The 47818-nt window shown below is 71.6% G+C and carries 41 protein-coding genes and 2 tRNA genes; 12 read left to right on the plus strand and 31 right to left on the minus strand.

Going from position 1 to position 47818, the window contains the following annotated elements; translation table 11 throughout:
- Nucleotides 1-109 precede the first annotated feature (109 nt).
- Nucleotides 110-1948: a phosphoenolpyruvate carboxykinase (GTP) gene (locus VFH10_RS07200; protein WP_325127398.1), complete on the minus strand. Its 1839-nt coding sequence runs from the start codon at nt 1946-1948 to the stop codon at nt 110-112.
- Nucleotides 1949-2158: 210 nt separating this feature from the next.
- Between VFH10_RS07200 and VFH10_RS07205 the strand changes: the two genes are divergently transcribed.
- A complete protein-coding gene (locus VFH10_RS07205) occupies nt 2159-3022 on the plus strand; it encodes an alpha/beta hydrolase (RefSeq protein WP_325127400.1) in 864 nt (287 codons plus the stop codon).
- A gap of 20 nt (nt 3023-3042) precedes the next feature.
- Here the strand turns inward: VFH10_RS07205 and VFH10_RS07210 are convergent.
- The 12 genes from VFH10_RS07210 to dnaA form a co-directional block, all read right to left on the minus strand.
- A tRNA-Ala gene (locus tag VFH10_RS07210) sits at nt 3043-3115 on the minus strand.
- A gap of 28 nt (nt 3116-3143) precedes the next feature.
- A complete protein-coding gene (locus VFH10_RS07215) occupies nt 3144-3272 on the minus strand; it encodes a DLW-39 family protein (protein WP_325127402.1) in 129 nt (42 codons plus the stop codon).
- 144 nt (nt 3273-3416) lie between these two features.
- Complete coding sequence (locus tag VFH10_RS07220) at nt 3417-4253, minus strand: MBL fold metallo-hydrolase (protein ID WP_325127404.1); 837 nt, start codon at nt 4251-4253, stop codon at nt 3417-3419.
- Between the two features lie 134 nt (nt 4254-4387).
- Nucleotides 4388-4464: transfer RNA gene (locus VFH10_RS07225), tRNA-Ile, on the minus strand.
- A gap of 142 nt (nt 4465-4606) precedes the next feature.
- Nucleotides 4607-5212, minus strand: a complete 606-nt coding sequence (locus tag VFH10_RS07230) for a DUF3566 domain-containing protein (RefSeq protein ID WP_325127406.1) — start codon at nt 5210-5212, stop codon at nt 4607-4609.
- The gene (gene gyrA, locus VFH10_RS07235; RefSeq protein ID WP_325127408.1) at nt 5212-7962 is read right to left on the minus strand and encodes a DNA gyrase subunit A; all 2751 of its coding nucleotides are present in this window, start codon (nt 7960-7962) and stop codon (nt 5212-5214) included. The genes VFH10_RS07230 and gyrA overlap by 1 nt, the downstream gene beginning before the upstream one ends.
- A gap of 121 nt (nt 7963-8083) precedes the next feature.
- Complete coding sequence (gene gyrB, locus VFH10_RS07240) at nt 8084-10105, minus strand: DNA topoisomerase (ATP-hydrolyzing) subunit B (protein WP_325127467.1); 2022 nt, start codon at nt 10103-10105, stop codon at nt 8084-8086.
- A gap of 435 nt (nt 10106-10540) precedes the next feature.
- Nucleotides 10541-11134: a DUF721 domain-containing protein gene (locus VFH10_RS07245; protein ID WP_325127410.1), complete on the minus strand. Its 594-nt coding sequence runs from the start codon at nt 11132-11134 to the stop codon at nt 10541-10543.
- Nucleotides 11124-12293, minus strand: coding sequence for a DNA replication/repair protein RecF (gene recF / locus VFH10_RS07250; protein ID WP_325127412.1), 1170 nt, complete (start codon nt 12291-12293; stop codon nt 11124-11126). Before recF ends, VFH10_RS07245 begins: the two co-directional genes overlap by 11 nt.
- A 13-nt stretch (nt 12294-12306) precedes the next feature.
- A complete protein-coding gene (gnd, locus tag VFH10_RS07255) occupies nt 12307-13284 on the minus strand; it encodes a phosphogluconate dehydrogenase (NAD(+)-dependent, decarboxylating) (protein WP_325127414.1) in 978 nt (325 codons plus the stop codon).
- Between the two features lie 69 nt (nt 13285-13353).
- A complete protein-coding gene (gene dnaN, locus VFH10_RS07260) occupies nt 13354-14505 on the minus strand; it encodes a DNA polymerase III subunit beta (RefSeq protein ID WP_325127416.1) in 1152 nt (383 codons plus the stop codon).
- Nucleotides 14506-14992: 487 nt separating this feature from the next.
- Nucleotides 14993-16444 carry a chromosomal replication initiator protein DnaA gene (gene dnaA, locus VFH10_RS07265; protein WP_325127468.1) on the minus strand — a complete coding sequence of 484 codons (1452 nt, stop codon included), beginning with the start codon at nt 16442-16444 and terminating at the stop codon, nt 14993-14995.
- 625 nt (nt 16445-17069) lie between these two features.
- Here dnaA and rpmH point away from each other — a divergent pair.
- From rpmH to VFH10_RS07305, 8 genes are all read left to right on the plus strand, one after another.
- A complete protein-coding gene (rpmH, locus tag VFH10_RS07270; RefSeq protein WP_068107494.1) occupies nt 17070-17207 on the plus strand; it encodes a 50S ribosomal protein L34 in 138 nt (45 codons plus the stop codon).
- A 16-nt stretch (nt 17208-17223) separates the two neighbouring features.
- Nucleotides 17224-17625 carry a ribonuclease P protein component gene (rnpA, locus tag VFH10_RS07275; protein ID WP_325127422.1) on the plus strand — a complete coding sequence of 134 codons (402 nt, stop codon included), beginning with the start codon at nt 17224-17226 and terminating at the stop codon, nt 17623-17625.
- A complete protein-coding gene (gene yidD / locus VFH10_RS07280) occupies nt 17622-17885 on the plus strand; it encodes a membrane protein insertion efficiency factor YidD (RefSeq protein WP_325127424.1) in 264 nt (87 codons plus the stop codon). Before rnpA ends, yidD begins: the two co-directional genes overlap by 4 nt.
- A gap of 36 nt (nt 17886-17921) precedes the next feature.
- Nucleotides 17922-18920: a membrane protein insertase YidC gene (gene yidC / locus VFH10_RS07285; protein ID WP_414689845.1), complete on the plus strand. Its 999-nt coding sequence runs from the start codon at nt 17922-17924 to the stop codon at nt 18918-18920.
- Between the two features lie 48 nt (nt 18921-18968).
- The gene (locus VFH10_RS07290) at nt 18969-19580 is read left to right on the plus strand and encodes a protein jag (RefSeq protein ID WP_325127428.1); all 612 of its coding nucleotides are present in this window, start codon (nt 18969-18971) and stop codon (nt 19578-19580) included.
- A gap of 92 nt (nt 19581-19672) precedes the next feature.
- On the plus strand, nt 19673-20356 hold the full coding sequence (gene rsmG, locus VFH10_RS07295; RefSeq protein ID WP_325127469.1) for a 16S rRNA (guanine(527)-N(7))-methyltransferase RsmG: 684 nt from the start codon (nt 19673-19675) through the stop codon (nt 20354-20356).
- A gap of 227 nt (nt 20357-20583) precedes the next feature.
- Nucleotides 20584-21591, plus strand: a complete 1008-nt coding sequence (locus VFH10_RS07300) for a ParA family protein (RefSeq protein WP_325127430.1) — start codon at nt 20584-20586, stop codon at nt 21589-21591.
- Nucleotides 21588-22667: a ParB/RepB/Spo0J family partition protein gene (locus tag VFH10_RS07305; RefSeq protein WP_325127432.1), complete on the plus strand. Its 1080-nt coding sequence runs from the start codon at nt 21588-21590 to the stop codon at nt 22665-22667. Before VFH10_RS07300 ends, VFH10_RS07305 begins: the two co-directional genes overlap by 4 nt.
- Nucleotides 22668-22712: 45 nt before the next feature.
- Here the strand turns inward: VFH10_RS07305 and VFH10_RS07310 are convergent, their stop codons facing one another.
- The 4 genes from VFH10_RS07310 to VFH10_RS07325 form a co-directional block, all read right to left on the minus strand.
- Entirely contained in the window at nt 22713-23735 is a 1023-nt protein-coding gene (locus VFH10_RS07310; protein ID WP_325127433.1) for an NAD-dependent epimerase/dehydratase family protein, read from the minus strand.
- Nucleotides 23736-23810: 75 nt separating this feature from the next.
- Nucleotides 23811-24581: a lysophospholipid acyltransferase family protein gene (locus VFH10_RS07315; protein ID WP_325127435.1), complete on the minus strand. Its 771-nt coding sequence runs from the start codon at nt 24579-24581 to the stop codon at nt 23811-23813.
- Between the two features lie 16 nt (nt 24582-24597).
- On the minus strand, nt 24598-25551 hold the full coding sequence (locus VFH10_RS07320) for a D-alanine--D-alanine ligase (protein ID WP_325127470.1): 954 nt from the start codon (nt 25549-25551) through the stop codon (nt 24598-24600).
- A gap of 100 nt (nt 25552-25651) precedes the next feature.
- Nucleotides 25652-26968 carry a PLP-dependent aminotransferase family protein gene (locus tag VFH10_RS07325; RefSeq protein ID WP_325127437.1) on the minus strand — a complete coding sequence of 439 codons (1317 nt, stop codon included), beginning with the start codon at nt 26966-26968 and terminating at the stop codon, nt 25652-25654.
- A 67-nt stretch (nt 26969-27035) separates the two neighbouring features.
- On the opposite strand from VFH10_RS07325, the gene VFH10_RS07330 reads away from it, so the two are divergent.
- A complete protein-coding gene (locus VFH10_RS07330) occupies nt 27036-27713 on the plus strand; it encodes a GNAT family N-acetyltransferase (protein ID WP_325127439.1) in 678 nt (225 codons plus the stop codon).
- 90 nt (nt 27714-27803) lie between these two features.
- Here VFH10_RS07330 and VFH10_RS07335 read toward each other — a convergent pair whose 3' ends face one another.
- From VFH10_RS07335 to VFH10_RS07370, 8 genes are all read right to left on the minus strand, one after another.
- The gene (locus VFH10_RS07335; protein ID WP_325127441.1) at nt 27804-28949 is read right to left on the minus strand and encodes a peptidoglycan-binding protein; all 1146 of its coding nucleotides are present in this window, start codon (nt 28947-28949) and stop codon (nt 27804-27806) included.
- A 220-nt stretch (nt 28950-29169) separates the two neighbouring features.
- On the minus strand, nt 29170-29487 hold the full coding sequence (gene trxA, locus VFH10_RS07340; protein ID WP_414689846.1) for a thioredoxin: 318 nt from the start codon (nt 29485-29487) through the stop codon (nt 29170-29172).
- A gap of 106 nt (nt 29488-29593) precedes the next feature.
- Nucleotides 29594-30622: a thioredoxin-disulfide reductase gene (gene trxB, locus VFH10_RS07345; protein WP_325127445.1), complete on the minus strand. Its 1029-nt coding sequence runs from the start codon at nt 30620-30622 to the stop codon at nt 29594-29596.
- Between the two features lie 184 nt (nt 30623-30806).
- Nucleotides 30807-31562 (minus strand): hypothetical protein, encoded by a 756-nt coding sequence (locus VFH10_RS07350; protein WP_325127447.1) that lies wholly within the window; start codon nt 31560-31562, stop codon nt 30807-30809.
- Nucleotides 31559-32347: an RNA polymerase sigma factor SigM gene (sigM, locus tag VFH10_RS07355; RefSeq protein WP_325127449.1), complete on the minus strand. Its 789-nt coding sequence runs from the start codon at nt 32345-32347 to the stop codon at nt 31559-31561. Before sigM ends, VFH10_RS07350 begins: the two co-directional genes overlap by 4 nt.
- Nucleotides 32344-34164 (minus strand): protein kinase family protein, encoded by a 1821-nt coding sequence (locus VFH10_RS07360; RefSeq protein ID WP_325127451.1) that lies wholly within the window; start codon nt 34162-34164, stop codon nt 32344-32346. The genes sigM and VFH10_RS07360 overlap by 4 nt, the downstream gene beginning before the upstream one ends.
- A 129-nt stretch (nt 34165-34293) precedes the next feature.
- A complete protein-coding gene (murJ, locus tag VFH10_RS07365) occupies nt 34294-35994 on the minus strand; it encodes a murein biosynthesis integral membrane protein MurJ (RefSeq protein ID WP_325127453.1) in 1701 nt (566 codons plus the stop codon).
- Entirely contained in the window at nt 35991-38270 is a 2280-nt protein-coding gene (locus tag VFH10_RS07370; protein WP_325127454.1) for a DUF6049 family protein, read from the minus strand. The genes murJ and VFH10_RS07370 overlap by 4 nt, the downstream gene beginning before the upstream one ends.
- 188 nt (nt 38271-38458) lie before the next feature.
- Between VFH10_RS07370 and VFH10_RS07375 the strand changes: the two genes are divergently transcribed.
- A complete protein-coding gene (locus VFH10_RS07375) occupies nt 38459-39889 on the plus strand; it encodes a CCA tRNA nucleotidyltransferase (RefSeq protein WP_325127471.1) in 1431 nt (476 codons plus the stop codon).
- Between the two features lie 4 nt (nt 39890-39893).
- On the opposite strand, the gene VFH10_RS07380 is transcribed toward VFH10_RS07375, so the two are convergent.
- A complete protein-coding gene (locus tag VFH10_RS07380) occupies nt 39894-40697 on the minus strand; it encodes a hypothetical protein (protein WP_325127455.1) in 804 nt (267 codons plus the stop codon).
- Nucleotides 40698-40756: 59 nt separating this feature from the next.
- Here VFH10_RS07380 and VFH10_RS07385 point away from each other — a divergent pair, with 59 nt between their 5' ends.
- Complete coding sequence (locus tag VFH10_RS07385; protein WP_325127458.1) at nt 40757-41467, plus strand: AIM24 family protein; 711 nt, start codon at nt 40757-40759, stop codon at nt 41465-41467.
- A gap of 111 nt (nt 41468-41578) precedes the next feature.
- On the opposite strand, the gene VFH10_RS07390 is transcribed toward VFH10_RS07385, so the two are convergent.
- From VFH10_RS07390 to VFH10_RS07410, 5 genes are all read right to left on the minus strand, one after another.
- Nucleotides 41579-42223: an NADPH-dependent F420 reductase gene (locus VFH10_RS07390; RefSeq protein ID WP_325127460.1), complete on the minus strand. Its 645-nt coding sequence runs from the start codon at nt 42221-42223 to the stop codon at nt 41579-41581.
- Between the two features lie 103 nt (nt 42224-42326).
- Complete coding sequence (locus VFH10_RS07395; protein WP_325127461.1) at nt 42327-44936, minus strand: CHAT domain-containing protein; 2610 nt, start codon at nt 44934-44936, stop codon at nt 42327-42329.
- Between the two features lie 10 nt (nt 44937-44946).
- Nucleotides 44947-45465 carry a hypothetical protein gene (locus VFH10_RS07400; protein WP_325127463.1) on the minus strand — a complete coding sequence of 173 codons (519 nt, stop codon included), beginning with the start codon at nt 45463-45465 and terminating at the stop codon, nt 44947-44949.
- Entirely contained in the window at nt 45462-46082 is a 621-nt protein-coding gene (locus VFH10_RS07405; protein ID WP_325127464.1) for a sigma-70 family RNA polymerase sigma factor, read from the minus strand. The genes VFH10_RS07400 and VFH10_RS07405 overlap by 4 nt, the downstream gene beginning before the upstream one ends.
- Entirely contained in the window at nt 46082-47737 is a 1656-nt protein-coding gene (locus VFH10_RS07410; RefSeq protein WP_325127466.1) for a S8/S53 family peptidase, read from the minus strand. Before VFH10_RS07410 ends, VFH10_RS07405 begins: the two co-directional genes overlap by 1 nt.
- Nucleotides 47738-47818: the final 81 nt, after the last annotated feature.

A 47818-nucleotide genomic window follows, 5' to 3' on the forward strand; every position in this document is an offset into this window, starting at 1 on the left:
TTGAGTTGCCAGGAATGCGCGTCGAGTCGCCAAGGAATCCAGGTGGGAGTGGCGACTCAACCCGAATCGTTGGCAACTCAACCCGGATACGTGGCAACTCGACCCACGGTCAGGCCTCGTCGAGGGCGGCGGCGACCCGGCGGTGGGCCTCCCAGATCTCCTCGGGCAGTCCGTCGAACTGCTTGAGGTGGTCCTCGCGGAAGCCCATCTCCTCGCGCCAGCGGGGGACGTCGAGGTCGAGGAGGGTGGCCAGGTCGGCGGGGTCGACCTCGCAGCCCTCGAGCATCAGCTCCTCCTCGGTGGGCAGGATGCCGACCGGCGTCTGCCGGCCGGTGACCTCCCCGGCCCGCAGCTGCAGCAGCCACAGCAGCGGCCGCAGGTTGTCGCGGTAGCCGGGCCAGAGGAAGTGGCCGTCGCCCGGGTCCTTCTGGAACCAGTTGACGTGGGCGAAGATCGGCTGGTCGGTGGCGGCGCCGACGATGCGCAGCCAGTGGGCGGCGTACTCGCCCTCGGAGTAGGACATGAACGGCCGCATCGACATCGGGTCGTAGCGAAGCTGCCCGTCCACGCCCTCGGCCGCGAACGTCGCCTCGGCGCCGAGGGTGAGCCCGTCGTACACGCCTTCGGCGAGGTCGGTGATCGCCCGGACCAGCGGCTCGCGGTCGCTGGTGCGGCCGCCGAAGATGATCGCGTCGATCGGCACCCCGCGCGGGTCCTCGAAGTCCTCGGCGACGTTGGGCACGTTGGCCAGCGTGGTGGTGAACCGGCTGTTGGGGTGGGACCAGGGCTCGTCGACCTCGTCGCCGGTGCGCTCGGAGATCAGCCGGCCCCGCCAGTCGCGCCAGCCGGTGACGTCCGCGGGGGGTGTCTTGGTCTTCCCCTCCCACCACACCTCGTGGGTGACCTCGTTGTAGGCGACGTTGGTGAAGATCGCGCCCGTGCCGGGTCCGACGGAGCGCAGGCCAGTCGGGTTGGTGGACTCGTTGGTGTCCTTGGCGACGCCGAACACTCCGAACTCGGGGTTCATCCCGTACAGCCTGCCGTCGGCCGGGTCGACCCAGAGCCAGGCGATGTCGTCGCCGAAGAAGGAGACGTGGTAGCGGTCGCCGAGGGCGTCCGGGGCGAGCATCATGGCCAGGTTGGTCTTGCCGGAGGCGCTCGGGAAGCCGCCGCAGATGTGGAACTTGCGGCCGGTCTCCTTGTCGGTGATGCCGATGAGCATGAACTGCTCGGCGAGGAACTTCCCGGAGGCCCAGCCGTCGTAGGCGGCCTGGCGCAGGCCGTGGGCGATCTTGCCGAGCAGCGCGTTGCCGCCGTACGACGAGCCGAAGTGCAGGATCGTGCGCTCGTCGGCGACCGTGACGAAGTAGCGCTGGTCGTTGTCGGTGCCCTGGCCGAGGTTCTCGAGGTCGCCGGTCACCTGGACGGCCCGCACGAAGTGGTTGGGGTCGGCGAGGTTCTCCACGTGCTCGATGCCCACCCGGGCCATCCGGATCATGTGCAGCACCACGGGGCGGTGGTCGGTGAGCTCGACGCCGACGGCGTACTCCTCCAGCGGCGAGCCGGGCGGTGCCATGAGGTACGGCACGACGTACATCGTCTTGCCGGCCGAGGCGCCGCGCATCCGCTCCTTCAGCATCGGCGTCATCTCCGAGGCGGACCGCCAGTTGTTGTAGACGCCGCGGTCCTCGGCCTTGCTGGTGGCGACGATCGTGCGCTCCTCGGAGCGGGCGGTGTCCTTGTGGTAGCTGCGCGAGTAGTAGAGACCCTCGCCGGCCGGCTGCAGCTCTCCCGCCTCGAGGGCCTCCTTGATCAGGCGGGCGTCGTCGGCGGCGGTGACCACCTCGACGCGAGCGGCGCCCGTGAGCTCGGCCCAGTAGGTCACGTACTCCCGGACCTTGGCGTTCTTCAGTCCCGCCTCGTCCAGCACCGCTTCCGCGTCGGTCATCTTCGTCAGGTCCTCTCGGGGTCAGCCGCCGGGTCAACCGCATCATCGCGCCTTTTGCACCTTGTGCACAGCGCCGTGAGGGTCCGCTCTACCAGTCCGCGACCGGGCTCTTCAAGACCCGGTGGAAAGGCGTCGTTCGTGGACCGCGGCCGCGGGCAGCCGAGGCCCGTGGAGCGATGAGTTCCGGCTACGTCGCCGGTCGGTCCATGCATGAGCGACCGGCTGGTGACCGTCGACGGGGTGGAGCTGTGCCTGGAGACGTTCGGCGACCGGGCCGATCCGGCCGTCCTCCTGATCGCCGGTGCGGCGGTCTCGATGGACACGTGGGAGGTCCGGTTCTGCGAACTGATCGCCACACATGGACTCTTCGTGATCCGCTACGACCACCGGGACACCGGCCGCTCCGCGAGCTCACCGGCCGGCCGGCCGTCGTACTCGGCCGCCGAGCTGACCACGGATCCGTTGCGCGTCCTGGACGCGCTGGAGATCGCCCGCGCACATCTGGTGGGCGTCTCGATGGGCGGTGGCATCGCACAGGAGCTCGCGGCCCTCCATCCGGACCGCGTCCGGACGCTGACCCTGATCGCCACCAGCCCCGCCGGAGAGCACACATCCGGACCACTTCCACGGATGCAGCCGGAGCTCGCGGCGCACTTCGAGGACCCCGCTCCGGAGCCGGACTGGGACGACCGCGTCGCGGTAGTCGACTATCTCGTCGAGAGTGAGCGTCCCTTCGCGGGCACGCTCGGGTTCGACGAGACGCGGGCGCGAGACGTCGCCACGACCTTCGTCGACCGGACTCGAGACATCGAGGCCGCCGCGAAGAACCACTGGATCCTCGCCGGTGACGAAGGGGTCGCGTTCCGGCTCGCCGACATCTCCGCGCCGACGCTCGTGCTGCACGGCACCGCCGACCCGGCGTTCCCGCTCGCCCACGGCGAGGCGCTGGCGGCCGGGATCCCTCATGCCTCGCTGGTCAGGCTCGACGGGATGGGTCACGAGGTGCCGCCGCCGGAGCTGTGGGACGTCGTGGTGCCCGCGATCGCTCGGCACACGTCAGCCCACGCAGGCTGAACCGAGCGCGGACAGTTCGGTGGAGCCAAGGGGACTCGAACCCCTAACCCCCTGCTTGCAAAGCAGGTGCGCTACCAATTGCGCCATGGCCCCTTTTGCCGGCAGCGCCGGCGGCTGTTCCTCAGGAGCTCTTGGTGACGTTGTCCGTCGCCTCGGCCCAGAGGGCCTGCTCCTGCTGGCCGGCCTTGAGCTTCCGGTTGGCGAGCACGGCGCCCGCGGCGGCCAGGGCGATGAGCAGCAGCTTCTTCACGGTGGAACCTCTCGATGCGGCGTACGACCGTCTGTGGCCGAGCGGAAACTCTAGCAACCCGGGACCCGCCGGCTCGCTGCGGAGCCTGCAGATTCGCCACCGAGGCACCCCCGCTGCCGTGAGGTCCGGTGGTGGAAGCGGTCGTTACCCGGGGGTCCCGTCCCGGTCTCTGCTTCCACCGAAGCGCTGGGCCTGCCCCGCGTGGATGTCGCTCACCCATTCCCAGCCAGGCTTGGCCGACGGACCGATCCGCGGGTCGTCGGGATCACGGGCGTCACGCAGGGCGTGCACGTAGGCTCGATCCTGTTCGATCCTTGCGCGCACCTCGTCGGCTCTGGCGACGGACCCGTGACCGGGGATGAGGACATCGACGTCGTCCGCGACGCCCTCGAACAGCCGCAGCGCTGCCAGGTAGTCCTCGATCGGGTCATTGGTGCCGTTCAGGTCGTCGAGCATCGGGATGAACACGTCGGAGAGCATGTCGCCGGCGACGAGAACCCCGCGTTCTTCGACCCACAGGCCGGCATGGCCCGGGGCGTGACCCTGATGCTCGAGGATCCGGACCGTCGGTCCGTCCCAAGGAATCTGTGCAGCCTCGGCGGGCAGACCGGTGATCAGGCCGAACAGGTCCAGGGGAGTCTCGTCGGCGATCTCCGGCGGTAGCCCCTCGGCGATGCGGGCCTCCCAGTCCGCGTCGGACCGCAGGTCTCGCAGGTACGCCGCGCAGCGGGCCGTGCCGTACCGGGGCGCATCACCGAGCTCGGCGTGCCAGAGCACGTGATCCCAGTCCGGGTGCGTCGCGAAGCCGGCCACGACGGGCTGCCCCAGCCCGCGGAGGTCGTTCGCCAGGCATGCCATCTCGTCACCTGTGATCCCGGGGTCCGCCAGCAGCACACCGTCCGCGCCCTGCACGACGACTGTATTGTTCCGGAGCAGCTCGCTCTGGTGGACCAGCACACCTTCCGAGACCTGGTTCAGCATGGGCTTCCTCCCACTCGTGGACCGCGACCGCCGTCTGGGGATGACGGTAGTCACCCGGCGGCGATTGGTGGCAGGTGCGGGAACGGCAAAACCCCCGCTGTCCGTGCTGGTGCCGGTTCGCGGGGGTTTGTGGGTGGTGGGCCTAAGAGGACTTGAACCTCTGACCTCTTCCTTATCAGGGAAGCGCTCTAACCGTCTGAGCTATAGGCCCGTGGCGTGCGTTGATGGTGCAGTGACGCGCGGCCGAACGGGTGTCCGAGCGGCTGCCGACGGGAGAGATTACCCCATCGCGTCGACGGCTCCCAAACCGAGCCGGCGGCCTTACGCCGGCGCGGCCGGGGAGTCGCTCGGGCTCAGTGGTCGTCCTCGGCGAGCGTGACCTCGAGGCCGCCGAGCAGGGCAGCAGCGAGGTTGTAGAGGAAGGCGCCGAGCGTGGCGATCGCCGTGATCAGGATGACGTCGACCACTGCCACGATCATGGTGAACCCGAGCACGCGACTGGTGCCGACATAGTTCTCGATGTCGAAGGTGTCGGCGGACTCGCCACCCAGCACGTCGGTGACCGTGGAGTTGATGGAGTCCCAGACGCCGGCGGCGCCGAGCACTGCCCAGACGACGGCAACCGACACGACGGTGACGATGCCGAACGCGATGGAGAGCAGGAACGACGTCTTCATCACCGACCACGGGTCGAGGTGCACCAGCCGCAGCCGGGCGCGGCGGGTGCGGGGCCGGCGCGGCGGCTGACCGGACGGTCCCGGGGAGGGCCGGGCAGCGGTCGTCGTACCGGTGCCGGGACCGGAGGGCGACGCGGCCTGCTGGACCGCGCTGCCCGCCGCGGACACGGCGGCCGAGACCCGCTCGCTCAGCGGTCGCCGCGACTCGTCGGTGGCCTGTCCGGGCGCACCGAGCGATCGTCGTGGTGCCAGCGGCGTGTCATCGGCACGTCGGTCGGCCATCAGGACTCCTCGGTGGTGGCTTCGTCGTCAGCCGGCTCGTCTCCGGGCCGGTCCGTCACGATTGTCGCATCCTCCTGGTCAGAGTCGCGATTCGTGACCGAGTCGGACTCGTCAACGGCGGCCGCAGCGGCGTCCTCGCTCTTCACATCGGTCCCGTCACTCACTGCTTCCTCCACCGCCTCTTCGATCTCGGTGGCGCGCTCGACGCTGCGGGCGACCTGGGCGACGCCGTCGCCCTCGCTGACGCCGACGAACCGGACGCCCTTGGTGTCGCGGCCGGTCGGGCGCAGGTGCTCGTCGATCGCGCTGCGGGTGACCTGCCCGGACTGCTTGATCGCCAGCACCTCGTCGCCCTCGACGACGATGAAGGCCCCGACCAGGTTGCCGCGCTCGTCGTCCTGCTTCATCGCCTTGATGCCGAGGCCGCCGCGGGACTGCTGGCGGTACTCCGAGATCCGGGTGCGCTTGGCGAAGCCGCCGTCGGTGATCGTGAAGACGTACTGCTCCTGCACTCCGGGCAGGTCGCCGGGCTCGGTCGACGCGCCTGCCTCGGCCGCCCTGGCGGCCGCCGCTTCCTCAGCGGCGACCTGCTCTGCACGGATCACCGACATCGACAGCAGCTGGTCGCCGTCGCGGAACTTCATGCCGGTGACGCCGGAGGTGGCCCGGCCCATGGCCCGCAGGTCACGCTCGGCCGGGAAGCGGATCGCCTGGCCCTTGCGGGAGACCAGCAGGACGTCGTCGCCGTCGTTGACGAGCTCGGCGCCGATCAGCTCGTCGTCGTCCTCACGGAAGTTGATCGCGATGACTCCGGCCTGGCGCGGGCTGTTGTAGTCGCCGAGCCGGGTCTTCTTGACCAGGCCGTTGCGGGTGGCCAGCACGAGGTAGGGCGCCTGGTCGTAGTCGCGGATCGCCAGCACCTGGGCGATCTGCTCGTCGGGCTGGAACGACAGCAGCCCGGCCACGTGCCCGCCCTTCGCGTCGCGAGACGCCTCGGGGAGGTTGTAGGCCTTGGTGCGGTAGACCCGGCCGGCGCTGGTGAAGAACAGCAACCAGTGGTGGTTGGTGGTCGCCATGAAGTGCTCGACGACGTCGTCGCCCCTCAGCGTCGCACCGCGGACCCCCTTGCCGCCCCGCTTCTGGGTCCGGTACAGGTCGGCGCGGGTGCGCTTGGCGTACCCGCCGCGGGTGATCGTCACGACGAGGTCCTCGTCGGGGATCAGGTCCTCCATCGAGAGGTCGCCGTCGGCCGCGATGATCTGCGTGCGGCGGTCCTCGCCGTACTTGTCGACGACCTCCTTGAGCTCCTCGGCGATGATCCGGCGCTGGCGGGCGGGGTCGGCGAGGATGTCCTCCAGGTCGGCGATCTCGGTCTCGATCTTGACCAGCTCGTCGATGATCTTCTGCCGCTCCAGGGCCGCGAGGCGGCGCAGCTGCATGTCGAGGATGGCGTTGGCCTGGATCTCGTCGATGTCGAGCAGCTCGATCAGGCCGCGACGGGCGTCGTCGACCTCGGGCGAGCGCCGGATCAGCGCGATGACCTCGTCGAGCATGTCGAGGGCCTTGGCCAGGCCGCGGAAGATGTGCGCACGGCGCTCGGCGTCGGCGAGCAGGAATCGCGTGCGCCGCTGGATCACGTCGATCTGGTGCGCGACCCAGTGGCTGATGAACTGGTCGAGCGTCAGCGTGCGCGGCACACCGTCGACCAGCGCGAGCATGTTGGCGCTGAAGTTGGTCTGCAGCTCGGTGTGCTTGAGCAGGTTGTTGAGCACCACCCTGGCGACCGCGTCGCGCTTGAGCACGACGACGAGCTGCTGCCCGGTGCGCGAGGACGTGTTGTCCTTCACGTCGGCGATGCCCTGCACCTTGCCGGAGTCGGCGAGCTCGGCGATCTTCAGCGCGAGGTTGTCGGGGTTCACCATGTAGGGCAGCTGCGTGATGATCAGCGAGGTGCGGCCCTTGGCGTCCTCGTCGACGTCGATGACCGCGCGCTGGGTCACCGAGCCGCGGCCGGTGCGGTAGGTCTGCTCGATGCCCTGCCGGCCGACGATCAGCGCGGAGTTGGGGAAGTCGGGGCCCTTGATCCGCTCGAGGAGCGCGTCGAGCAGCTCCTCGCGGGTCGCGTCGGGGTGCTCCAGGGCCCAGGTCGCGCCCTCGGCGACCTCGCGCAGGTTGTGTGGCGGGATGTTGGTCGCCATGCCGACGGCGATGCCGGCCGAGCCGTTGACCAGAAGGTTGGGGAATCGCGCGGGCAGGATCACCGGCTCCGAGGAGCGGCCGTCGTAGTTGGGCTGGAAGTCGACGGTGTCCTTGTCGATGTCGCGGACCATGTCCATGGCCAGCGGAGCCATCCGGCACTCGGTGTAGCGCATCGCCGCCGCGGGGTCGTTGCCCGGCGAGCCGAAGTTGCCCTGCCCGTGGATCAGAGGCGCCCGCATCACCCACGGCTGCGCGAGCCGGACCAGGGTGTCGTAGATCGCCGAGTCGCCGTGGGGGTGGTACTGACCCATCACGTCGCCGACCACGCGCGAGCACTTCGAGAAGCCGCGGTCGGGGCGGTAGCCGCCGTCGTACATCGCGTAGAGCACGCGGCGGTGCACGGGCTTGAGCCCGTCGCGTACGTCGGGCAGGGCGCGGCCGACGATGACCGCCATCGCGTAGTCGATGTAGGCCCGCTGCATCGAGGTCTGCAGCTCGACCGGCTCGATGCGGCCGCCGGGACCCGGTCCTTCGATCACGTTGTCAGTCATTCATCCACTCCGTTTGAGCGTCGTGAGGTGCGTGCGCTGGCAAGGCGGACGAGCGAAGGCGGCCCGGGGTCGGCCGTCGAGCGAGGACAACGCAGCCAGCGTGCGTGCATCGCGGCGCTCATCAGATGTCGAGGAACCGGACGTCTTTGGCGTTGCGCTGGATGAAGGAGCGCCGCTGCTCCACGTCCTCGCCCATCAGGATCGAGAAGATCTCGTCGGCCTGGGCGGCGTCGTCGAGCGTCACCTGCAACATCAGCCGCTGGTCGGGGTCCATGGTGGTCTCCCACAGCTCGTCGGCGTTCATCTCACCGAGACCCTTGTAGCGCTGGACAGGGTTCTCCTTGGGCAGCTTCTTGCCCTCCTCGATGCCGGCCCGCATCAGGGCGTCGCGCTCCGAGTCGGAGTAGACGTACTCGTGCTCGTGCGGCTTGTTCCAGCGCAGCCGGTAGAGCGGCGGCTGGGCCATGTAGACGTAGCCGTGCTCGATGAGCGGCTTCATGAAGCGGAACAGCAGCGTCAGCAGCAGCGTGTTGATGTGATGGCCGTCGACGTCGGCGTCGGCCATCAGCACGACCTTGTGGTAGCGCAGCTTGTCGAGGTCGAACTCTTCGTGGATGCCGGTGCCGAGCGCCGAGATGATCGCCTGCACCTCGGTGTTGGCGAGCACCTTGTCGAGACGGGCCTTCTCGACGTTGAGGATCTTGCCGCGGATCGGCAGGATCGCCTGCACCCGCGGGTCGCGGCCCGACTTGGCGGAGCCTCCGGCGGAGTCACCCTCGACGATGAACACCTCGCACTCCGCGGGGTTCGTCGACTGGCAGTCGGACAGCTTGCCGGGCAGGCCGCCCCCGCCGAGCAGGCCCTTGCGGGACCGGGCCAGGTCGCGGGCCTTGCGCGCGGCGATGCGTGCGGAGGCGGCGGCCTGCGCCTTGCGGACGATGTCCTTGCCCTCGGCCGGGTTCTTCTCCAGCCAGTCGCCGAGCTGCTCGTTGACCAGCCGCTGCACGAAGCTCTTGGCCTCGGTGTTGCCGAGCTTGGTCTTGGTCTGGCCCTCGAACTGCGGCTCACCGAGCTTGATCGAGATGATCGCGGTCAGACCCTCGCGGACGTCGTCGCCGGAGACCCGGTCCTCCTTCTTCTTGATCAGGCCCCACTCCTCGCCCCAGTTGTTGACCAGGGTGGTCAGGGCCGCGCGGAAGCCCTCCTCGTGGGTGCCGCCCTCGTGGGTGTTGATCGTGTTGGCGAAGGTGTGCACGGACTCCTGGAACGAGGTGTTCCACTGCATCGCGATCTCGAGGCTCATGCCTTGGTCGTTCTGCTCGGCCTCGAACGAGATGACGCTCGGGTTGGCCTTGTCCTTGCGTCGGTTGAGGTGCTCGACGTAGTCGATCAGGCCGCGGTCGTAGCGGAACCGCTGCTCGAGCGCCTCACCGTCACCCTTGATGGCTCCGTCGGTCGCGGAGCGACCGCCGTCGACGTCCTCGCTGACGGTCTCGTCGGCCACCGCGTCGGCGATGTCCTCGGCGTGAGCGCGCTCGTCACGGACGACGATCTCGAGGCCCTTGTTGAGGAAGGCCATCTCGCGGATCCGGTTGGTGATCGTCTCCAGCGAGAACGTGGTGGTCTCGAAGATGTCGGTGCTCGGCCAGAAGGTGACGGTCGTGCCGGTCTCGTCGGCCGGCTCGAGCTGCTCGAGCGGACCGTCGGGTACGCCGAGGCTGAACATCTGCCGCCAGTGGTACCCACGGTTGCAGACATCGACCTGCAGCTTGCTGCTCAGCGCGTTGACCACCGAGACGCCGACGCCGTGCAGACCGCCGGAGACCTTGTAGCCACCACCGCCGAACTTGCCGCCGGCGTGCAGCATGGTGAGCGCCATCGTCACGGCCGGCATGTCCTGGCCGGGGGCGGTGTCGGTGGGGATGCCGCGGCCGTTGTCCTCGACCCGGAGGCCGCCGTCGGCCAGCAGGGTCAGCCGGATCTGGTCGCAGTGACCGGCGAGCGCCTCGTCCACGGCGTTGTCGACGATCTCCCAGACCAGGTGGTGCAGCCCGCGCTCGCCGGTGGAGCCGATGTACATGCCCGGACGCTTCCGGACCGCGTCGAGCCCCTCGAGCACCTGGATCGCGGAGGCGTCGTACATGCCGTCCTCGACGGCGTGCGAGCTGCCGGCCGGGGCGAGGGCTGCTGCGGTCTCGGAGACCACTTCGGCGGAAGGTCTGGTGTCGGTCGCTGCGTCCCCGTGGGGGGTGGGCTGGTCGGCCACAAGCCATCCTTTGCACTTGGTCGCTCACCGGCAGGAGCCGGGCATGCCGAGACTGGAGCCGGCATGACGAAGGTCGACCCCTTTGGAGTTCGACCTCGGGTCCCAATATACCCGCCAGGGCGTGATTCGAGGCATAGCGACCCTGGGAAAAGGGGGGATCCGGACTCCAGAATGCCGATTCCCGGCCCCGGAGGGCATCCAGGAGACGATGCCAGGGTTGCTTCCGGGTCCCCATACGGCCGCGGCGGCCGCAGATCGCCCCTGACGGGGTTCCCGGGGCCCGGCCGCACAGCGCCCGGCAGCCCAGGTCGGTCAACCGTAGGTGTCGCGCGGACCGCGGCCGTCGCGCATCGAGCGGAGGCCCTTCTTCCAGCTCGGGAGGTGCGGTCCGAGCACCTCGACCAGGGTGACCGTGCCGTCCCCGAGCTCCTCGTTGAGTCGGCGCAGCGCGGTCGGGGCGAGCAGCTTCATCTGGGTCGCCCACGCGGTCGAGTCGGTGCGGACCACGAGCGTGCCTCCGCCGTCTGTGGCCGTGAACGACTCCGGCCGGCAGTGCTGCGCGACCTCGCGGCCGACCAGCAGGTCCCACCGGCTGAACACGCCGTGCACCCGCACGTCGGTGCCCCAGCCCTGGTCGGCGATGAGCCGGCCGATCGTGGTGTCGAGCAGCTGCGGGTCGCGGTCGTCGGGGTGCGCGCCCGACGCGGTGGGGTCGACGACCGGCCGCCGGCCGCGGCGCGGCGGGTTCCGACGCTTCGTCGTACGCCGGCTGCTCGCGAGGCCGCGGGCGATGCTGCGGGCCAGGTCGAGGCCGGTGTCGTCGTGCGCCTCCGCCGAGTTGTCAGACCCTGAGTCGGTCCCGGCCGGTTCACGCCCTGACAACTCGGCGGGGTCGTCAGCTCCCATGGACGGCCACCTCCCCGTCGACGATGTCGATGCGGTGCCCGCGCAGTATGGCGGGCACGTCGGCTGCGACCGCCGCGGTCACCAGCACCTGCTCGGCGCCGGCCACCATCTCGGCGAGCCGGTCGCGGCGGCCGGTGTCTAGCTCGGCGAACACGTCGTCGAGGATCAGGATCGGGTCGTCGCCGCCGGCGCGGAGCAGGTCGTACGACGCGAGCCGCAGCGCGAGCGCGAACGACCAGGACTCCCCGTGGGACGCGTATCCCTTCACCGGCAGGGGTCCGAGCCCGAGCACCAGCTCGTCGCGGTGCGGGCCGACCAGGCTGATGCCGCGCTGCAGCTCGTCGGCGCGACGCCGCGCGAGTTCGGCGAGGATCGCGTCGCGCAGGGGGGCGCGGTCGGGCACCACGCCCGGCTGACCCAGCGGGCCGAGGTCGAACGAGGGCCGGTAGGTCAGGGACGCCTCGGTGCCGTCCGCGCGGGTCGCCGACTGCGCCACTGCTTCGTACGCTGTGCCGACGAGTGGCCCCAGCTCCTCGACCAGCGCGATCCTGGCGGCGAGGAGCTCGGCCCCGACCGCAGCGAGCTGCTGGTTCCACACCTCGATCGTGCTCTCGAAGTGCTCGTCGGGTCCGGTGCGCCGGCCACCCCGTTGTCCGGCGCTCTTCAGCAGGGCGTTGCGCTGGCGCAGCACCCGGTCGTAGTCGGAGCGGATGCCGGCGAAGCGTGGGGCGCGCTGCACCAGGAGGTCGTCGAGGAACCGGCGACGGTCGGAGGGGTCGCCCTTGACCAGCGTCAGGTCCTCGGGGGAGAAGAGCACGGTCCGCACCAGACCGAGCAGCTCGCGGGCCCGGGGGAGGGGTGACTTGTTGATCCGCGCGCGGTTGGAGCGTCCGGGGTTGATCTCGACCTCGAGCAACGCCTCCCGCCCGTCGCGGACCACGACTGCCCGCACCACCGCCTGGTCGGCGCCGGACCTGACCAGCGGCGCGTCGCTCGCGACCCGGTGCGAGGACAGCCGCGCCACGTAGTCGACCGCCTCGACGAGGTTGGTCTTGCCCTGCCCGTTGCGTCCGACGAACGCCGTCACGCCCGGCGGCAGCACGACCTCGACGGCGGCGTAGGACCGGAAGTCGTGCAGAGACAGGCGGACGACGTGCACGTGGTGGGTCGACCTAGCTCTCGCCGGCCGCGGAGTCCGAGCCGGCGTCGGCGGCTCGCGCGGCGTCGCTCTGGTCCGGGGCCCGGTCGGTCCCGGCCTGGTCGCCGCCGGCCGGGGCGTCGGTCCGCACGGCGTGGCCGCCGAACTGGTTGCGCATCGCGGCGACCGCCTTCATCGCCGGGCTGTCGTCCTGCCGCGAGACGAACCGCGCGTAGAGCGCCGCGGTGATCGCCGGGGTGGCGACGGCGTGCTCGATGCCGGCCTCGACCGTCCACCGCCCCTCACCGGAGTCCTCGGCGTAGCCGCGGATCTTGGAGAGCCCTTCGTCGTCGTCGAGGGCCGCGACCATCAGGTCGAGCAGCCACGAGCGGATCACGGTGCCCTCGCGCCACGAGCGGTAGACCTCCGTGACGTTGTCGACCATCTCGGCCTTCTGCAGCAGCTCCCAGCCCTCGGCGTACGCCTGCATGAGGGCGTACTCGATGCCGTTGTGCACCATCTTGGAGAAGTGCCCGGCGCCGACGCCGCCGGCGTGCACCCAGCCGAACTCGCCCTCCGGCTTGAGGGCGTCGAAGACCGGCTGGAGGGTCTTGATGTGCTCGGGGTCGCCGCCGGCCATGAGTGCGTAGCCGTTCTCGAGACCCCAGACTCCTCCCGAGACTCCGCAGTCGACGAAGCCGATCCCCTTGTCAGCAAGGAGATTCCCGTGCTTCTGGTCATCGGTCCACCGGGAGTTCCCGCCGTCGATGACGATGTCGCCCTCGCCGAGCAGGTCGCCCAGGGCGTCCACGGTCGCGCGGGTCGGGTCGCCGGACGGCACCATCACCCAGACGATCTTCGGCGAGGGAAGTCCCTCGACCATCGCCTCGAGACTGTCGACGTCGCTGACCTCGGGGTTGCGGTCGTAGCCGACGACGGTGTGGCCGGCGCGGCGCAGCCGCTCGCGCATGTTGCCACCCATCTTGCCCAGCCCGATGAGGCCGATCTCCATGGTTCTCCTCCCGCGCGCGAATGCTGGCGGTGCGAGCCTACGCCCAAGCGAAGTGGCCGGCCCGGCCGCTCAGGAGAGCAGGCGGCGCGGCATCAGCAGGTAGCGGAACGCGAGGTCGGCCTCGCCGTCCTGGCTGTCGACCCCGACCATCACCGCGGGCTTGGAGGCCTGCGTGAACGCCATCTCGACGACCGGCGACTCCAGCGCGGTCAGCCCGTCCAGCAGGAACTGCGGGTTGAAGCCGGTGGTGATGTCCGCGCCCTTGACCTCGGCGTCGATCTGCTCGGTGGCCAGTGCCTCGTCGCCGCTTCCGGCGTCGAGGGTGAGGACACCGTCGGTGAACGCGAGCTGGACCGCCGTGTTGCGCTCGGCGACCAGGGAGACACGCTTGACCGCCTCGACCAGGGTGGCCCGGTCGACGCGGGCGACCGTCTGCTGCTCGCTGGGGAACAGCGTGCGGACCTTGGGGAACTCGCCGTCGAGAAGTCGGGTGGTGGTCCGGCGTACGCCGCCCCCGGCCGATCCCTCGAAGCCGATGATGCCCTCGCCGGCGCCCGACGTGGACAGCGCGATCGTGACCTCGGCCCCGGCGGTGAGCGACTTCGCGGTGTCGGCCAGCACCTTGGCCGGCACCAGCGCGGCCGCGCTGACGTCGGTGGCGCCCGGGTCCCACTCGAGCTCGCGCAGCGACAGCCGGAACCGGTCGGTGGCCAGCAGCGACAGGTGGGAGCCGTCGATCTCGATCCGGACGCCGGTGAGCACCGGCAGCATGTCGTCGCGGCCCGCCGCGGTGACGGCCTGGGCGACGGCGTTGGCGAACAGGTCGCTGCGCACGGTGCCGGTGGCCTGCGGCATGTCGGGCAGGGAGGGGTACTCCTCGACCGGCATCGTCTGCAGGCTGAACCGGGCGCTGCCGCAGGTCAGCGACACCTTCGCGCCCTCGATGGTCATCTCCACCGGCTTGGCGGGCAGGCTTCGGCAGATGTCGGCGAGCAGCCGGCCGGAGACGAGTGCCCGGCCCTCGTCGGAGACGTCGGCAGGCACCGTGGCGCGGGCGGAGGTCTCGTAGTCGAACGTGCTCAGCTGCAGGCCGTCGCCCTGACCGCCCTGGGTCTCGATCAGCAGGCCGGCCAGCACCGGGGCGCTGGGTCGGACCGGGAGGCTGCGGGCGGCCCAGGCAACGGCGTCGGCGAGGACGTCGCGCTCGACGCGGAACTTCACGGGTGTTCGCCTCCTGCGATGACTCCTGGGACCACGGGGTGCCGGCCGCGAACCACACGAATGTCGGAGCGCGCTGCCAGGGGTGTGCATCCTGCCATGCGCAGGGGGTGCCGCACAGCGGGAGTACCGAAGTTGTGATTCGGGTGTGCGGCCGTCGTCGGAGCCGCGCGACCGAGGTGCCGGACGGTGCGGGTGCGGGTTGTCCCCAGGTCGGGCCGCGCCCCGAAGTTCATCGAGATCTGATCCATGTGTAGTCCCGTCGTACTCACAGGCTCGGTGGAAACTGTGGACAAGTGACGTTTCCGCAGGTCATCGTCGATTTCTCCGTCCCGACCGGGTGTGGACGGACGGTGGACGAACAACACGAGCCTGTGTCCCGCCGACCGGCCGGGCCGTCGTGCACGGGGTTGTCCACAGCTCGTGCACGAGGAAACGACAAGACTGCACACCGTGCTCCCCAGGCGCGCGGACGATCGCGCCGGCTCGGTCACGACTGGCGGGCCTGCTGCTTGATCCGGTTGGTGAGCTCGGTGACCTGGTTGTAGACCGACCGACGCTCCGCGAGGAGCTGGCGGATCTTCTTGTCGGCGTGCATCACGGTGGTGTGGTCGCGACCGCCGAACTGCTGACCGATCTTCGGCAGGGAGAGGTCGGTGAGCTCGCGGCACAGGTACATCGCGATCTGCCGACCGGTGACCAGCACCCGGCTTCGGCTCGACCCGCACAGGTCGTCGATGGAGAGCCCGAAGTACGCCGCGGTCTGGGCGATGATCAGCGCCGCGCTGATCTCCGGCTCCCCGCCCTCGGGGATCAGGTCCTTGAGCACGATCTCGGCGAGCGTCAGGTCGACCGGCTGCCGGTTGAGGCTGGCGAACGCGGTGACCCGGATCAGCGCACCCTCGAGCTCGCGGATGTTGGTCTGGATCTTGCTGGCGATGAACTCCAGCACGTCCGGCGGCGCGGTCATGCGCTCGGTCGCGGCCTTCTTGCGGAGGATCGCGATACGGGTCTCAAGGTCCGGCGGCTGGACGTCGGTGATCAGGCCCCACTCGAACCGGTTGCGCAGCCGGTCCTCGAGCGCCTCGAGCCGCTTGGGTGCGCGGTCGGAGGTGATCACGATCTGCTTGTTGGCGTTGTGGAGGGTGTTGAACGTGTGGAAGAACTCCTCCTGCGTCTGGATCTTCCCCTCGAGGAACTGGATGTCGTCGATCAGCAGCACATCGACGTCGCGGTAGCGGCGCTGGAACATCGCCGCCTTGTCGTCGCGGATCGCGTTGATGAACTCGTTGGTGAACTCCTCCGAGCTGACGTAGCGGACCCGGGCGCCGTTGAACAGGCTGCGGACGTAGTGCCCGATCGCGTGCAGCAGGTGGGTCTTGCCCAGTCCCGAGTCTCCGTAGATCAGCAGCGGGTTGTAGGCCTTGCCGGGTGCCTCGGCGACCGCGACCGCCGCGGCGTGCGCGAACCGGTTGGACGAGCCGATGACGAACGTCTCGAAGATGTACTTGGGGTTGAGCCGGGTCTCCAGGGCGGTGCCGCCGGACTTCCCGCCGGGGGACGAGACGAGCGGCGTCGGTACGTCGAGTGGATTTGTCGACAAGTCGATGGATGGATTGATCGACGGGTGCTGGTCGATCGCCCCGTCGCCGGACCGCGGCTGACCCAGGTGGCCGACCGAGTGGTCTCCGGCCGACGTACCGACGGGAGCGGCGGAGCCCTCGAGCTCGGGGTCCACGGTGACCGCGATCCGCACCTGGGTGCCGAAGGCGTTGCCGAGCGCGTCCTCGAGCCGGGTGCGCAGCCGGCCCTCGAGCTGGTTGCGGGTGAACTCGTCGGCGACCGCGATGATCGCGGTGTGCTCGTGCAGGGTGACGGGGCTGCTCGCGGTGAGCCAGGCGCGCTGGCTGGGCGGCAGGTCGTCGATCAGCGTGCGCCACACGGTCCCGAGATCGGCCGCCGGCGTGCTGCTGGTCTGGCTCTCGTCCGATCCGTCGCTCGGGCTGCCAGTGCCGGAACTGCCGGCGGTGTTGTCGTCCACGCGGGGTCCTCCCCAATCGATTCCTCGTGCGGTCCACACCTTTGTCCACAGGTTGTGCATCCGGAGCCAGCGTGAGTGCGGCACCGGGCCGAGGCCGGTCAGAACGCCCTGTTCTACCGTGGTTCGACCAGGTCACAGACGGTTTTTCGAAGATCCGTCGACGACTGGGTCGAGCGGCTCGGAACCGGAAGGGCGTCCACCGTGGGGAACTCGGGAACGCCGCACGCTAACAAGGGCGATGCCTGTGGATCAAGCGGTTGTCCACAGGTTCCGCAGGATGCATGGACCGGGGGCGACGCGCTCGGTTTGACCCCGTTCGGCGGCCCCCGTACCGTTGGGAGGTCGAACCGGAGTCGACCGGTGCCGCATGCCCACGTCCCGCCAGCCCACGCCGTCACGGCGACCGGGTTGCCAGGCGCCTCTCGCGGGTGCGCGGTGTGGGTCGAACACGCCGGCTCGACCGAGCGGGGCGAATGTAGCCCGGCACCGCAGACCTGACCACTCCCGACACACCGGAGACAAGCTCGTGAGCAAGCGCACGTACCAGCCGAACAACCGTCGCCGCCACAAGGTGCACGGCTTCCGCCTGCGGATGCGCACCCGTGCGGGCCGCGCGATTCTCTCGTCGCGCCGCCGCAAGGGTCGCAAGAGCATCTCGGTCTGACCGTTCCCGTCGACCGGTGCTGACGCGGGCACACCGGCTCACCTCGAGCCGGCTCTACGCCCCCACGATCCGACACGGAGAGCGGGCCGGCACCCGGACGCTCGTCGTCCACCTCGCCGCCCCGGCGCCGTCCGGAGCATCGGCCGACCCGGTGCAGCCCGTCGTGGGCTTCGTCGTCAGCAAGGCGGTCGGCGGAGCGGTCGTACGCAACCAGGTGAAGCGCCGGCTTCGACACCTCGCCCGGGAGCGACTCACGTCGCTGCCGGGCTCCGCCGTGCTCGTGGTCCGCGCCCTCCCGGCGGCCGCGACCGCCTCGTCGGCCGAGCTCGGGGCCGATCTCGACCGTGCGCTCGACCGGGCGCTCGACCGGGCGCTCGGCCGGGTGCGGCAGCGGTCCGCCGCAAGGGGCACTCGGTGAAGTACGTCCTGATCGGGCTCCTCCGCCTGTACCGGCTGCTGATCAGCCCGCTCTACGGCCAGGTGTGCCGCTACCACCCGTCCTGCTCGGCGTACGCGCTCGAGGCGGTGACGGTGCACGGCAGCGTGCGCGGCAGCTGGCTCGCCGTACGTCGTCTCGCCCGCTGTCATCCTTGGGCGGCAGGCGGCTACGACCCCGTTCCCGCTGCCCCGGGCTCGATCGACCCGAGCAGCACCTCCCACCAGTCCTCAGGAGCCTGAGTGATCGACTTCTTCGTCCAGCTGGGCAGCCTCATCATGACGCCGCTCTACTACGCGACGTCCTTCGTGCTGCTGGCGTTCCACCGGCTCTTCGGTGACATCTTCGGCCCGGCCACCGGCATCGCCTGGGTGCTGTCGATCATCGGCCTGACCCTTGTGATCCGTGCCGCGCTGATCCCGCTGTTCGTCAAGCAGATCAAGTCCAGCCGGAACATGCAGCTCATCCAGCCGAAGGTCAAGGAGCTGCAGAAGAAGTACGGCCACGACCGGGAACGTCTCACCCAGGAGACGATGAAGCTCTACAAGGACACCGGGACCAACCCGTTCGCGTCCTGCCTCCCGATCCTGGTGCAGATGCCGATCTTCCTGGCGCTGTTCCGGCTGATCGACCAGGCGGCGAAGAACCCGGACGAGCCCAAGGGGTTCATGACCGAGCAGCTGAACGAGCAGTTCGGCGACGCGGTGTTCCTGGGTGCGAAGATCTCCGACACCTTCCTGTCCACCGACGACCTGAGCGTCCGCGTCCTGGCGGCGGTCCTGGTGATCGCGATGACCGCGACCACCTTCCTCACCCAGCGCCAGCTGATGAGCAAGAACATGCCGGCCGACGCGCTGACCGGTCCTTACGCCCAGCAGCAGAAGATGCTGCTTTACGTCCTGCCGCTGGTCTTCGCGGTCGGCGGCATCGCGTTCCCGATCGGTGTGCTCTTCTACTGGACCACCTCGAACCTGTGGACCATGTGCCAGCAGTTCTACGTGATCCGGAACAACCCGGCTCCCGGCACTCCGGCGCTCAAGGCCAAGGAGGAGCGCGACGCCCGCAAGGCCCAGCGCCGCGCCGAGCGCAAGGGCGTCCCGCTCGAGGAGACCAAGCCGGCCGAGGCCGTGGAGCCGCCCGCCCCGCCTGCTCCGCCTCGGCAGCAGCCCAAGAAGCAGTCCCGCAGTCAGCGGAAGAAGAAGGGCCCGGCCCCCAAGCCACGGCCCGAGTCCCGTGAGACCGGCGATGACACCGAGCCCGGCTCGGCCAGTGCGTAGCCCGCTGCCGAACGCCGACAGACCCGCACGACCAACCAGGAGGACGCCGTGAGCGACCAGGCCGCCGAAGCGCAGATCAGCGACGGGAATCTCGACAACGACCCCGACGAGACCGGGCAGGACCCCACGCCGGACGTCGAGCCGGAAGCCGGCTCGGACACCGGCCCGGACAGCGGCCCGGACAGCGAGGACGCCCCCGACCGGCAGCAGCAGCTCGAGAACGAGGGCGACATCGCCGCCGACTACCTCGAGGAGCTGCTGGACATCGCCGACCTCGACGGCGATCTGGACATGGACGTCGAGGGTGACCGTGCGTCGGTGTCGATCGTCGGTGGCGACCTGTCCCAGCTGGTCGGGCGCGACGGTGAGGTGCTGGAGGCGCTGCAGGAGCTGACCAGGCTCGCGGTCTACCGCGAGACCGGTGAGCGGTCCCGCCTGATGCTGGACATCGGGGGCCACCGAGCCGACAAGCGGGCCCGACTGGAGAAGCTGGCGGCCGAGACGGTGGCCCAGGTGAAGGAGACCGGCGAGCGGGTGTCCCTGCAGCCGATGTCCCCGTTCGAGCGCAAGGTGGTGCACGATGCGGTCGCGGACGCCGGCCTGGGCTCTGAGTCCGAGGGTGAGGAGCCGCGGCGGTACGTCGTGGTGCTGCCCCGTTGAGTGACCCGACACGTGACCCTGTTTCACGTGAAACACCCCCCGCGCCGCCGGCTCCGGCCGAGGCGCGGGGGGTTTTCTCTGCCGCGCTCCCGCTGGCGGAGCGGTTCGCGGAGCTGCTCGCCCACGACGGCGTGATCCGAGGGCTGATCGGACCCCGCGAGACGCCCCGGTTGTGGGAGCGGCACCTCATGAACTGCGCCGTGCTCGGCGAGGCGATCCCGTCGGGCGTGACGGTCTGCGACATCGGCAGTGGCGCCGGACTCCCCGGGTTGGTGCTCGCGCTGGCTCGGCCCGACCTCGAGGTGTGCCTGGTGGAGCCGCTGCTCCGGCGTACCACCTTCCTGGACGAGGCGGTCGACGCCCTCGGTCTCGACAACGTGGAGGTGGTGCGTGGCCGGGCCGAGGAGCTGCACGGCACCCGGGAGTTCACGGTCGTCACCTCGCGCGCGGTCGCGCCCCTCGGCCGGCTCGCTGATTGGTCGATGCCGCTGGTGCGCGAGGGCGGGCACCTGGTGGCGATGAAGGGATCCTCGGCGCACGAGGAGATCGACGCCGCCAGGACGACCCTGCAGCGACTCGGTGCGGGCGTCGTCGAGGTGCTCAGCCTGGGGATCGGACGGATTGATCCACCGACCACGGTGGTGCGAGTGGAAGCCACCCGACCGTCCCGTCTACGTTGGAACCCTTCAACGTCTCGTGGGTCGGCCGGCCCCGGCTCGACTGGTTCGAACCGGTCCCGTCGGCCGCGCTCGCGTAAGAAAGGCCCCCCGTCGTGACCCGATCGTCTCGGACGCTCCCCGGTCTGGGCTGGCCGTCGCCGTCGGAGTCCGATCCCGAGGTCCCGGACCAGCCTGCTGCGCTCGGATGGCCGGGATACCCACAGAATCCACAGCCTGGTCCACAGGCATCAACCGGCACGGATCCGGGCGTTTCACGTGAAACGCCTGCAGATCCGGTTTCACGTGAAACAGAGTCGCCGCTCGCCGTACCCGAGGAGTCGCCGGTGTCCACCCCCTCCCGCTTCGGACCACACCCGGCTCCCGGACCGGTGGCCTACCGCACGGCCGGTGATGTTGCCCGGGTGGTGGCGGACGTCGACGACGGCTCGACGCCGCTCGCCCGGTCGGTCGAGCAGGACATCCTGGTCCGCGAGGGGCTCCGGCTGCGCGGTCCGCTGCCCCGCCCGGATCACACCCGGGTGATGGTGGTCGCCAACCAGAAGGGCGGCGTCGGCAAGACCACGACCACGGTCAACGTGGCCGCGTCGCTGGCCCAGGGAGGTCTGCGCGTGCTGGTCGTCGACCTGGACCCGCAGGGAAACGCCTCCACGGCGCTGGCCATCGAGCACCACCGGGGGATCCCGTCCACGTACGACGCGATGGTCGACTCCGCGCCACTGGTGGACATCGTGACGCCGAGCCCGGAGATCGACGGCCTCTTCGTGGTGCCGGCGACCATCGACCTGGCCGGCGCCGAGATCGAGCTGGTCAGCATGGTGGCCCGGGAGAGCCGGCTCCGGAAGGCCCTGCTCGCGCACCCGCAGATCCGCCCCGACCGGACCGGCGGCGACGGCGACGAGGACAGGTTCGACTACGTGCTCATCGACTGCCCGCCGTCGCTCGGGTTGCTCACCCTGAACGCCCTGGTCGCCGGCGACGAGATGCTGATCCCGATCCAGGCCGAGTACTACGCGCTCGAGGGTCTTGGCCAGCTCCTGGAGACGGTGGAGATGGTGAAGGCGCACCTGAACCCCGGCCTCGAGGTCTCCACGATCATGCTCACGATGTACGACGCGCGCACCCGGCTGTCCGCCGGCGTCGCGGAGGAGGTGCGCGGGCACTTCGGTGACCAGGTGCTGCGCACCGCCATCCCCCGCTCGGTGCGGATCTCCGAGGCGCCGAGCTACGGGCAGACCGTGATCACCTACGACCCGGGTTCGCCCGGAGCGCTCAGCTACCTCGAAGCATCCCGTGAGATGGCCATGAAGGTGACCGCAGGAGGACCCCGATGACCCAGAAGCACCAGACCCGACGCGGGCTCGGCCGCGGGCTGGGCTCGCTGATCCCGACCGCACCGCGTCCGGAGGGGACTCCGGGAGCCGACGGCCACGCGGACGGCACCGGCGTGCCGGGCACCGGGGACGTCCCGGTCGCCGCCGACCCCGGCGCGCACGAGCCGGGGTCGAACCACAACGGCAGCGGCCCCGCCGCCGAGGCCGGGTTGCAGACGGGGGAGACGCTGCGGCCGGTCGACGGCGCGTACTTCGCCGAGCTCCCGGTGACCGCGATCGCCCCGAACCCGCGGCAGCCCCGGCAGGTCTTCGACGAGGAGGCGATGGCCGAGCTGGTCCACTCGGTGCAGGAGGTCGGCCTGCTGCAGCCTGTCGTCGTGCGACCGGTGGGCTCTCCGGACGAGCCGCGCTACGAGCTGATCATGGGCGAGCGCCGCTGGCGCGCCACCCAGCAGGCCGGCCTAGAGGTGATCCCCGCGATCGTACGGGAGACCGGCGACGACGCGCTGCTCCGGGACGCGCTGCTGGAGAACCTGCACCGTTCGGAGCTCAACCCGCTGGAGGAGGCGGCCGCCTACCAGCAGCTTCTCGACGACTTCGGCTGCACGCACGAGGAGCTGGCCGGGCGGATCGGGCGCAGCCGCCCGCAGATCAGCAACACGCTCCGGCTGCTGAAGCTGTCCCCGGCCGTGCAGCGGCGGGTCGCCGCCGGCGTGCTCTCGGCGGGCCACGCCCGGGCCCTGCTCGCGGTCGACAACGCCGACATCCAGGACCGGCTGGCCGGGCGCGTGGTGGCCGAGGGGATCTCGGTGCGCGGCCTGGAGGAGATCGTCACCGTTGGCGACCTGGGGTCGGGCGCCCGCCCCGCGGTACGCCGCAGCAAGCCCACCGCCCCGGGACTCGCGGACCTGGCCGAGCGGCTCTCCGACCGGCTCGAGACCCGGGTCAAGGTCGACCTCGGCCGCTCCAAGGGCAAGATCACCGTCGAGTTCGCCTCGATCCCGGATCTCGAGCGGATCGTCGCGATCATGGACCCGGGCGCCGACCGGCCCGTCGAGGGATCGACTCAGGCATAGGTCGATTTACCGACTTGGTGATTTGTCGACAAATCGACAGATCGACTAGCCGGGGAGGGCGGCGAGCAGCTCCCGCTCCCGCTCGGGGGACAGCCCCGCGCGGCGGTCCCGGTCCAGGCCGCACTCGCGCTCCCATGCCAAGGCGGCGCGGACCGAGTCGGCGAGCGGCCGGAACGTCAGGCCCGCGACCCGGGCCGCGGCGTTGGAGCGGGCCATGAACCCGGCGTACTCCGGGCGGGGGAGCCACAGCGGCAGCGAGTCCGGCCCCATCCACGGCTCGACCGACTGCGCCTGCAACCAGGCGTCGTCCACGGCCACCACGTCGACGGGGTGGCCGGCCTCCAGGGCACAGAGGTCGATCAGGGCGCCGATGTTGTGCTCGATCCCGATCGCGTTCACGATGCCTCCCGTCCGCTCCTCCGCGCTGCGGACCAGCCAGCCGGCCAGGTCCTCGACGTCGACGACCTGCAGCGGCTGGTCGCTCGGCGGCGCGAGGACCCGGTCGCCGGCCTCGGCGCGGGCGAGCCGGGCCGGCCAGTAGCCGAACCGGTCGCTGCGGTCGCCATACCCCACGATCAGCCCGGCCCGCGCGACGAGGGCGTCGGGGGCGGCGTCGAGGACCGCCTGCTCGCAGGCCACCTTCGCGGGGCCGTAGGCCTCGGCGGGGGCGAGCCCGTCGCCCAGCCACGGCTCGTGGAGGGCGGCCGACTCGTCCGCACCCTGCTCGCTGTCGTCGGCGTAGACGCTGCAGGTGGAGACGAACACCCAGTGCCCGGCGGAGGGAGCCAGTGCGTCGAGCGCGCCGCGGACGTGCAGCGGCTGCCGGGCCAGGTCGACGACCGCGTCCCAGCGGCGGTCCGCCACCTCTCGATAGGCGGTCGCCGCGTCGTCACGGTCGGCGACCACGTGCTTCGCACCGTCAGGCACCGCGCCGGAGTCGCCGCGCGCGAGGCAGGTGACGGCATGACCGCGGGCCAGCGCGTGCCGGGCGACAGCCCCGCCGAGCCAGGAGGTGCCACCGAGCACCAGGATGTCCAAAGGGGCTGATGAGGTGTCGCTCGCGTTCACCGGGTCAGCAGAGCACGGGCCCTCCCGGGAGCGCCAGACCGGTTCACCGACAGCGGAACGCTCGTCGGACCGAGGTCAGGACTTCGAGGCCCGCTTCGCCGCCCGCTCCCGGGCACGGCGGCGCTGCTCCTCCCGGTCGAGACGCTTGGCCTCCTCGGGCGTGGGGGCGCTCCCGCCGTACGACGCGGGTAGCCACCAGCAGCCGGGGGGCTGCTCCTCCTCGGGGTAGGCGCGGATCGCCTCGTCGAGCATCCGGGACATCTCGGACCGCAGCTGCGCGGTCTCCGCGACCGGCTCCGAACCGGTGGGGTGCAGCGGGGTCCCCACGTGGATGGCGATCGTCTTGCCGCGGCTGAGGTCGCGGGGGTGGTCCTTGGTCATGAGGCGTTGGGTGCCCCAAAGGATCACCGGGATCAGCGGGACACCGGCCTCGGCCGCCAACCGGGTCGCACCGGACTTGATCTCCTTGATCTCCAAGGAGCGGGAGATGGTCGCCTCGGGGAAGATCCCGACGATCTCACCGTCGCGCAGGTAGCGCACGCCCTCGTCGTAGGACGCGAGGCCGTCGGCCCGGTCGACGTTGATGTGGTGCAGGGAGCGCATCAACGGCCCGGCGATCTTGTGGTCGAACAGCTCGCGCTTGGCCATGAAGCGCACCAGGCGCTTGGACGGCTGGGCGGCGTACCCGCCGAGCACGAAGTCGACGTAGGAGATGTGGTTGAAGGCCAGCAGCGCGCCGCCGGTGCGCGGGATGTTGTCGGTGCCGGTCATGACGAAGCGGAGGCCGAGGGCCCGGAAGGCCAGCTTGGCCGCCGCGATCACGGGCGGGTAGGTGAGGTCGCGCACGTCCCGATCCTCCCAGTCAGCCGGCCGGCTGGTCGAGCGGCCCGATCGCGGCATGGACCAGGTCCGCGATCAGCCCCCCGAGCTCCAGCCCGGCGGCCTGGACGGCGAGCGGCACGGTCGAGGTCTCGGTGAGGCCGGGCGCGACGTTGACCTCGAGGAACCAGACCCGGCCGTCGGCGTCGACGATGAGGTCCGAGCGGGACAGGTGCCGCAGTCCCAGCGCCTCGTGGGCGGCCACGGCGACCCGCGCGCACTCGGCGGCGAGGTCGTCGTCGAGCTTGGCCGGTACCACGAACTCGGTGCTGCCCGCGGTGTAGCGCGCGGAGTAGTCGTAGACGCCCCCGTCGGGCAGGATGCCCACCGCGGGCAGGGCGCGCGGGCCCTCGCCGGTGTCGACGACCGGCACGGCCACCTCGTCGCCCTCGACCAGTCGCTCGACCAGCGCGGTGTCGCCGTAGGCGAACGCGTCGACCATCGCGCCCGGCAGCCCGGAAGCGTCGCGCACGACCGTGCAGCCGAGGGCGGAGCCGCCCTTGGCCGGCTTAACGATCAAAGGCAGGCCGACCGAGTCGACGAGGGCCTCCATCACCGCCGCGGCGCCGAGCTCGCGGAACGTCTCCGCCGGCAGGGTCACCGACCGGGGCGTGTGCAGCCCGGCGCGGGCGGCGACCACCTTGGCGACGGGCTTGTCGAACGCGACCCGGGAGGCGGCCGGGCCGGCTCCGACGTACGGCACCCCGACCAGCTCGAGGATCTCGCGCAGCGCACCGTCCTCCCCGGTCTCGCCGTGCAGCAGGGGTACGACGCAGTTGGGCCGGTGCTCACGCAGCCACGACAGCAGGTGCGCGTCGACATCGCGCTCGTCGACCTCGAGCCCGACGTCGCGCAACGCCTCGGCCACCCGGCGACCCGAGCGCAACGAGACGTCCCGCTCGTGGGACAGCCCGCCGGCGAGCACCAGCACGCGCAGCGCTCCCGTGGTCGATCCGCCTGCCCCCGTGGTCGATCCGCCTGCCCCGGTGGTCGATCCGCCTGCCCCGGTGGTTGAGCCCGTCGAAACCATCCGTCTCCTAGCTGAGGTCGCTGTTGGGTGACTCGTAGCCCCGGTGCACGCCGCGCGCGGTCGCGCCGAAGGTCTCGCGCAGCTCCAGCTCGTCGTCGATCACGCCGGTGAGCCGGCGTACCCCCTCCCGGATCCGCTCCGGCGTGGGGTAGCAGTAGGACAGCCGCATGCTCTGCGCCCCGAAGCCGTCGGCGAAGAACGCGGTGCCCGGGACGTAGGCCACCCGGGCCGTCACCGCGCGCGGCAGCATCGCCTTGGCGTCGAGGCCCTCGGGGAGCGTGAGCCAGACGTAGAAGCCGCCGTTGGGGACGTTCCAGCGCGCGGTCGCGGGCATCAGGTCGTCGAGCGCCTCGACCATCGCGTCGCGGCGCTCTCGGTACATCTCGCGGAACTGCTTGATCTGGCCGAGCCAGTCGTGGCTGGTGAGGTACGTCGAGACGGCCAGCTGGGAGAACGCCGGCGGGCACAGCGTCGCCGACTCCTGGGCCAGCACGAGCTTCTCCCGGACGGCGTGCGGCGCCAGCACCCAGCCGACCCGGAACCCGGGCGCGAACGTCTTGGAGAACGACCCGAGGTAGATCACCCCGTCGGCCTCGTCGGCTCGCAGGGCGGGGATCGGCTGGTCGTCGAAGCCGAGCAGGCCGTAGGGGTTGTCCTCCAGCACCAGCACGTCGGCCTCGCGACAGATCTCCAGGATCTCCGTGCGTCGCTCGGCGGTCAGCGTCACGCCGGCCGGGTTGTGGTAGTTCGGGATCGTGTAGAGGAACTTGATCCTCCGGCCCTGCGCTCGGCACGTCGCGATCGCGTCGCGCAGCGCCGCCGGCACGAGGCCGTCGGCGTCCATGGCGACGTGCACCACGTCGCACTCGTAGGCGCGGAACACCCCCAGCGCCCCGACGTACGACGGCGCCTCGCAGATCACCACGTCCCCGGGGTCGCAGAAGATCCTGGTGACGAGGTCGACGGCCTGCTGGGAGCCGACCGTCACCACCACGTCGTCGGGGTGCGCCTCGATGCCCTCGAGCCGCATCACGTCGCAGATCTGCTCGCGGAGGGTGGGGTCGCCCTGGCCGGAGCCGTACTGCATCGCGACGGTGCCGTTGCGCTGCACCAGGTCGTGGATCGCGCGGCCGACCACGTCGAGGGGGAGACCGGAGATGTTGGGCATCCCGCCCGCGAGCGAGACGACCTCGGGCCGGCTGGCAACCGAGAACAGCGCCCGGATCTCGGAGGCGGTCATGCCGTTGGTGCGCGCGGCGTACCGGTCGACGTAGCTGTCGAGCCGGGTGCGACCCGACCCCGATCGGCTGATCTCGCTGGACATCACCACTCCTTGCAGGCGGTTCTAGGATGAAGCATCCTCCGCGTTCTCACCGAACAGGGGTCACGACATGGGACTCGCCGTCACTCGATCGGGCCGTCGGCTCGCCCGGCTCACCCTGGACACGCTCGCGGATCTGCCGGACGACGTGCGCTCGTGCGTCTACTGGGAGCTCGACCCGGTGCGCCGCCAGCGCGCGATCGACTCCGGAGACGCGATCAGCGAGAAGGAGGCGTGGCTGTCGCGCGTGCTCCTCGAGTGGGGCTCCTGCGGACGGGTGGCGTACGTCGACGGGGTGGCGGTCGGGTTCGTCGCCTACGCCCCGGCGCCGTACCTGCCCGGCGCCGAAGCCATGCCCACCGCCCCGATCAGCGAGGATGCCGTGCTGCTGTCCACGGCGCTGGTGCTGCCGGAGCATGCCGGCGGCGGGATCGGGCGGATGCTGATGCAGAGCGTGGTCCGCGACCTGGTGAAGCGCGGCGGTATCCGGGCGGTCGAGGCGTTCGGGGACACCCGGGTCGAGCGCGGGGCGCCGATCGACCACCGCTCCTGCGTGCTGCCGGCCGACTACCTGCTCCGGGTCGGCTTCAAGACCCAGCGTGCGCACGCGCGGTACCCCCGCATGCGCCTCGAGGTGAAGTCCGCGGTGACGTGGAGGACCGAGGTCGAGGCGGCGCTGGAGAAGCTGCTCGGCGTGGTGCGACCGGGTCGTGCGGCGAGGCCCGCCACGGAACGGCACACCCACTGACCCCTGTCACTCCAAGCGCGCGCTTGAAGGTCCCGGGCCGCGCGTCTCAACACCCCGTCCCGCGCGTCTCAACACCCCGCGGGGCGCGTCTCAACGGAGGGCGGCGCGGAGCTCGTCGAAGCGGAGCAGGCCGGTGCGGGTGTCGGTCTCGGGGCTGAGGTACATGCGCTGGACGGCGACGACCACTGCCTCGGCGACGACGTCGCGGAACGCCGGGTCGGCGAGCCGGGCGGCGTCGCCGGGGTTGGTGAGGTAGCCGACGTCGATGCGGACGGCGGGCATCCGGGTGTGCCGGAGCAGGTCGAAGTTCTTGGCGTGTGAGCGGAGGTCGACGAGGTCGGTGCGGGCGACGATCTCGCGCTGGACCAGGCTCGCGAAGCGTTCGCCCGCCGACGACCAGGCGCCGTGGGAGTCGATGCCGAAGAAGTACGTGGAGACGCCCGCCGCGTCGACGTTGCTGGAGGCGTCGACCTGCAGCGAGATGCACAGGTGGGCGTCGGTGCGGTTGGCGAAGGCGGCCCGTTCGACCTCAGGGGCCTCCTCGGCTCCCGCCAGCTTGGTGAGGTACGCCTGCACGCCGGTGGCCACCAGCCGTCCTTCGACGCGCTTCGCGAGGTCGGAGATGATCGCCTCGGCGTCGTCGGCCATCGGGCCGGGCGGCATCCGGGTCACGCACGGGTCGATCACGACGATCTTGCCGGTGAGCTGCGGTCCGGCCTTGCGGATCCGCTCCTCCGCGCGCATCGCGTTGGGCCGGCCGCCGCGCACGATGGGGGCGAGCCGCGACAGCGCCTTGAGGGTCGCGGGCCCGCAGGTGCCGTCGGGTGGGACGCCCACGTTGCGCTGGAACTCCCGCACCGCGAGCTCGGTCTGGTGGCCGAACCGGCCGTCGATCCGGCCGACCTGGAACCCGAGGTCGAGCAGCCGCTGCTGCAGCGCGATCACGTCGTCGCCGGAGAGCACGGCGGCGGGGACATGGGTGAGCAGCCGGTCACCGAGTCGCCATCGGGCCTCCTCGAGCGCGCGGTAGGTGTTGGGCCCGACGATTCCGTCGACGGAGAGGCCGCGTTGCTGCTGGAAGGCATGCACCGCGCGGTCCAGGCCCTCGTCGAAGTCCTCGGGACGGACGGCGTCGTGGTCGACGAGCCCCAACCTCTCCAGCCGTGCCCGGATCTCCGCCACGGCCGCACCCGAGTCGCCGCGACGGTAGAGCGGGGCGGCGTGGGCCTCGGTCATGCCGCCTCCTGAGGGGCCGTGGGTGTGCGACGGTCGCGGCGCCGGCATCGGACCGACGTACCCGCTGGACATCTACTCAAAACAGACGCAGCGGGGATGTCAACGGTTCCGGTCGGACTCGCTGACGTCAAGCAGGACGACGAGCGGGCGGCTCACCGATGCCCCCACAGACGAGACGCCCGGGCCGTGCGGCACCGGGCGTCTCGACAGCGTGACAGGGTCAGCCGATGAACTCGCTGAGCTCGTTGAGCAGCGCGGCCTTGGGCTTGGCGCCGACGATCTGCTTCACGACCTCGCCGTTCTGGTAGACGTTGAGGGTCGGGATGCCGGTGACGCGATAGGTCGCCGGGGTGACCGGGTTCTCGTCGACGTTCATCTTCACGAACGTGAGCTTCTCCCCGTGGGCCTCGTTGATCTCCTTGAGGATCGGGTCGACCTGGCGGCACGGACCGCACCACTCGGCCCAGAAGTCGACGAGCACGGGCTTGTCGGACTTGAGCACCTCGGCCTCGAAGTCGGCGTCGGTCACGGCTTGCATGTCGGCCACTGGATCTCCTTCGGTTCTGTCTTCGACGAGTAAGTCTGTGCAGTGAACACGAGGCCGGGGACGTTTCTTCCCCGTCGCTGCACGGGTCGAGCGGGGGTCAGGCGCCGGCGGTCTGGACCTGCGCGACGATGGCGGCGGCCTCGTGGGCCGTCTCGTCGGCGTCGCCGGCGGTGGAGGCGTGGTGGTCGAGCGCGGCGAGGTAGCGCTCCGCGTCGAGGGCGGCCGCGCAGCCGGTGCCCGCGGCGGTGACCGCCTGCCGGTAGTGGTGGTCGACCAGGTCGCCGCAGGCGAACACGCCGGCGAGGTTGGTGCGCGTGGACGGCTGGTCGACGAGCACGTAGCCCTCGTCGTCGAGGTCGACCTGGCCGACGACCAGCTCCGAGCGCGGGTCGTGGCCGATCGCGATGAACAGTCCGGTGGCGTCGAGGTGGCGCTTCTCGCCGGTCACCGTGTCGACCAGGGTGAGCCCGGTGAGCTTGTCGTCGCCGTGGATCGCCTCGACGGCGGAGTTCCAGGCGAACTCGATCTTCGGGTCGGCCTTCGCGCGCTCCTGCATGATCGCGGAGGCGCGCAGCTCGTCGCGGCGGTGGATCAGCGTCACCCTGGAGCCGAAGCGCGACAGGAACGTCGCCTCCTCGACCGCCGAGTCACCGCCGCCCACGACCGCGATGTGCTGCTCGCGGAAGAAGAACCCGTCGCAGGTGGCGCACCAGCTCACGCCGTGGCCGGACAGCCGCTCCTCGTCCGGCAGGCCGAGCTTGCGGTAGCCCGAGCCCATCGCCAGGATCACCGCACGCGCCTCGTGGGTCGCGCCCGAGCCGTCCTTGACGACCTTGACGTCGCCAGTGAGGTCCATCGCGGTGATGTCGTCGGCGACCAGCTCGGCGCCGAACCGCTCGGCCTGCGCCCGCATGTTGTCCATCAGCTCCGGGCCCATGATCCCGTCGCGGAAACCGGGGAAGTTCTCCACGTCGGTGGTGGTCATCAGCGCGCCGCCGGCCGTGACCGAACCCTCGAAGACGAGCGGCCGGAGGTTCGCACGGGCGGCGTACACCGCCGCGGTGTAGCCGGCCGGGCCGGACCCGACGATGATGACGTTGCGGAGATCAGACGACTCTGACGACATGGTGGGCGGTGCTCCCTGCGGGTGAGACGGGTTGCGGTGTGCGCGGTGGATGCGACGCGTGATCGGGCTGTGGCCGCAGCAACAGTGGCTACTGGTGCAAACCGATCCTAGGTGCCGGTCATTCCCCGAGCATGCCCGGCTCGCCCACGCGGGACACGTGTGGCGACCGTGTGCCGGCCGGTGATCAGCGGGTCGGAACGGTCGTCGCGGCGAGCAGTGCGGTGGCATCGTCACAGGCGTAGATCTGCGCCTCGCGCGTCCCACCTGCCGCAGCCTGTAGCACCAGCGTGGCCGGCTCGCCGTCGAGCCGGACAGGGGCCACGACGTCACCCGCCTCCGCCGCGGGTACGACGCAGGGGGCGATCGTGGCAAGTCGCCTGCGGGCCTCGCCAGGCTCCACGGAGTCGGCCCGGTCGCCCGTAACGCCCTCCCGGGACGACGGGGCGGGGGCCAGCGCGGCCACCCGGGCCACGTCGCGGTCGAGGTTCGCGGTGGCGACGTCCTGCCGGTCTCCGGCGAGCAGCAGCACGCCGTCGGGCACCGATGCAAGGGTGCCGGCGTCGGCTCCCCCGGCAGCGTCCCCGGCAGAATCTTCACGGGCCGCCTCGGGGGCGCTCTCCGGAGCGGCCGCGGCGGAGTCGGACACGGCCGCACCCGACTGCGCGGAGTCCGAGTCGCTGCCGGTCAGGTCGGCCATCGTGCCGAGTGCGACGCCGACGACCGCCACGCTCGCCGCCGCGACCAGGCCGGTGGTGACCCGCCGGCGCCGGCGTCGGGCCGCCAGCTCGTCGCCGGAGGCGGGAGCGGCGGCCGACGTCCGCTCGGCCACTAGGTCGGCCAGCCTCGCGTCGAGCCGGGTGGCCACCTCGGGCGGCAGCGGGCCCTCCGGTGGCAAGGACCCCAGGAGACGACGCACCTGCTCCTCCTGCTCGGGGGTCACGGGCTGCTCACCTCCTGGTCTGGCTGGTCGGGGTCGGGCTCGGGTGCGGACGGGTCGTGCGGGGCGGACGGTGGCGCGTTCGCCGCGGCCGGCGTACCGGCACCCGGATCCGGGGTTGCCGATCTGACGCGTGGGGACCCGGGCCGGTTCCGCGTGTCGGGTCCGGGGGCGAGGCCGGCGAGCAGCGGCACCAGCCGGGCCCGGCCGCGCGAGCAGCGGCTCTTCACGGTCCCGGGGGCGCACTCGAGGATGGCCGCGGTCTCCTCGACCGAGTAGCCCTCCATGTCCACGAGCACCAGCGCCGACCGCTGCTCGGCGGGGAGGGTCTCGAGGGCCGCCAGCACCGTGGCGCGGCGCTCCGCGGCCAAGGCGCGGTCCGCGGGGTCCTCGGTGCCGGAGGTGCCCTGGGTGCTGGTGACCAGGGCACCGCGGTCGGCGTGGTCGTCCAGGTCGTCGGGGAGCGGCTCGGCCAGCCGGACCTTGCGTCGCCGGAGCCGGTCGAGGCAGGCGTTCACGACCACCCGGTGCAGCCAGGTGGTCACCGCGGCGTCCCCGCGGTAGGACTCGGCGCGACGGAAGGCGGCGACCATGGCGTCCTGGAGCGCGTCGGCGGCCTCCTCGGGGTCGCCGGTGGTGCGCAGCGCGACGGCCCAGAGCCGGTCCCGGTGCCGGCCGAAGAGGGTGCCGAACGCGTCGGGGTCGCCGGCGACGTGGGCGGCGAGCAGTGCCCGGTCCTCGGGGCCCGCTGCGTCGCCCGGGCCCGGGGAGGCGGTCGGCTCGTTCACGAGCGGACGACGACCTCCGCGACCTGTCCGCGGAAACCGCCGTCGACGGCCGGCAGCTCGGTGAGCCAGACCAGCAGGAACTGTGTGGTGACCGGCCGGTCCGGCGCCAGCGTGACGTCGGTGCCGGCGCCGGCCTCCTCGGCGAGCACCCGCATCTGCTCGGGCGAGGTCGGTGCGGCGCTCGCGTCGGGAGCCGCCCTGAGCTCGAGGTCGGTGCCGGCCCCGATCATGGTGAGCCGCACGTCGGACACCTCGGTCGGCTCGCCGAGGTCCACCATCAGGCCGACGCCGGACTTCTGCAGGCTCAGCGGGTCGAAGTACGTGCTGGTGCGCCACGCGGTCGCCGGGTTGCCGTCGACGGCGAGGGGGACCGTGTCGGGGTTCTCCTCCTGACCGTCGCCCTCGGGGTCGAAGTCGGAGAGGTTGCTCGCGTCGAGCGCCAGGGCCTGCGGCGCCACCTGCGACGGCTCGTCGGAGGTGCTGGCAGCGGCGTCCTCCTCTGGCGTCGTGGAGTCACGGCCCAGGTTGAAGGCGAAGACGATCGCGAGCACCAGGACCATCACCCCGCCGATCGCGATCGCGAGTCGCATCCAGCTGCGGCCGGGCGGCTCGTCGACGTACGTCGCGTGCTCCCGCGGGCCGCCGCCCGAGGTCTCGTCGACGTCGGGTCCCCAGACCTTCGGGATGGTGCCGCTGCCGAAGCCGGTGCTGCGCGGCCGGTCCTGCGGGCCCCGGGGTGCCCGCGGCTGCTCGGAGGCGAACAGGGGCCGGGGTTCGGGGTCGTGGAAGTCCGGCGGCGGAGGTACGACGCGGGTGCGCTCGGTGTCGTCGCGCAGGTCGGCCATGGCCTGCCGCTCGAAGGTGTCGCCGAAGCTCGGGCGCGCGGCCTGGGTGGCCTCGGGGTCCCCGGCCGGGGTGGGACCGGGTGCGGCCTGCGTGGGTGGCCCGCCGTCCGTCGCGAGGGTCGGCACCGCGAAGTCCTCGTCGTCGAGCAGGCTGGGCGGGTCACCGAGCGGCGCCGGGGTGTTCGGGTCGCCGATGTAGTCGCAGAGGGCGGCGTACACCTCGTGTGCCGTCTCGATCGGGGTCACGTGCTGGCGGCCGTCGGGGTTCAGCACCCGCTCGCAGATCGCGTCGAGTGGTCGGGGCACGCCGGCGCGCACCTGCCGCGGCCGCATCGTCCGGCCCTGGTCGACGGGGGCGTCCTGCACGGTCGAGCCCTGGGTGCCGGGCCAGCGGGCGACCAGCCCGGCGTAGAGCAGCGCGGCGAGGTTGACGACGTCGGCCTCGTGCTCCGCGAGCGGGGTGCCGCCGCCCACCCGGATGGACTCTCGGCCGTTGAGCACCGCATCGACGACGAAGCCGATCAGCTTCACGCTCCCGGACTCGGTGATGACGACGTTCTCCGGCAGCAGCCGCCCGTGTGCGATGCCGTGTCGGTGGGCGGTGGAGATCGCCTCGGCCACCTCCTTGGCCACCCAGGCGGCCCGGCGCGGCGAGAGCGGTCCCTCCGCCAGCAGCCGGTCGAGGGAGACACCGTTGCCCCACTCGTTCACGACGTAGGTGTAACCGTCCTCGGTGGCCGCGTCGAGCACCCGGAGCAGGTGGCCGTCGGTGACGGTGGCCGAGGTGCGGGCCGCCGAGACGAGCGCCTCGGCGCGGGTGTCGTCGGAGGAGATCACGTGCACGGCGACGTTGCGGGCCAGGATCCGATCGGTGGCGCGCCAGAACTTGGCGCCCTGGGTCTCGTCGAGGAGGTCCTCGAGCACGAATCGCCCGGCGAGCACGCTGCCCGGCCCGATCTCTGTCTGCGCCACGACCCTCTCTTCCGCTGCTCGTCAGCACCGGGTCACCCAGTCGCCCGGCCTGTTCGCCATGTTAGGGCGTGCCTGCCAACGGCTCCTTCACGGCCGAGCCACGGCTGAGTCACGGCGGGGACGACGCGGTCACCGACGGAAGCGGCCGGTCACGAGGCGCAGTACGGCGGTGACCTCTCCCAGGTGAAGTACCCGGCTCATCCCCAGGTACACGGCCGCGCCGGCGATCGTGACGACCGTCACGACCAGCACGGCGGCGAGCTTCCCGTCGGCCGGGAGCACCTGCTCGAGGCCCTGCCGGACCGCCCAGCCGGCCAGCCCGGCGACCCCGACGGCGACCAGGAGGCGGAGCCCGAACCGGGCCAGCGCACCGGTCTCCAGGCCGCCCAGCACGTGCCGCAGCCAGAGGTAGGACACCAGCACGCCGGCCAGGTACGCGCCGCCGTAGGCCAGCACCAACCCGAACGCAGTGCCCTCGGTGCCGAGGCTGCGGGTCAGGGCCAGCGCGAGCACGATGTTGGTCCCGGCGATCACGCACTGGATCCAGAACACGGTGCGGGTGCGCTCGAGCGAGAAGAAGCCACGCAGGATCAGGTAGTGGCTGGTGAAGAGCACGAGGCCCGGGGCGAACAGCGCCAGGGCGAGGGCGGTGTCGGGGTACGTCGAGGTGGCCGCGCCGTACCCCCAGATGAGGCTGGCCAGGTCGAGGGCGACGATCGGGATCAGCACCGCGACCGGCACGATCAGGGCGAGCGCCTGGCGCAGCGTGGACGCCACCCCCTGCGACACCGCGCCGAGGTCGCCGTCGGCGGCGCTGGCCGAGAGCCGCGGGAGCATCGCGGTCGCCAGCGACACCGTGATGATCGCGTGCGGGACCATGATCACCAGGAAGGCGCTGGAGTAGATCGAGTAGCCGGTGCCGCTCCCGCCACCCGCGGCGCCGGCGACCGCATCCGCCGTGCCGCTGGACGCGAGGTTCACCACGACCGTGTAGGCGACCTGGTTGACCACCACGAACAGCACCGTCCACACACCCAGCCGGAGGGTGTGCCCCAGCCCGGTGCCGCGGAAGTCGTAGCGGGCCCGGTAGCGGAAGCCGACCGCACGCAGGTAGGGCAGCAGCACCAGGAACTGGGCGACGATGCCCAACGTCGACCCGAGCCCCAGCAGCAGCTCCTGCCCGGGGGTGAAGCCGCCGGTGAGCTCCTTGCCGGCGGCCGGGCCGAACAGGAACAGGTACGCCACCAACGCGCCGATCGAGAGGATGTTGTTGGCGATCGGGGCCCACATCATCGGGGCGAACCGGCCCCGCGAGATCAGGATCTGCCCGAGCAGCACGAACATCCCGTAGAAGAACACCTGGGGCAGGCAGTAGCGGGCGAACGCGATCACGGATGCGCGCTGCTCGGCGAGCTCGGGGGTGAAGAACGCGTCGGCGAGGAACAGCCGCATCAGCAGCGGGGCCGCGATCACGAGCACGGCGGTCACGACGGCGAGGAACAGGCCGGCGAGGGTCACGATGCGCTGGGCGTAGGCCTCACCCCCGTCCGCGTCGTTCTTCATCGCGCGGACCAGCTGGGGCACCAGCACGGCGTTGAACAGGCCGCCCGCCAGCAGGATGTAGAGCATGTTCGGCACCGTGTTGGCGATGTTGAACACGTCGGCGTGCAGCTCGAAGCCGATCGCGGCGGCCAGCAGTGCGTTGCGCACGAAACCGCTGAGCCGGGAGACCACGGTGCCGGCGGCCATCACCGCGCTCGCGGACAGCAGCGTGCTGTCCGCGCGAGGCTCGGGGGTCGTGCCCGCGGCCTCGCCGGGTGCGCTGCTCACGAAGTCGCTCCCTCGACGGGACGGCTCGCCTGCTGCTCCCCGTCACCGCCAGGGCCGGTGCCCGGGTCGTCGCCGGGGTCGTCCGGCCCGCCCGCCCGCCGCGCCGCCGCGGCGCGCACCCGGCGGACCAGCCGGATCACGATCGCCACGGCCAGCACCGCGAAGCCGAGGCCGACCACGATCCACACGAACGTGCCGACGTTGCTGGTGCGCACCGTGAACTGGGTGTCGGCACCCAGCCGCGAGCCCTGCTCCGTGGTCGCGGCGATGGTCACGGTGTGCACGCCGATGCTGTTCGCGTCGGCCTGCAGCCGGATCGGCGCGCGCTCCCCGGGACCGAGGTTGATCGGCTCGGGGGTGGCGATGGTCAGCTCGGGGTCGCGGGTGGTCGCCTCGAGCCCGACCGTGACGGGCACGTCGAGCCCGTTCTCCACGGTGATCGAGATCGGCCCGGTCTGGCTGGTCATCCGCACGAACGGCGGCCCGTCGACGTTCACCTCCTGCCACGTGCGGCGTACCGACACGGCGGCGTTGCGGGTGCGGTTCAGCGCGGCCCCCGGGCGACGACGGACGAAGTACGACGACGCGAGCATCCCCTGCTTGGCGAGCTCGTCGGCGACCGAGTCGTTGTCGGACAACAGCTCGGCGTACACGCGGCCCACCTCACCGAGCTCCCGGGTCGCGAGCTGGTTGGCCAGCGGCACGTGGAGGTCGCGCTGGGACGCGGGGTAGAGCGGCGCCTGGTCGCTGGCCGGGAACGGCCCGTCCGCGAGCAGCTCGTCGAGATCGATCTGCCGCAGCCAGGGCTGGTCGAGGCCGCCGAAGAAGTCGGCCGTCTGCCAGTCCTCGCCGGGGTCGAACCCCGACGGCAGGGTGACCACAACGGGCTGGCGGGTGTCACCGGCGAGCGCCGTGAGCGCGAGGTCGGACAGGATCCGCTGCCGGAGCGCGAGCAGGTTGGTCCGGCTCTGCGGGCCGGGTCCCCCGCTCGCGGCCGCGGTGTCGGTGAGCACCACCCGGGTGCCGTCCGGACGGCTCACCACCGTGTCCTCCACGGTCGGCATCGCGAGGTCGCTCATCAGCACGGCGGTGTCGGGAGCGACGCGGGAGAGGGCCCGGCCGGGCAGGTAGCCGGCGGGCGGGGCGACGGCGGGCGTCATCTCCACCTCGAGGCCGGCCATCGTGTCGGCGCTGAGCCGCTGCGCCTGCCGCACGGTGCCGTGCAGCTGGTTGCCGTTGAAGGCGGGCACGTCCACGTCGCCGTACGGAAGGGCGAGCACGGCGTCGTCCTGCACGTCCGCGACGAACGCGTCGAGCCAGGAGCGGGCGTTCTCGGCCTCGGCGGACGGCTCGTCGGTCTCCTCGTCGTCCGAGCCCTCGGAGTCCCCGGGGTCGGCGGTCTCGCTCGGGGACTCCGACGCGGACTCCGACGGCTCGTTCTGGCCGGGACCGGTGCCGTCCGGACCGATGAACCGCGGCGGGTCGTCGGCGGCGACGGACCCCACCGCGTCGAGGACCGCGGGGTCGACCAGCCAGGACAACGGCCCGCTCGACCCGGCCGCGAACTGCCCGATCCGGCCCAGGCGGCCGTCACTGACCAGCGAACGCTGCCAGTGGCCGAGCCCGAGCAGGCTCCCGTCGGCGCCCCGGCGGACCCGCTCACGCAGCGGCACCACGATGCCCAGGTCGGCGGTGGGGGCGGTCGCCGGCACGAGGGGCATGAACGACCGGGCACGGCCGGCCGCCAGACCGGTGCGAACCCCGTCGACCGCACCGAGCACGTGGGCGCCGACCCAGTAGACGCCCGGGTCGCCGGTGATCGCGAGGTCCCTGCGGCGCACGGTGACGGAGTACGACGTGGTCTCCCCCGGTTCGAGGTCGCCGATCTCGTCGAAGCGGCCCTCGGGCGTCACCCGGGGTCCGACGTCGGTCTCGGGGTCGGTCGTGACCGCCTCGGCGAGGGAGGCGCGTGAGGTGATCGGTGACTGAGAGTGGAACAGGTAGACCTGGAGGTCGGTGTAGGTGTCCTCGCTGCGGTTGGTGACCTCCCCCCGGATCGTGATCGGGCCGCTCTGCGGGATCACCGACGGGGTCAGGGTGTCGAGCGTGACGCCGAGGGGACTGTCGTCCACGCCCCCACGCGGCAGCGCAGCGGCCGGTGCGGTCGCGCCCGGCGCGAATCCCAGGGTCAGCGCCAGCGCGACGGCGGCGACGACCCCGGCCAGCACGCCGCGCGCAAGGCATGCGGCAGCGCGCGCGATCACGGGGCGGGTCACACGGGCAAGGCTAACCATCCGGATCGACCGCGACGCCGTACGGCCTGCGCGTCGCCGGCCCGGCGGTCGCCGGGCCGGAGCGGGCGCGATCGGGTGGCCGCCGGTCACGGATAGAGTGGCCTCCCGTGTCCGAGCCCTCCTCCCCGAACGCTCTCGCGCCCGCGGTGACGCTGCCCAGCGTGCCCGAGATGCAGCAGCGGGCCCTCGCCGCGCTCGACGCGATCGCGACGGTCACCGACGAGCTCGGCTCCCGGTTCGCCGCCGCCGGCGAGCAGATCGCCCTGGTCGGCGGCCCGGTCCGCGACGCGATGCTGGGCCGCCTGCACAACGACCTCGACTTCACCACCTCCGCACGCCCGGACACCACCGAGCGGCTGCTCAAGGGCTGGGCCGACGCGACCTGGGACATGGGTCGGGCGTTCGGCACGATCGGGGCCCGCAAGGGCGACTACCAGGTGGAGATCACGACCTACCGCTCCGAGGAGTACGACGCGGCCTCGCGCAAGCCAACCGTGGACTTCGGGGACACCCTGGCGGGCGACCTGGGCCGCCGCGACTTCACGGTCAACTCGATGGCGGTCACGCTGCCCGGGAACACCGTCGAGGACCCGTTCGGCGGGGTGGTCGACCTCGCGCACGGCCTGCTCCGCACGCCCGGGCGGCCCGAGGACTCGTTCTCCGACGACCCGCTGCGGATGATGCGGGCGGCCCGGTTCGCCGCCCAGCTCGGCTTCGCCGTCGACCCGGCCGTCGTGACCGCGATGACGGGGATGGCCGGCCGGATCGAGATCGTCTCCGCGGAACGGGTCCGCGACGAGCTGGTGAAGCTCGTCTGCGCGCCGTACCCCCGTCGTGGCCTGACGCTGCTGGTCGAGACCGGCCTGGCCGACCACGTGCTGCCCGAGCTGCCCGCGCTGGCGCTCGAGCGCGACGAGCACCACCGGCACAAGGACGTCTACGAGCACACGCTGATGGTGCTGGAGCAGAGCATCGAGCTCGAGGACCGGCTGCCGGGCGGCGGTCCGGACTTCGTGTCCCGGTTCGCCGCGCTGATGCACGACGTCGGCAAGCCGCGCACTCGCCGGTTCCAGGACGACGGCACCGTGACCTTCCACCACCACGACGTGGTCGGCGCCAAGATGACCCGCCGGCGGATGAAGGCGTTGCGGTTCTCCAACGACGAGATCGCCGCCGTGACCCGGCTGGTGGAGCTGCACCTGCGGTTCCACGGGTACGGCGCGGGGGAGTGGACCGACTCCGCCGTGCGGCGTTACGTCCGAGACGCCGGAGACCAGCTCGAGCGGCTGCACGTGCTGACCCGGGCCGACTGCACGACCCGCAACCGGCGCAAGGCGGAGCGGCTGCGGCGCACCTACAACGACCTCGAGACCCGGATCGAGCGGCTCGCCGAGGAGGAGGAGCTCGCCTCGGTCCGGCCCGACCTCGACGGCAACCAGATCATGGAGATCCTCGGTCTTCCGCCGGGGCGCGAGGTTGGCGAGGCCTACCGGCACCTGCTCGAGCTGCGGATGGACCACGGCCCGATGTCCGAGGAGCGGGCCAGGGCGGCGCTGCTCGAGTGGTGGGCCCGGCGGCAGGGCACGCCCGAGGGGACGTAGAGCGTCAGAGCTGGCTGCCGTTGAGGTCGACGGTCTCGAGCTCGTTGCCCCGCGCGTCGTAGGCCGTCGCCTCGATGGCCTCGCGGGTCACCGCCGCCCACCAGACGGTGTCGCCCGGTGACGCGGACTCGGTCGTGAAGGCGGTGACCGTGGAGCCGTTGGCGAGCCGCACCACCACCCGGTCGGTGTCGGTGCCGGGCCGGCCGCCGATCACGACGTTGCCGCCGAGCACCTCGTAGATCTGCGCCTGCATGGCGGTGCCGGGCTCCAGGAACGTGGAGGTCCCCCACGAGCGTGGGTAGGCGAAGTAGGCGTTCGGCTGTCGGGTCAGCAGCGTCGGTGTGCACTCGCCTCGCGGGTCGTCGTACCGGGGCAGGCAGCCGACCACCAGCGCGCCGAGGTTGGTGTAGACCTTGTCGCCCGGCCACAGTCCGTCGGCGATGCCGGCGGCGGCGTACGGCGCCAGGTAGGGGTTCATCGGCAGCAGGCCGCTGACCCCGAGCGGCACCAGCTGGCCGGCCGACTCCCGCGGGTCCACCCGCTGTGAGGGCCGGAAGACGGGTGCGTGCATGTCGGGGGTGAGGAACAGGATCACCCGGTCCTGCAGGATGCTGGCCCCCGGCAGCTCGGCGACCCGCTTCGCACGCTCGGTCAGCGGGAACCGGTCCGGCGGGTCGACGGGCGGCACGAGCGAGAGCAGGTGCCCGACCAGCGGCGGCAGCCCGAGCACGAGCAGCACCGACACCGCGGCCGCCACGACGGTCAGCCGCTGGTGGTCGTGCCGGTTGACCGGCTCGGTCACTGCCACGGGACCTCCCGACCTCCAGCATCTCTCGTGCGCGAACGGTTCGGAATAGGCTCGCGGGCATGAAGAGCGAGCTGTTCGAGCAGTCCAACCTCGAGGTGGAGGGCCGGCAGCGGTTCGGTCTGCAGAACTCCCAGATGCTGCGGGTGGCCCTCGGCGACGACGTGCTCGCCGTCAAAGGCGCGATGGTCGCCTACCAGGGTCAGGTGCAGTTCCTGCACGAGAAGGCCGGCGGCATGAGCAAGCTGATCAAGAAGGTGATGACCAGCGAGGACATGCCGCTGATGCGGGTCACCGGCCAGGGCGAGGTGTTCTTCGCCAACGAGAGCGGCTACGTCTACCTGATCGAGCTCGCCGGGGACGGCATCAGCGTCAACGGCCGCAACCTGCTCGCGTTCGAGGCCGCCCTGCAGTGGGACATCAACCGGGTCAAGGGCGCCGGGATGATGGCCGGCGGGCTGTTCAACACCACCCTGACCGGCACCGGGACGCTCGCGCTGTGCACGGTCGGCAAGCCGGTGGTTCTCGACTGTTCCCAGCAGCCGACCTACGTCGACGTCCAGGCCGCTGTCGCCTGGTCGGCCAACCTGGTGCCGAACGTGGTGTCGAGCATGAAGTTCAAGTCAATGCTCCGCGGCGGTTCCGGCGAGGCGTTCCAGTACGCCTTCCACGGTCCCGGCTTCGTCGTCGTACAGCCCTTCGAGTTCGTGGCGCCGTCCTCCGGTTCCGGCTCCGGCGGCCCCGGTGGTGTGATCGGCGACTTGTTCGGCTGACGGGGGCTGGGGGCCAATTACCACGGGACCGTGGTGAACTGCCGCTTCCCCCTGTGAACTCTCCCCGGGATGCGGACGATTACCACGGTCCCGTGGTAATCCACCCCGGCCTCACCGCACCACCTTGAACTGGAAGTGCGCGGTCCCCAGCGTGCCCATGAGCCGCACCCACAACGGCAGGATCATCTCCACACCGCGCGCACCGACAAGATCACCGAGGTCGATCACGTCTCGGTGCCCGAGCTCGGCCAGCAGGCCGGTCACGACGGCCTTCGCCCCGTCGTCGTCGCCGGCGACGAACGCGGTGTGGTCACCGTCGGCCAGCGACTCGGGGTGCACCATCAGCGCGTTGTTCATCGTGTTCAACGATTTCACCACCCGCGCCTCCGGATGGGCACGCTGCACCTGCTCGGCCAGCGAGTCGGTGTCCTTGACCAGCAGCGTCGGCGGCATGCCCTGGCTGAAGTCGAGCGGGTTCGACAGGTCGAGCAGCACCTTGCCGGACAGGTTGTCGGCGCCGGCCCGGGACAGTACGTCGAGCGTTGCGCCGCCGTTCGTCGCGTTGACGACGAGGTCCGCATCGCGCGCGGCGTCTGCGAACGTCGCGAGCCGAGTCCCCGGTACGTCGGAGTAGTCCTCCCGCGCCCGCGTTGCCTCCGGGTCACGGGTGCCCAACGCGACGTCATGGCCCAGCTCGGCCAGCCGCCCGGCCACGTTCCGTCCGACGGCCCCTGTTCCCAGCACGGCGATCCTCATGAGCCCAGGATCCGCCCGCGACGCACGCACGGCCAGACCCCGATCGAGGGGTCAGCTGTGCAGCGACACGCCGGCGAGAAGCCTGATTACCTGACTCCTCGCGCTACCAGGCGGAGCCGAACGTGACGAAGGGGGCGGGCGCGGGAGCGTCCTGCGCCTCCGCGAGGGCGACCGCGAGGGCCTCCGCCGAGGACGTGCCGCCGGCCATCTCCTCGTGCACACGCTGCATGGTCACGGCCGCCACGTCGTCGCGGACCCGCGCGACGCCGGCCACCACCGACCCGACACCATCGTGCAGCAGCACGTGGGTGAGCCCGAGCCCCTCGTCACCGGGTCGCAGCGTCGCCAGCCCCGCCTCGCAGGCCGAGAGCGTCACACAGCCCGGCATGCCCTGCGCCGGGTCGAGCTCGTAGGCGTACAGCGGACCGTCGACCAGCCGCAGCGAGCTGAAGAGCGGACTGTCGTGCCGGTGGGTGCCGTGCGCCGCGACATGGAGTACGTCGGACCGGGCCAGCGCGTCGCGAGCCGCCGCGGTCGTGGCGGCCTCGCCGGCCAGCAGCTCGGCACCGGGCCAGGTGGTCGCGACCGCGCGCGCCTCCTTCTCGGACTCGTGCAGGCCGGGCCCGGCGAGCGCGACCACGCGCGGCCCTACCGGGCGGGCGATGGTCCGACCGCGCAGCCAGGTCCCCGCTGACGGTGTCACCACCGTCGGCCGCCCCACCCGCGACGGCAGCAGCGACCAGGGCAGCACCGACAGCGGTCCGCTGCAGGAGAGCACCACCGATTCGCCGGCCAGGCCCAGCCCGCTCAGCAGGAGGTCGTCGAGCCGGGCCAGCCCGGAGCGCAGGCTACCGCGCACCGAGTCGGCGATCGGACCGGGCAGGTGCGGCATCGCGAGAGCGTCGAGGTCGGCCCGGACCCGGCGTACCGACTCGGCCACCTCGGTGGTCGACGCGAGTGGCACGAGCGCCGCTCGGGACCGGCGCACCAGCACCGCCAGCCACCGGTCCTGGTGCCTGGCATAGCTGACGAAGGCCGAGCCGGTGTCGCGCACCGCGGACCGGATGTGGGAAAGGTGGGGTGCCTCGACCCCGTCGGCCTCCTCATCTCCCTCGAGCTCCCAGGCCCGGGCCCGGATGTCTCGCTGCAGCGAGGATGCGCGACCGCGGAGCCGGGCGAGCGCGACCGCCGAGTCCGGGTCGCCCTCCAGTACGCGCGCGTCCTCCTCGACCCGTCGGAGAGCGGTGAGCAGCGACGCCGTGCGGGCATCGTCCGGCGGGCGTACCCGCGGCAGCCGTGTGGAGATGGCTCGGGACCGCTCCACCATCGCGAGCACGTCGCCGGGACGGTCGCGGGCGACGGTGATGTCGAGTCCGAGCCTGGCCAGCGCGACACCGTGCACGGCCCCTGCGGTGCGCAGATCGAGCGAGCCGAGACTGCGCTGGAACGAGCCCAGCTCGGCGAGTCCACGGCGCACCTCGGCGAGTGCCCGGCTGTCGTCCCGGTCCAGGCGCGCGGCCAGGGCACGGACCTCCCGCACCTGCAACCGCACCGGCAGGGGGTCGGTGGCACGCAGGCGGGTCGTCGCCCCGCCGGCGGCCTCCCCCGCGGCGAGTCGGCACTCCGAAGCCAGCACCTCCGCCCAGCGGGCCAGGTCGGCGCGGCGTTCCCGCCGACAGCTGGCGGCCAGCTCGTCGGCCCGCTGGGCCAGAGCCAGCAGGGCGGTACGTCGGCCGCCGACAGCCCGGTCGGCCAGGGCCGCTCGTTCGCTACGCAGCACCATGAGCTCCGCCTTGCGCTGCCACCGCAGGTTGCCTCGCCGCTCGAACCGGCGCCGCGCCGACGTCGCGAACGCCCGGGCGAGCTTCGGCTCCTCCGCCGAGAGTGCGCAGTCCGCGCGCACCAGCTCGGTCTCGCCCAGGTCCTGGAACAGCCGCGACTCACGGACCCGTGAGCCCGCCTGGGCGAGGAGCTCGTCGGCGAACCGGACCAGTCCGGCCTCGCGCAGCGCCCGGGCGTGGTCGAGCTGCATGGCCGGGTGCGGTCCGCCGGGGATGGTCCGGGCCGCCTCCTCGTAGGTGGCCAGTGCCCGGGGCAGCCGGCCGGCCAGGAAGTCGATGTAGCCGAGGTTGTGCCGGGCCATCGCGGCCACCCGGGGCTCGTCGGCGGCATCGGCGTACTGAGCGGCCCGGGCGAGGTCGGCACCGGCGCGCTCGAGGTCGGCCTGCTCGAGGTGCAGCACGCCCCGGTTGAGCATGATCAACGCACGGTCGCGCGGAGCCGCCCCGTCGATGAGCGCGACCGCCCGGTCGAAGGCGCCGAAGGCCGCTCGGGTGTCCCCGGACCGGAGCACGACCAGCGCCCGTTGGCCCGCGGACCGCGCCAGCAGGTCGACCGCGCCGATCTCGTGCGCGATCGCGTCGGCCCGGTCGAGCAGCGCCAGGGCGCCGTCCATGTCCCCGCTGACGTCGAAGTGCGGAGCCGCTTCGCTGATGCAGCTGCGCGCCACCACGACCAGTGCGCTCCTGTCGTCGCCGAGCCGCTCGGCCTCCCGGCGTACGACGCGCAGCAGGCGGGCGGCGGTGGCGGCCTGCCCGGCCAGGAAGATCGCGACGGCCCTGTCCACCTCACCGTCCAGCAGCGCGGCATCGAGCCCGGGTCCGGGCACCACACCGGTCGCGGGCTCGGGTGCTCCGTCCGGACCCGTCGCCACGCGGGTGAAACTACAGCTTGAACAGGGGAGTGACTACCAAACCGCCGTCGTCCTCGGTGTCCGTCGGGTGGAAGATCAGCTGCACGAACCCCTCGCGCACGCCGGCCGCGACGAACCGGCCGCTCTCGTCACAGGTCACCTCTCGGTCCGAACCCTGCATCCGCAGGCTCACTCGACGTACGCCGGCGGGGGTGACCCAGCCGTCGATCCGCACCTGTCCGGGGCCGGAGGCCGAGATGGTGACCATCGCCGTGAGCCGTTCGGCGGAGAACGTGAGCGTCTCGGTACGCACGGCGTCCGCCAGGTCTGTGCGCACGGCGAGCGCGTCATCGAGCATCCGGGTCATCTGCGCCACCTCGTCGTACATCGCGTCGAGCGCCAGTGCGAACTGCACCCGCTCGACCAGGTCGGCGGGAACCGGGTCGACGTCGTCGAGCATCGTGGCCACTTCGGCGAGCACGGCCTGGTCAGTAGCGTCGAGGGGTGCGTCGGCCGGGTCGGATCCGCCGTGAGGAGTGAGGTCGGTCATGACAGCTGTCCTTCCCAGTGGGGATCGCCGGCGAGCAGGCCGCGCAACTTTGCGAGGCACCGACCGCGGGTGGGTCCGATGCTGCCGACCGGCATTCCGAGCGACTCCGCGATGAGGGAGTAGTCGGGCCGGTCGGCGAAGGCGATGACGCTGATGAGCTGACGGCAGCGGGCGGGCAGCTCCTGCACGTGGTGCCAGAGCTGACGCTGCTGCTCGTCGCGGAAGACCGTCTCCTCGGGCAGAGACTCCCGCTGATCGGGGAGGTCGAGGGTCTCCTCCGCGTCGACGCCGAAGACGGCGGCGGTGCGGACCACGTCGGTGCGGACCCGCTTGGAGACCCGCCAGGCCTCGCGTCGAGCGGAGATGATCAGCCACTTGACGACGGAGTGCGGGTCACGGATGGTCTCGGCCTTCCGCAGCAAGGAGAGCCAGACCGTCTGCACGACGTCCTCGGCGGCCGAGGTGTCGAGCCCGGTCTCGCGGACGGTGCGCCACAGCAACGGGGTGACCGTCTCGACCAGCTCGTCGAGCGCGGACCGCTCGCCCGCGCGGTACCGGGTGAACGCGTCTGTCGCCCGGCCGACCAGGGTGCCGCCCTCGGGATGCGCGGCGATCATCACGGCCTCCTGCCCTTGAGCTGCTCGAGGATCGTCCGAAGTCGCTCGACTGCCTTGCCTGTCGACGTGTCACGCTCCCCGTCGCGGTAGGCCGTGGCCAGCGCGGAGGCCACCTCTCCGGCGAGGACCGGGGCCGCGAACGACGTACCGCTCCAGACACCGAACCCGGAGATGAAGTCGTCAGGGTCCAGGGAGGAGCGGATCTCGCGGCGCTTGCTGCGCACCGAGTACGTCGGCTCGGCCGAGCCGTTGTAGGTCTCGGGGAACGTGCTGACCAGCGCGGCGCCTGGGCGGAGGTACTTCACCCACGGGCCGTCGTTGCTGAACAGCGCGATCGTGCCGTCCGGGTTGAGGGCGCCGACCGTGCTCACCGGCACGACCGCCGGGTCGTCCTTGACGCGGCCGCGCGGATGCGGGGCGAACGCGGCCGGGAACGCCGGCCGGCTGGTGGCGTCGTTGCCGGAGGAAACCACCACTGCGGCGCCGTAACGCCCGAGCAGCCGCAGCGGACCGAGCAGCAGCGCATCGAAGGCACGGTCCCCCGGTTGCTCGTGGTAGTAGCCGAGCGAGAGGCACACGACGTCGACCGGCTCGTAGCCATTGACGTCCTTGCGGGCCAGGATCTGTCGGAGGGCGAGCCGCTGCAAGCACCCGAGCAGGTCCGCCTCGGCGACTTGACCGTCGTTGCCGTAGGTGGGGATGTCGAGGATCAGTGCCTCAGGGCACTGCTGACGGACGAGCCCGGCCATGAACGTGCCGTGGCCGGCATCGGGCGCGAGCTCGCCGGTCAGCTCGTTGTCGACGCCGCGTAGCCGCTCCTCGGCGGTCAGCACGTCCACACCGACGTCGAGCCGCTCCACCTTGACGTGGTGCTTGACGTAGGAGGCGTCGAGCCACGGGTGCTTGCCGATGCCTGTGTCGAGGATGGCAACGACCGGGCGGGGCGCGTCACCCGCGACGTCGTACGACGGGGTGGGCGGTCGGCCCAGCCAGTCGACCGGCTGCCGGCCGCCCCACCCCGGCATGGCGTACTGGTCGATGCCGTGCCCACCGGTCACCGGATGGCCGCCGGTGACCGGGTGCCCGCCGGTGACCGGGTGCCCGCCGGTCACGGGATGGCCCCCGGTGACCGGGTTGCCGGAGATCATCTCGGCGAACGCCGGGTGCTCGAGAGCAACGTCGTGGCGTCGTGGGGAGCGCTTGCCCACCTTGACGCGGTAGGCCTGCAGCAGCCGCCACGGGTCGATCGGCTGGAACACGGGCTTCTTGGGGTTGAGTGGCACCAGGCGGACCCGGCGCACCCACACGGCGCGCAGGTCCGCGATCTCCGCGTCGCTCAGGTGTCGGGCGGCGCGCTTGAGGGCCGCCTCCTCCGCCTTGGCGACCTGGTCGTCGAACTGGACCCGGAAGCCGGCCTCGGCTGCGACCGCGGCGAGCGCGTCCTCTGTCTCCTTCGCGAAGCCGCGCACGAGGAGTGAGTCGGCGACGAAGGCGGCTGGCTGGACGGTCGGCTGGCCGATCACCTGGTAGGCGGTCAGCGGGTCGAGCACGCGCACGTTGAGGTAGGCCCGCGGGTACTCGCGCAGGTACTTCGGCGTCTCCGACAGTGCCGGAAGCTTGGGTCGCGGCCTGTTCTCGCCGTTCTTCTCCTGCATGCGTCTCCCCGACTCTCGCGTTTGCGTCGGCCCGCCTTTGCGCTGGCCGCCGTCTGTCCCTCGTCCGGAGCATATTGACGC

The sequence above is a fragment of the Nocardioides sp. genome, from assembly GCF_035697785.1.
Lineage (GTDB): Bacteria > Actinomycetota > Actinomycetes > Propionibacteriales > Nocardioidaceae > Nocardioides_B.

Coding starts and splice junctions, on each gene's coding strand:
- VFH10_RS07220 (WP_325127404.1), bottom strand. CDS start 4,253: ATGCTGAACCAGGTCTCGGAAGGTGTGCTGGTCCACCAGAGCGAGCTG.
- VFH10_RS07405 (WP_325127464.1), bottom strand. CDS start 46,082: ATGATCGCCGCGCATCCCGAGGGCGGCACCCTGGTCGGCCGGGCGACA.
- VFH10_RS07245 (WP_325127410.1), bottom strand. CDS start 11,134: ATGGGAGCTGACGACCCCGCCGAGTTGTCAGGGCGTGAACCGGCCGGG.
- gyrA (WP_325127408.1), bottom strand. CDS start 7,962: ATGACTGACAACGTGATCGAAGGACCGGGTCCCGGCGGCCGCATCGAG.
- trxA (WP_414689846.1), bottom strand. CDS start 29,487: ATGCAAGCCGTGACCGACGCCGACTTCGAGGCCGAGGTGCTCAAGTCC.
- VFH10_RS07335 (WP_325127441.1), bottom strand. CDS start 28,949: ATGACCGAGGCCCACGCCGCCCCGCTCTACCGTCGCGGCGACTCGGGT.
- gnd (WP_325127414.1), bottom strand. CDS start 13,284: ATGGAGATCGGCCTCATCGGGCTGGGCAAGATGGGTGGCAACATGCGC.
- VFH10_RS07200 (WP_325127398.1), bottom strand. CDS start 1,948: ATGACCGACGCGGAAGCGGTGCTGGACGAGGCGGGACTGAAGAACGCC.
- trxB (WP_325127445.1), bottom strand. CDS start 30,622: ATGTCGTCAGAGTCGTCTGATCTCCGCAACGTCATCATCGTCGGGTCC.
- VFH10_RS07230 (WP_325127406.1), bottom strand. CDS start 5,212: ATGGCCGACCGACGTGCCGATGACACGCCGCTGGCACCACGACGATCG.
- VFH10_RS07385 (WP_325127458.1), top strand. CDS start 40,757: ATGAAGAGCGAGCTGTTCGAGCAGTCCAACCTCGAGGTGGAGGGCCGG.
- VFH10_RS07330 (WP_325127439.1), top strand. CDS start 27,036: ATGGGACTCGCCGTCACTCGATCGGGCCGTCGGCTCGCCCGGCTCACC.
- VFH10_RS07325 (WP_325127437.1), bottom strand. CDS start 26,968: ATGTCCAGCGAGATCAGCCGATCGGGGTCGGGTCGCACCCGGCTCGAC.
- VFH10_RS07305 (WP_325127432.1), top strand. CDS start 21,588: ATGACCCAGAAGCACCAGACCCGACGCGGGCTCGGCCGCGGGCTGGGC.
- VFH10_RS07205 (WP_325127400.1), top strand. CDS start 2,159: ATGAGCGACCGGCTGGTGACCGTCGACGGGGTGGAGCTGTGCCTGGAG.
- VFH10_RS07390 (WP_325127460.1), bottom strand. CDS start 42,223: ATGAGGATCGCCGTGCTGGGAACAGGGGCCGTCGGACGGAACGTGGCC.
- gyrB (WP_325127467.1), bottom strand. CDS start 10,105: ATGTACGACGCCTCCGCGATCCAGGTGCTCGAGGGGCTCGACGCGGTC.
- yidC (WP_414689845.1), top strand. CDS start 17,922: ATGACGCCGCTCTACTACGCGACGTCCTTCGTGCTGCTGGCGTTCCAC.
- VFH10_RS07400 (WP_325127463.1), bottom strand. CDS start 45,465: ATGACCGACCTCACTCCTCACGGCGGATCCGACCCGGCCGACGCACCC.
- VFH10_RS07375 (WP_325127471.1), top strand. CDS start 38,459: ATGCAGCAGCGGGCCCTCGCCGCGCTCGACGCGATCGCGACGGTCACC.
- VFH10_RS07410 (WP_325127466.1), bottom strand. CDS start 47,737: ATGCAGGAGAAGAACGGCGAGAACAGGCCGCGACCCAAGCTTCCGGCA.